This window comes from Virgisporangium aliadipatigenens, from assembly GCF_016863615.1.
Lineage (GTDB): Bacteria > Actinomycetota > Actinomycetes > Mycobacteriales > Micromonosporaceae > Virgisporangium > Virgisporangium aliadipatigenens.
In genome coordinates this window covers 1-57,671 of sequence record NZ_BOPF01000029.1, presented here as the reverse complement: position 1 = coordinate 57,671, position 57,671 = coordinate 1, and the positions used below count along the sequence as shown (strand labels likewise).

The window sequence follows — 57,671 nt, the reverse complement described above, 5'->3', positions numbered from 1 at the left end:
ATCGGATCTGGCCGGGCGGGTGCTGGGTGCTTGGGAGGAGACGACCGAGCGCCTGATCGAACGGCGGGTCACCTATCCGCCGGCGATGACGCCGAACGAGTTGGCAGCGGCCGCCCGGCATTCGTTCGGGAATCGCGTTCCCGCGATCGAATCGCTGGCGGAGAAGGCGACGACGGCGGTGTTCGCACCGGACCTCCTGGCCCGTTCGGACGGCGCATGGGCGTGGTCGGCCGAACGTGACATCCGCCGTGGTCTGTACCGAGGTTGGTGGTGGCTGCGGCAGCCGGTGGCGTGGTTCGACGTGAGACCGCTCGTCGCTACCCGCGCCGTACGGAGCCGCCTGTCGGAGGGAGCGGGTAGATCATGAGCGGTCGTCGACGCCGGGTGCGCGCCGCGGCGGCCGGATTCACCGGGTTGGCGGTCGTGGCCGCGATGACCGTGCTCGGACTGCGGTACACGGCCCCGGCCGTCAAGCCGACGATGCTGGCCGGGTCCGCCTGGCTGACCTCGCGCGCGGTCGGCGAACTGACCCTGCTCGACGGCGCGTCCACCACCGTCGCGACCAGCGTCGCGATCACCGGCCCCGGCGGCGGGTTCACGACGGCCCAGCAGGGACATCACGGATACGGCGTCGATCTCGGCCGTGGCTGGGTGGTCGGCGTCGACGGGGCGACCCTGGCCAGATCATCGACATCGGTGCTGGACGGCGCTGGGTTGTCGGAGGCGTACGCGACCCGAGACGCCCTCCATGTCGTCGACAAACAACGCCGGATCCTGCGCAGTTTCGACCCCGGAACCTTGCAACCGCTGGGTAGGGCGACGCCGTTGCCGGGCGACGACACCGTTCTCGCCGCCGATCGGGACGGCGTGTGGATCCTGGACCGGTCCACGGGCCGGGTGAGCCGCCGCATCGGTGGTGGCCCGCTTCGGCACCGTCAGCCGACCGACGACACGCGGGCCGGCGGCGGTGGCCGCCTCATCATGGCCGGTGGGCATCCTGTCGTGCTCAACCCGTTACGTCGCACGGCGACTCTCGTGAGCGTCGGCAACGCGGACGATGAGCGGACCCTGCCGCTGCCCGGATCGGCCGGGGATGTCGTTCTCGGATCCCCCGACGCCGCGCGGGTGATCGTGCTGTCCCCGTCGCCGCCTGCCGTCATCGCCTGCGACTTTGCGACGGGCTCGTGCTCGACGACCGTCCGGCTGCCGGACGGCCTTGACCTTCCTTCCGCCGTACAGACCGGTACCCACGTTCTCCTGCCGGACCGGACCGCCGGCACGGTGCACATCGTCGACGTGGCGGCCGGCACGGCCCGCACCACCGAACCGCTGTCGCCGCGTCCGATCCGGTTCGAACTGCTGACTCGCGACGGACAGGTGTTCTTCAACGACCCGGACAGCGAACGCGCGGGAACAATCTCCACGACGGGCGAGATCCGCCGGATCAACAAGTACGACCCGACCCGATTGCCGAACCCGAGCCCGACGTCAGCACCTACAGCATCGCCCACCGCCAGTCCGACACCGACCCCCTCGGCCAGGCGGAGCAACACCGTCGCCGCCACCGGCTCGGCGCCTGCCGTTCGCACCTCCGGACCGGGTCCCGGAAGCGGCACCGCCTCGGCACCGCAGACACCGCCGGGCATCACCAGGTTGCGTGTGACACCGTCGTCTCCAGAGGTCGGCCAGCAGGTCACCTTCGCGGCGGACGTCACCGGGGCCGCGCCGGACACCTGGCAGTGGCGCGTCGCCGAAGCGGCAACGGACGCCACTGAGGCCACGGCCGCCACGGCCACCTTCACCCATACGTTCACGGCCCCGGCCGAGTACCGGGTCTCGCTCTCGATCTCCGCGGGAACGCGGCACGACGAGCAGTCCGTCGCGCTGACGGTGCTGCCGGCCTCGCCGCCGCTCCGCTGCGGAGAAACGGTGCGCACGAGCGTGGTCCTGCGGGCCGATCTGGCGTGTGCGGGCAACGGACTCACCATCGGAGCCGGCGATATCACTGTCGACCTCGACGGACACACCATCAGCGGCGACGGCTCCGGTGCCGCGATCACCATGACCGGCCAGGCGAACGTCACCATCCGCAACGGGACGATCCGCGGGTTCGCCGTCGGTCTCGACACCGTGGCCGTGGACGACCGGGTCGAGAACATCAGGTTCCTGAACAATCCCGTCGCGATAAACACGAACTCAGCCGGCTCCGGGCGCACAGAGGGTCTCGACATCAGGGGCGGGGAGATCCGCGCGACCGAGTCCGCGATCAAGGGCAGTCCTGCCGACGACGTCTCGCTCACCGGTGTCACGGTCAACGGCGGCGAGATCCGGCTGTTCAGCAACAGCACCGGCTTCGCGATCATCGGCGGCACCTTCACCGGCGTCACCGTCAGCATCCGCGGCAACGGCGCCTCGGCGCGTGGCATGACCATGACCGACTCGACCCTGTCCCTGAACGAGTCGAACGGCTTCGTACTGGAAAACGGCACCCTGTCCGGCAGCACGGTCGCAATCGACAACAACTCGGTCGGAGCGACGATCACCGGCAGCACGTTCCAGAACGCGCAGACGGGCCTGAACCTCGGGTGGGCACCGGACGTCTGGGTCGAGGGAAACACCTTCGCGGGCAACCGGATCGGTGTCGACATCAATCTGGCAGGTAATGCCGGCACCAAGATCTTCAACAACATCTTCCGCAACAACCGCGCCGCCGGACTCGTCTACGAGATCAGACAGGAACCGTTGACGTCGATGCCCGGAAACCAGTTCGCCGGGAACACGTTCGACGGCAACGGGCACGATTCCGGCGGTCTTCGCGACGGCGCGGGCAGGCCGGTCAACGACGGCCTGCACATCTTCGGGTTGTCCGACCCGAGGGTCGTGGTCCGCGACAACACGACACGCAACAACGCGGATTTCGGAATCGAGGTCGCGTCGGGAGCGGTCACCGACGGCGGCGGAAACGACTCGGCCGGCGACCCCAACGGTTGTCTCGGCGTCGTCTGCACATGACCGGCCCAGTTCGAGCATCGGAGAGATTCATGGCGTTGGTGCACGTACACGGCGTGGGTAACCGGTCCGGCGACGATAACGAAGCGGGTACCGCACTGCGCGACGGGCTGTACCGGAAATTCCTGATCCCGGCGCTGTTCGCCGCCCCCGATCGGACCCGCATCCTGAACCCGGTGTGGGGCGATCAGGCCGCCCAGGCCCGCTGGGGATTCGCCTCCTTCCCGTCCTCGGAGACGGAGCAGTTGGGCGGGGACGCCGACGTCGAGGAACTGCTGCCCGGGGCTCTCGTCGACGTCGGCGACGACCCGGAGACCTGTCTGCTGAACACCGCGCGTCGTTCGATGCCCGATGCGGTGGACGCGCTCTTCACCGCGGCGGCTGTCACACACACCGATCCGGCGTCGTTGGACGAGTTCGCTGCCGCTGCCGTGCGCTACACCGACAGCCGGGAATCCCGCTTTCCGCGGGCTACGGAGCCGCAGCGGTACCCGTGGCTGGACGAGGTCACCGACGACGAGGAGTTCGTCGAGCGGCTGGACACGGAGGTTCTCTCCGACACTCCCCGCGACGGCACATACGAGTCGCTCGGCGGGTCCGACTCGATCAGGGAGAAGCTCGGGTACGGGCTGGCAGCCATCCGCAGGTCGTGCGTCGCCATGGCGACCCGGCCGACGGTGGGGCTCGTCCGCGCGCTCGCCGGCCCTCGGGTCTCCCTACTGCTCGGCGATGTCCTGATCTACCTCGCCCAGCGGGGTACGACCGAATCGCCGGGCCCGATCGTGCGCACCGTGGCCGACGCTTTGGACGAGGCAGTGGCCGGTGCCGACGACGGCGAGCCGCTGATCGTCCTCGCGCACAGCATGGGCGGCAACATCATGTACGACCTGCTCACCCACTATCGCCCCGACCTGCACGTGGATCTGCTCGTGACCATCGGCACCCAGGTCGGCCTCTTCGAGGAACTGAAGCTGTTCCGCGCCAGTCGCGCGGACGTCCCGAACGGCGACGAACCGTACGCCTCGACGCCGAGCAATGTCGGGCGCTGGCTCAACGTGCTCGATCGGTCCGACCCGCTGGCCTATCGCGCCGCTCCCGTCTTCGGGTCCGTCAGCGATTACACCTATCCGTCCGGCGCGTTGTGGGCACACACCGCGTATCTTCACCAACCGCACTTCCACGCGCGGCTGACCCGACGACTGACGGAACCGCAGTGACCACGGTCTACGACCGGCAACGTCCGGCTCCGCAGACGCACGCGTTCGTGGTGGGAGTGGGCCGGTATCCCTTCTGCGACAGCACCGCCGTGGCCGCACGGCCGGGCCTTCCCAGGAAGTTGGCGAAGCACTTCACCTCGGTCTCGTCGCCCCCGCGTTCCGCGCACCGGGTGGTCGAGTGGCTGATCCGGGCACAGAGCCAGGACACCGTCGCGCCGCTGGGGAGCGTCGAACTGCTGGCGTCCCCGCTTGCGAACGAGACGGGTAGCGATTCGATCGAGCGTCCTACCAGCGGCCAGTTCTGGGACAGCTTTTACCGTTGGCGCGACCGCTGCGACGACCGGGCGGACAACAGATCGTTCTTCTTCTTCAGCGGACACGGCAGTGCAGTCACCGATCAGCTCCTACTGCTGGAGGACGTCGGGCAGCCGCACCGGCCCTTCTTCCACAACGCCGTCAGGCTGGACCAGATCGTTCGCGAACTGAGCAGCTGCCTAGCCGGGACGCAATGCTGGTACATCGACGCCTGCCGCAGCATTCCGTCGGCCCTGTTCGAGGTCGGCGAACTCATCACCTCCGCCGCCGTGCCGCAGCAGATCCGTCGGGAAGTCCGAGACTGCGTGATGATGTTCGCGACCATGCCCGGCGCGAAGGCACACGGCCTGCCCGACGGGCCAACGGTGTTCACCACTGCACTGCTCGCCGCGTTGGACGGCCTCGCCGCCGAACGCATCAGCTATCCGCACTGGGAAATCGCCACCGACCGGATCGTGCCCACCGTGAACAGAATCCTGCGGTGGCTGCACCACGGCAATCCCGTGCAACTGGCACACGCGGACGGCACCCCGACGGGAGGCATAGTCCGACGGCTCGACAGCCCACCGCGGGTGCCGTTCCGGCTCGGCTTCGATCCCCGCCACGCCTCCTCGGGCGCGAAGCTGGCGCTGCAGGCCCCCGACCGGCCCGCGCTGTACGCGCCCGATCCGCATCCGGGCACGTGGGACGGTGACGCACCGGCCGACTACTACCGGATGAAGGCCACGTTCTCCGGCAGGTTCAAGGACGAGTGCGCCGACCTGCACCTGCTACCGCCGCACATCGAGTTCGACCTACCGGTGAACGGGAGTTGACATGGCGCTGGTCAGCCTCGAACTCGACGACGACGCACCGATCGGTGCCATCGTGGCCGTCATCGAGATCGTCGACGAGCGCCTCACCACGGCGACCCGCACCGTCATCCGCTCCGGCCGACCGACTCAGGTCGAACTTGCGGCGGGACACTACCTGGCGCGCGGGTGGCTGCCCTCACACGACCTCGTGGAGGCGAGAATCGCGGTGCGCTCAGCCCGTTCCACCGAATCTGTCCGACTGAAACGACGGACCGCGACGGCCTCTGCGCCCGGCGCCCGCGGCGGTGCCGGCGTGACCGGATGGATCCGCGGATGGGAACAGTCCCACAGCGGCTGGACCGCCGACCTGCCCCCGGAGGCCGAGCGGAGCGCGGGATGGTCCGTGACGGCAAGAGCCGCCCGAACCGGATCCGGCCGAAGCCTTGGGATCCAGGTCGGCGGTGGCGGCGCCGCGCCGCTGATCGGGCTCGTTCCGCGCGACGCCTCGGTCCGGATCGCCTACCGTGGCGGCGATCCGCCGCTATGGCACCTCGCACCGACCCCGGCGACGGAGGCGACCCTGCTCGGCTACCTCGACCAGGGAGATCTCATAGCCGCCGGAGTCATCGTGGCCGAAATACTCGCCGACACCGAAACCACCCGCCTGCTCGATCTCGCGACCGGCTACTACCTTCTGCGGACCGGCAGTCCCCGCGCCGAGAGTTGGGTCGAGACGCTGGCCTGGAACGATCCGGACTCCGCCGACACCGCCTTGCTGAACGCCTGCTGGCTCATGCAATCCCGGGAAACGACCTCTTCCGAGATCAGCGCCGAGATACTGCGCGCGGCCGACAACGGAATCCCGTTGGTGGCTTACGGACTGCGGCTGCTGTTCGAACATCTGTCGGCTCTCGACACCACAACGGCACGCGCCTTTCGGGAACGGCTCGGGGCGTATCTTCGCGCGTCTGTTCCGGCCCCGTTGACGACCTTCACCGCCGCCGACCCGAACGCGCCCGACCGGGACGTCTCGACCGGACTCGAACCCGACCGGCCGTTCACCACCTTCACGCTCGGCCTCCCCTCGACAGGCGCCACCCCGAGCGATTCGTCACCACCGGCCGCCTACGCCCGGCCGATGCGACGGGAACCGCTCATCCAGGCGTTGCGTTCGCTGGAGTCCTTCGGCCTCGGCGAGGCGACCGGACGGTTCGAGGCCGATGTGGACGCGGTGACGGTGGTGGCCAGGGTCACCGCCTCGACCGCACCGGGCGCATTCGACATCGAACTGCTACTCCGCGACCGGACATCGAACGCGGGTGGCTTCGCCGGAACGACCCTGCAACTGCGCACCGGCACCATCACGTATCACCTCGCGCGGGTGGACGAACGCGGCCGCTGCCTCTTTCCCGGGATCCCCTCCGGGGACTGGGAATTCGCCGTCCTGCGGGAGTCGCGGCAACGTTTCCAGGCGCCGACGTTCGTGCTGCCGATGCCCATCTCGGAAGCAGCACACACCAGCAACACCCCGGACGCCAAGGCACTGCTGCGGGTCCGGTCGCCCAGCGGACAGTTGATGTTCGTGCTGCGACAGGGATCTCGGGCGACCTATGCGGTGGAGGTCGTGAACCGGCGTGGAAACGACCCGGCCCTGCCGGGAGTGGTGGAGATCGAGTACGACATGCCCGACGGATCGACGCGACTGGCGCTGGTCCCGATGGCCGCGAGCCGTTCCGCCACCACGAGTTCGTTGATCAGACTCGACGGTTTCGTGCCGGGGCAGGGCTCCTGGCGAGGGTCCGAGATCCAGCCCCTCTCGGTGCTCACCGACCTGCCGGAGGAGGAGATAACGGCCGCGGTGCGGATGGCGGCCTCGCCGGAGACCAGAAACTCATGGCTGGTGATCGCGCGCCACCTCCCGCAGTTGGACGCCGCCGTCCGGGCCGGCCTGCCGTCGGACTTTCCGGAAACGGGACCGTCGTGATCGGTAGGCGCAGCCGGAAGAAGCACGGAGCGGGCAACCCCGATCCGGCCACCGATACGGACACCCTGACCGGCCTCGACACGCTCATGGCCACATACCGCAGCGACGTGCTCACCGCATCGTCGATCACGCCGATCGAGTTGCGCAATCGGTTCGCCGACCGGCTGTGGTGGGGAGCGTGCCAACAGGCGTCGAACGTCGCACCGGAGCGGGTGCTGGCCTGGTACACGGGGGCGGATCCGCTCATCGCCGACGCGCTCGGTCCTACAGCGGTCGAGCAGAACTCGCCGCTGCCTACCGTTGCGGATGCCGCCCTCGCGGTCGCCGCCGTCGCCGTAGCCCGGGACAGCAGCGCCGGGCCGGAGGCAATCGAACGACGCCGTAGCGCGTGCCGGGAAGCGTTGGCACACTGGCGGACCACCAACGTCCTGCCCCGGCTGCCGGCACCGATCGACCTCAGCGGCCTGTATCCCGATCCGCAGTTGTGTCCGGCGGCTCTCGACCTGCGTGACGGGCAGGCTCCCGACTCCGCCACCGCACTCATCGCGATCCAGTTCGCGATGATGTCCGGTCGCACCGCCGTCGCGAGCCGGCGCACCGTACGGCTCCTCTTCGACAGCAGCGACACCGATGAGCCCGGCGCGACCGGACAGCTCCATCTGGCGATGGTTCCCGGCGGCCCGGCCGGGTGTTACCCCGACCCGCGGACCATGTCCTTCGTCCGTGCCGACGATGCGTTCCTCACCTCGCTGACGGCGGCGTGGGCGTTCGGATTCGGCCGGCGCACCGACGCGCCGTGCGTGCTCTGGTCCATCACTCAGGACGGGGAGTCTCGACAGCTCATCCGCGGTGGTTCCCTCGGTGCGGCCTTCGCCGTGGCGTTCAGCGGTGTCCAGGGCGACGAGCGGGTCGGCCGGGCGCTCGCAACCCTTTCCCTGCGCGCGTTCCGTGACCGAGCGGCCATCACCGGCACCGTCACGGACGACGGCCGCATCGGATCCGTCGACGGGCTCCAGGACAAGTTCGATGCCGCGAAGACCCGAGGGTGGGCGGTGGTCGCTCCGGCGGCCGACCGTGACGGCGCCGAGCGGTTCGTTCCCGGTGGCCTGAATGTCTCCTGGGCGCGCTCCGCCCGCGAAGCCCGCAGGAAGGCCACCGCATGGGTGCCCGCGCGGCTGGGGAATGCCGCGCTCGCGGCGGTGATTCTCCTGGCCGGCATCGCGGGAGTGCGGTTCGCCTCGGACGCCATCGACACATTCCGGAAAGCGGCACAGCGTGAGGCGGACACGGCCCTCGCGGCCGCGCTGCTCGATCGCGCCGACACCGCGCGGCGGGAACAGCCCCGGCTCGCGCTTCGCCTCGGCATCGCCGCGGCGTCCATTATGGACAGTCCCGACGTGCAGGCTCGGCTGATCTCCGCACTCATCACGGCCGACAGGCAGCGGTTCGCCACCGTCGAGAGTTCCGCCGTGCCGTCGGTCGCACTCGGCCCCGACGGCCTGGCGTTGACCGTCACGGACCGCGGAGTCGTCGTCCGGGACCTCTCGGACCCTTTACAAACCAAAGTTCTGGGAACATACGCCGGCCCCCGCGACTCCACATCCCGATCGGCGGTCCGCGCTCTGGCCCTGGGCGACTCCGGCGGGCGCGTGATGGTGGCGGAGACGACACGCGTCGCCGTGTGGGACATCACCGACCGAACGGCACCGGCCACCCTCGCCACGATCGACTGCCCGGTCGGCGGTTCCGGCGAGAATGCCGTCGTCGCCATGGATCTGAGCGATGACGAACGCCGGGCGGTGGTCAGCTGCACCGACGGCACTGTTCTGATCCGGGACGTCGCCACCGATCGTCCGATCGCCGCTTTCCGGTCCGACCGCGACGGCGGCGGGTCCGTCGCGCTCGACGACGACGGCGACCGGGTCCTCGTCGGCGCCGGCACCGGCCTGGCGATCTGGAACATCACCGACCCGAAGCAGCCGAAGGCAGTTCTCGTCCGGCAACGAACGGGCCTTGTCCTTGCCAGCTACAGCACCACACACGGCCCGGCGGGGTTCGCCGCCCTCGTCCGCGCCGGAGGTGCTGTCACGCTACTGACCCGATTCGATCAGCCCGAGCCCGAGGAACACAGGCTCACCGCCGACACCGGCAAGGATCTGGGGACCGTCGGTTGGACACCCGATCAGCGGGCCGTGATCATCACACAGGATGAGAAAGCCGTCGTCTGGGATCTGACGGCCAGACCGGTCCGACCACGCGCGGTCCTCGCGCTGAACGGCGACCCGATTCTCTCCGCCGCGCTCAGCCCGGACCACGGCACCGCGCTGATCGGCAGCCAAGGTGGCAAGGTCGTGCTGTGGAACGTCTCCGGTAACGAGCGCTACAGGATCAGCAGTGAACTCGCTCCGCAAACCGGTCCGCTGGCCCCGCCGGTCGTTGCCGCCGAACGCAACCTGACGATCACCGTCGGCACCGACGGTGAACCCGTCCTTTGGGACACCTCTGTACCGGGTGAACCCCGCCGCCTGACCCGCCTTCGTACACCCGGAACATCCGTCACCGCGTCGGCCGTCGCCGGGAGCGTCGCCGCCACCGCCGGAAGCACCGGCACCGTCACCCTGTGGGATGTGTCGGATCCGCGGAATCCCCAACGCCTGAAGGAGATCCCGGACCGCCAGGGCCCGATCTCGGTCATGCGCTTCCGTCCCGACGGGCTCGTCCTCGTCACCGGCGGCGAAGACGGAGCCGTCCACTCCTGGGACCTGACCAACTCCGCGCGTCCGGTCCGCCGCCCCGACCTGGCGAGTCACACGGGAACGGTGTCCTCAGTCTCCTTCGCGCGCAACGGCACACTGGTCGCCACCGGCGGCCACGACGGAACGATCCGTCTTACCGACCTGACCGATCCCTCGAACCCGCGCCACCATCCCGCTTATCCCGCGGAGGTCGGTCCGGTCATCAGTCTCGCCGTGGCACCGAACGGGTCCGGCATGATGATCGCCGGCCGGGACCAGGCGGTCGTGCGCAACGTGGACCTGCGTGATCTCGCGCAGCCGTTCAGAAACCCGAGCATCGCCGGGCACGCCGAGGCGGTGACCGGCGTCGCCTACAGCGCCGACGGACGTCTGGGTCTGATCGCCGACAACGACTGGACGATCAGCGTCTGGAACCTCGCCGACCCCCGCCGTCCCCACCAGCTCGCCGCTCTCACCGGCCACACCGGTCCGGCGTCCGGTGCGGCATTCGGGCCGGCGGACCGGAGCGTGGTCACCGGATCGGCGGACGGCCGTGCGATCGTCTGGGACCTCGGCAATATCGTCGATCTCGTGCGAGATCCGCGCGAGTTCGCGTGCCGCGAGGCGGGTGGCGGCCTCGATCCGGACGAGTGGAGGCGTTACGTCCACGACCGGCCCTACCGCGACACCTGCGCTGCCTGACCTCGGGAGGCTCTTTCGGCCGGAGCGGCGATCGCGACGGCCGTCCGGGCCCACGGCCGCAAGAGGACATCGCCCCGCACGGGCATCCTCATCGATGTGTACTCGGGTACGTCGCCCGACCCGTCGTTGGAGTTCTCATGCGCCGTTTCCTCGCCACGATCCTGCCGCTCGCCGGCGTCCTGCTCACCGCCGCGGCGTGCGGCGACGAACCGGCGTCCGCACCCGAACCGCCCAAGCCGTCGCAGGTGTCGACGACGAACGGGAGCTTCGCCGCACCCGGCGGCGACAACAGGGCCGTCACCTACGACCCCGCGGTCGTGCCGGCCGGCGCCACCGCCACCGTCACCGTCGCCGTGGCGGGCAAGGGCACCGAGGTGACCCTGAACGTGACCGGCATGGTGCCGAACCGCGCGTACGGCGCGCACCTGCACGTCAAGCCGTGCGGCGCGGACGGCACCGCGGCGGGGCCGCACCACCAGCATCAGACCGATCCGGCCGCCGCGGCGTCGCCGCCCTCGGTCGATCCGTCGTTCGCCAACCCGGTGAACGAGGTGTGGCTCGACTTCACCGCCGACGGGTCGGGCGCGGCGCGGGTCACCGCGGCGCAGCCGTGGACGTTCGGCCCCGGGCAGTCGGCGCGGTCGCTGGTCGTCCACGCCCAGCAGACGCAACGGGAGCCGGGTAGGGCGGGGACGGCGGGGCCGCGCGCCGCCTGCCTCACCCTGCCCGCGTAGCGGCCCGGCGGCCCCCGTCGGACCGCCGGGCCCTGGCGCGTCAGCCCGTCGACGCCGGTGGATTGATCACGAACGAGTAGACCCACGGGTCGGAGACGTAGCCGTTCGCGCTGCGTGAGCGCACCCGAAGGTTGATCCAGCCGCCCGGCGGGTACTCCGTCGGCGTCCACACGAGCGCGGCGCTGCCGTCCTCGGCGGCGTTCACCGTCTGCTCCGGGCCGTCGTTGAAGGAGTACGTGTAGCCGACGACGTCGACGGCGGACGAGCGGAACGTGAACGTGCCGGGCACGCCCACACCGCCCGACGGGGGACCCCACTCGGGATACTCCTGCGAGCTCACCTCCGGGAACGCGTAGTCCGCGGAGAACTCGAACACGGTCGTCTCCGACGCCGTTCCGTCCGCGGTGACGCTGTGCACGTGCAGCGTGTGCTGCCCGGAGCGCAGCGGTGCCACGTCCACCGTCGCCGTGCCGTCCGCACCGGCCGCCACCGTCCGGGCCGGGAGGGCGTCGTTCATCCCACGGTTGACCTCGTAGACGTAGCCGACGACGCCCGGCATGTGCGGGGCGAAGGTGACGTTCGCCGTCACGCCCGGCGGGAGCTGGTCCCACTGCGGGTGGGGCAGTTGCGGCGAGGTCACCACCGGGCGGGTGCTCACCTTCAGCAGCAGCGACGCCGTCCCCGAACGCGTCCCGTCGGCCGACGTGCCGTACACCGACAGCGTGACCCCGTCGAGCGGCGGCGTGACGCTGACCCGCGCCGTGCCGTCCGCGGCCGCCGCGACGGTCTGCTCGGGGCCGTCACCCAGCCGGTACGTGTAGTTCGCCAGCGGCAGCTCCCCCGGCCGGAACACCACGTCGCGCGCCCGAGCGACCCAGCCGTCCGGCTCCGTGTCGGTGATGCGCGGCGCGCTGTCGCGCACCCAGAAGCTGTGCTGCACCCGGTCGGAACGGTTGCCGGCCGCGTCGATGCTCCACGCGTAGATCCACGTGGGGCCGGCGGCGCGCGGCGCCTCGTGCACCGTCAGCGGCGCCCCCGGGGCCGGTGCGGCCACGAACTCCCGGTACGGCCCGCCGGGGAACTCGTAGCCGTAGCCGACCACGTCGGCGACGCCGTTCGGGTCGAACGTGAACGCGCCGGCCAGGCCCGGGCCGCCCCAGCCGGGCCAGTTCTCGTTCGGATAGTCCGGCGAGGAGACGCTGGGCGCCGCCGGCCGCACCGTGTCGACGGAGAACCGGCACTCCGCGCTCCACGGCGAGACGTCGTGCGCGTCCCGGCTGCGGACCGCCAGCGCGTAACGGCCGCCATGGACCAGTACGCCCTCCGGCACCGTCCACTGCATGTCGAGCTCGGGTGGGGACTGCGACAGTTCCCACTCGCGGCGCTGATCCGGATGGTCGAGCGGCCAGATCGCCACGGTGGGCCGCAGCCAGGTGCTGTCGTACGGGTTGGGCTCCGGGTCGGACAGGAACGCGCGCACCTCCGGGCGGGCGGTGCCGATCGCGAGTTCGGTGCCGGCGCAGGACTTGATGCCCAGCCGCACGTTGTCGGGGGTCTTCGGGACGGCGTTGGAGTGCAGCGAGATGCCCGGGTCGCGCTTGAGGTGGCGGCCGTAGGCCGGATCGGCCTCCCGCGCGTGCGGCACCCGGATGCCGAGGTACAGCGTCGACTCCCCCGCCGCCAGTGCGGCCGCGATGACGGCGGCGGACACGTCGAACTCGATGTAGCCCAGGGGACAGACCGTGTTGTCGATCGGGCCGATCCGGCCGAGCAATGCGCGTTCCCGCGGAGGGTGAGCCCAGGTGGATCGCGGCCGGATCGGGTCGGTCGCCCAGATCTCGAGGTCGCGGGCCGCGTCGCAGTTGTTGACCCGGACCTCGCCGAGGACCAGGTGGGCGCCGACGATCCGGTGGCCCCGGTAGGACGAGATGTCATAGGCGAAATACGCGCGGGAACGGTGCACCTTGCCGCGTGCGTCGCGCCAGGCGCCGACCGGCGCGTCGACCGTCTTGTCGAGATACGGCGTGTGCGGCGTGCGGGAATCCGTGTACGCCCAGCCGCTCGGGCGCAGGTAGCGCAGCGAGTCGGCGGCGGCCGGCTGGACACCGGCCAACACCCCTGCGGCGACGATCGCGGCGGCCAACAGGCACCGCGCGCGCCACGGGGCACCCCCGTGTAATCCGGACATTGCACCTCCAGGCATCGATCGACGACTCTCCGTGAGCCGTCGGCGACGATGCTAGAGCCTGATCACATTTACCTGTGTCAAATTCCTGACTCAGGGCTTGCCAGTGCGATCGATGCCGCCGCGACCGGATTTGTGTCGACCAGCTTTCGATCATGCGGCATCATTGCGCGGGCATCGACACACGTCACGGGGAGGCTTTTCTTGCGAACGACCGCACGATACGCGGGCGCGGTACTCGGCGCCGTCGTCACACTGGTCGCGGCGACACCCGCGCACGCCGACGAGATCGGCGCGGTGATCCGGGTGTCCGTCGGCACCGACGGCACCGAGGGCGACGACGATTCCCGCGAACCGGCGATCAGCGCCGACGGCCGCTACGTCGTCTTCAGCTCGGAGAGCAGGCTCGCACCCGCCGACACCAACTACGCCGACGACGTGTACCTGCGCGACACGGCCACCGGCACCACCGAGCTGATCAGCGTCGGGCCGGACGGCAACGCCGTGCCGTACGGCGACTCCAACCTGCCGCGGGTCAGCGCCGACGGCAGGTACGTGGCGTTCACGTCGTCCGCGGCGGTGACGGCGGGCACCACGGGCGGCACCTACCTGCGCGACCGCGGCACCGGCACGACCACCCGCGTCGGCCCGAACTCCTACTGGTTCGACGGACCCGACCTCAGCGCCGACGGCCGGTACGTCGTGTTCACCTCCACCAGTGACGCGCTGCCCCAGGACCGCAACGGCAGCCGCGACGTCTACCTGTGGGACAACCTGGTCCGGTCGCTGTCGGTCGTGTCGATCGACCCGGCCTATCCGTACACCACCACGGCCGGCGACTCGGAATCACCGACGATCAGCGACAACGGCCGGTACATCGCCTTCCGCACCCGCTCGTCCGTCCTCGGAGGCTCCGTCGACGGCCGGGTCGTCGTCCGCGACCGCTGGGCCGGTACCACGACACCCGTCTCCGCGGCGTCGGTCGACGGCGTCGGCGCACCGGCGATCAGCGGCGACGGCAACTGGATCGCCTACAGCAAGAACCGCGGGGAGCACGACAGCGATGTGCTGCTGTGGGAACGGGCCACCGGCACGACCTCCGTCGCGTCGGTGAACACCGCCGGCCGGCCCGCGTCCGGGGTGTCGCTCACCCCGCGGATCAGCGGCGACGGCCGGTACGTCGTCTACTACTCCTCCTCGCGGGAACTCGTCGCGCAGACGCCGTCGGCGCCCGTGTCGTTCTTCCTGTTCGACCGGCTCACCGGGCGCAACAGCGTCGCCGTCACGCCGCCGGACGACGCGTTCTACGGCTCGGAGACGGCCGACATCTCCGACGACGGGCGGTACGTGGCGTCGGAGACGGAGAGCGCGACGCTCGTGCCGGGAGACACGAACGGCGAGTTCGACGTGTTCCGCACCAGGGTCTCCTGACCGATCCGGCCGCCGCCCCGCGCCGCGTGCGCGGGGCGGCGGCTATCCGGATGCGCTTTACAGTGCAGCACGCATTCGCGCTCAGCCATGGGGGAACGATCGATGAGCCACGACGAATTCGCGCGCCCCGACGGGGACACTCCGGCCTTGCCTCCCGCGGCTCAGCCGCCGCTCCCCGCGGCCGCGACGTTCGACGCGTTCGCACCGTTGCCCCAGCCCGAGCCGCGGCGCGGTTCCACGGCGCTGCGCTGGGTGCTGGTGGCGTGCATTCCGGTCCTGCTGTTCGGCTGCGTGGGCGCCGTCGTGCTCGCCGTCGAGGCCGGCAAGAAGGGCGCTCCGCGGCCGGGCACTGAGCCGACGCAGGTCGCCGAGGCGGCCGCCCCCGCGCCGAGCATCGCCACGTCGGCGCCCGCCTCCCCGGTCGGGACCGGCCCGCGCGCCAGCACCGTGGCGGTGAGTTCCGCGGCCGATCTCGAAAAGGTGTGCAAGGGCTGGTACTACCCGCAGTCCCCGCCGCACGCCGGCCCGGCCCCGCACCCGATCAGCATCCTGGTGCCGAGCGTCTCCACCGGCGGCTACATCAGGTCGGCGTTCCTCGGGCCGGACGACGCGTCGGAGGCGCAGCGCGCCGCCTGGACGGGCGAGAACGCGCCGGCCGTGCAGCTGGTGGCGTGCGTGGACCTGCTCGACACCGGCGGCAAGGTGCGCGACTGCAAGTTCGACGAGCCGGAACCGATGACGGTGCCGCTGCACCTGTCGACCTACCGGCTCACGCTGTACGAGGTCGCGACCGGTCGCAAGCTCGCCGAGAAGCAGATGCCGGGCGAGGACGACGACTGTCCGTTCGTCGCGTTGATCGGCCGGGAGCGGTTGCTGCGGACGGAGATCGCGGATCGGCAGTACGTCAGTCTGCTGCGGCCGTTCGTGCAGAGGTGAATCACATGACGTGCAGGTTGGCGATGATCGGAACGTACAAGCCCGGTCCGATCTCCTCCAGTTCCACTTCGAGGCTGAGGTCCGACTCCTCCCCATCGGCATCCCACAATGGGCACACCGCGAAGTAGGTAAGCGGTTCCGAGCCGGTGACGGTGTCGAACTCGATCTCGTCGAAGACGTGCTCCGGCGGGTTGACGAGCGTGCCGGGATGTTCGGTGACCGCCTGCCGGATCTCCTCGGCGGTGAGTCGCCGCCCGCGGGTGACCGCGGCCGCCGTGTCGTATTCCCCGCGCACGATGAGGCCGACCAGCGTCTGGACGGCCGTCAACATCGCTTCCCGCATTGCCACCCCCGGAGCCGTTGGGTTCCGACCCTAGGACAAATGTCCCGCTGGCCTGCGGTGATTCGTCTCCTCCGTCAGCGCGCACAGTGCCAGCCCGGCCAGCCGCACCCGGGCGCGGGCGTCGTCCCGGGTGCATCCACCACGCGTCCGGCGCCCCGGGACTGTGCGCCTCGCCGCCCGGCACGGCCGAGACCTCGCGGCCGGCCGACCTCCAGCAGCGCCTCCGCGCGCGAAAGCCGGGCCGAAACCGCGTTGCCGGGCATCGCTCGATACTAGGATTCGCGACCAACCCGCTGCGCGGTCCGCAGCGGCAAGAAGGATCCCGACCGGAGGAGTCCACCGCCGATGCCCGCGACCGCACTTCTGACCGACCGGTTGTCGCGCGCGGGGATCCACGACGTCGTCACCGTGGAACCGGTCAGCGGCGGACTGGCCGCCCTCGCCGCCATAGCCGTCCGCAAGAACGCACCGCCGGTCTTCGTCAAGGCATTCCCAGCGACCGAGGCGCTCCCGGAGGCACAGCACAGCGCCGACGCGTTCGTCGCCGAGGCCGAAGGGCTGGCCGCCCTGCGGGACCTGGGCGGGCTGCCGACCCCCGAGGTGATCGTGGCGAACCACGAACTGCTCGTGCTGTCGCTGCTGCACCCGCGCCCACCGAGCGAGGCCTTCTGGGAGCGGTTCGCCCACGCGCTCGCCCGCCTGCACACGAGCACCGTGCACCCCCGTTTCGGCTGGCACCGCGACAACTGGCTGGGCCGCCGCCGGCAGGTCAACACGTGGAACGACGACGGCTTCGCCTTCTTCGCCGAGCACCGGCTGCTGCGCTGGCTCGCCGAACCGCGCGTCGAGGCGGCGCTCGATCCCGCCGACCGCAGCGCGCTGGAACGCCTGTGCGCCCGGCTGCCCGACCTGTTGCCGCAGCGGCCGGCCTGCCTGACCCACGGCGACCTGTGGGCCCAGAACGTGCTGGCCACCGCGGACGGGCGGGCCGCGCTGATCGATCCGGCGGTGTCGTACATGTGGGCCGAGGTCGACCTGGCCCATCTGTGGATCACGGTGCCGCCGCCGGAGGCGCGCCGGTTCTTCGACGTCTACGCCGACCTGACCGGCCTCGATCGGGACTGGCGCACCCGCATGCCGATCGTGCAGCTTCGGCAGCACCTGGCGGTCCTGGCCCAGTTCGACGACGACTGGGGCGCCGCCGAGACGATCCGCGCCACGCTGGCGCCGTTCCGCGGCAGGACCTGACCGGCTATAAATGCCCCCATCGGGGAAGGGCGGTGCCGTGGATCGACGGGGTGCGCCGGCGGACCGGGTGGTGTCCCGGACGCTCCCGGTGGCATGGGGCGCGGCGGCGACCGGCGTCGCGGCCGTCGCCGGTTTCGCCGTCGCCGGCTGGTGGGCGCTCGCGGCCGCGTCGGCCGCCCTGTCCGCGGGTGTCGTGGGAGCCTCTGTGGGAACGCGGTACGTCACCCGCGCGCAGCGGGCGGAGCTGGACGTCCTGGCGGAGCAGGTGGAGCGGCGGGCGGAGCAGGTGGCCGCGCTCGGCCACGAGCTGCGCACCCCGCTGACCATGATCAAGGGCGCCGCCGACCTGCTGCTGGAACGCACGCCCGGCCCGCTGACGCCGCAGCAGGAGCGGTTCCTGCAGGTGATCGGGCACCAGTGCACCAACGTGGTGGCGCTGTGCGAGAGCCTGCTGACCCAGGCGAAGATCGAGGCGGGGCTCTTCGACCCGCGGCTCGAACCGGCGGACGTGTCCGTGCTGGCCCGGGACGTCGTGACGGCCATGCGCCCGCTGTGCGCCCAGCGGCGACAGCACATCACGTTGGACACACCGCAGGTGGCGCCGCGCATCCCCGCCGATCCGCTGCTGATCTCCCAGGCGCTGACGAACCTGGTCTCCAACGCCAGCCGGTTCACCACGATCGGCGGCAGCATCGACGTGCGGGTGATGGCGGTCGACACCGGCGTGGCGGTGTACGTGACCGACGACGGGGCGGGGATGAGCCGGGAGCAGCGCCGGCAGTTGTTCCGGCGCTTCGCCACCGGCCGCCCGCTGGAGGACGGCACCGGTCTCGGGCTGGTCATCACGAAGACGATCGTCGAACTGCACGGCGGTTCCATCATGGTCGACACCGCCTCGGCGCGCGGCACCACGTTCCTGTTCACCCTGCCGGCCGCGAACGGGGGAAGCGCGCCATGAGCACGGCGTTGGTGGTCGACGACGAGCCCCAGATGACGATGATCATCGGGTACGCGCTGGAGACGCAGGGCTTCAGCGTCCTGGTCGCCCACGACGGCGCCACCGCCCTGCACCTGCTGCGTTCGCGGGAGGTCGATCTGGTCGTGCTCGACGTGCTCATGCCGACGATCGACGGGTTGACGCTGTGCGAACGCATCCGGGCGCGTTCCGACGTGCCGATCATGCTGTTGACCGCACTGGCCCACCACGACGACGTGATCGCCGGGCTGGAACGGGGCGCCGACGACTACGTCACCAAGCCGTTCCACCCGCGCGAGGTCGCGCTGCGCGCGGCGGCGCTGGTGCGGCGTCGGGAGACCGGCACCGTGCTGCGCGTCGGCCGGCTGGTGATCAACCCGGGCGCCCGTTCGGCGACCCTGGCCGGCCTGCGCCTGGAACTGCCGTACACCGAGTTCAAGCTGCTGCTGCAGTTGGCGGTGCACCGCGGCAACCCGCAGTCGTGGCAGGACCTGCTGCGCGCGGTCTGGGGCAGCACGGAGATCATCGGCGGGCGGGACGTGGTTAAGTCGACGGTGTACCGGCTGCGCTCGCGGCTCTCCGGCGACCGCGACGGCACCGCCTACGTGCAGACCATTCGCGGCGCGGGATACGTCATGCCGGACCTGCCGCCCGAGCCGGAGGACGAGCCGGCGGAGCCGCCGCAGCGGTAACAGCCCTGTCACCCGCGCCCACCGCGCTGTCACCGCGGCGGTGTCCCGGGCGGCCTACGTTGGCGACATCCCGCCGGTGCGCGGGTCCCCGCCGGAGGAGGTCGAGTCGATGGCACCGCTGCCACACCCACGGTTCAGGGCCATGTCGATACTGCTGACCGTTGCCGCGCTCGCTGCCGCCGCGGGCTGCGCCCGTTCCGACGCCGGCGGCAGGGGCGCGAAGGACGCGGGAAAGGTCGTGGTCGCCTGCGGCGCGACCGAGGAGTGGTGCGCGGCCATGACCGACCGGTTCACCGAGGCGACCGGGGTGGAGGCCGAGTTCGTGCGGCTCTCCAGCGGCGAGACGGTCGCCCGGTTGCAGGCCGGCAAGGCGAACCCGGAGTTCGACGTCTGGCACGGCGGTCCCGCCGACGGCTTCGTCGCCGCCGGGGAGCAGGGCCTGCTCGACCCGTACGTCTCCGCCAACGCCGCCGCGATCTCCGACCGGTACAAGGATCCGTCGGGCACCTGGACCGGTGTCTACGTCGGCGTCCTCGGCTTCTGCAACAACAGCCGGATCCTCGCCGAGAAGAAGGTTTCCGCCCCGCGGTCCTGGCAGGACCTGCTCAGCCCCGGCCTCGGCAAGAACGTCGGCCTCGCCCACCCCTCCACCTCCGGCACCGCGTACACGATGCTGTGGTCGCAGGTGGCCCTGCACGGCGGCGACGCCGGCGCGGCGCTGGAGTACATGCGACGGCTGCACCCGAACGTGTTGCAGTACAGCAAGTCCGGCATCGCACCGGCCCAGCAGGCCGCCCGCGGGGAGGTCGGCGTGGGCGTCATCTTCTCCCACGACTGCGTGGCCACCCAGGAACAGGGATTCAAGGACCTCACCGTTACGTTCCCCGCCGAGGGCACCGGATACGAGGTCGGCGGAGTGGCGCTGGTGCGCGGTGCGCACAACTCCACGAGCGCCCGCAGGTACGTCGACTGGGCGCTGACGCCGGCCGCGCAGGAGATCGGCCCGTCGGTGAAGTCGTACCAGGTTCCCACGAATCCGCGGGCGAAGGTCTCGGAGAAGTCGGTCGACCTGCGCACGGTGAAGCTCGTCGACTACGACGTGGCGGCGGCGGGACGGGCGAAGAAGGACCTCACCAAACGCTTCGACGCCGAAGTGGCCCAGGCCCCGAAGTCCTGACCCCCGGCCGGTCGGCCGCTTTGCCGGGCGGCCGACCGGCCCCGCCCGAGCCCGGGAGTCCCGTCGTGACCATGCTCGTTCCGCCCCCACCCGCTCCGGTCGAGACCGCGCCGTCCAACCGGCCGCGCCGGCGCTCGCGCGACGTCGGCGTGACCGTGGCGCTCGTCGCGAGCGTGCTGCTGGTGGCCGTCGGCAGCGTCGTGCCGCTGACGGCGATGCTGTCCACCGCGCTGTCGGGCAGCGCCCTGCCCCGCTACGCGCAGTTCGTCACCTCGTCGACCGATCTCGCGATCCTGCGCAACACGCTCGTCCTCGGGCTGCTCGTCGGGGCCTGCGGCACCGCGATCGGGTTCCTGTTCGCCTTCGTGCAGACCCGCCTCGCCGTGCCGGGCAAGCGGATCCTGCACGTGGTGGCGCTGCTGCCGATCGTCAGCCCGCCGTTCGCCGTGGCGACCGCCGCGATCGTCCTCTATGGACGGCAGGGCGCGGTGACGCACGGGCTGCTCGGCGTCGAGTACGACATCTACGGCCTGGACGGTCTGGTGCTCGTGCTGTCGCTGTCGCTGTTCCCGGTCGCCTATCTCGGCATGCTGGGCATGATGCGCGGCCTGGATCCGGCGATGGAGGAGGCCGCGATGAACATGGGCGCGAGCCGCTGGCAGATCTTCCGCACCGTGCAGTTGCCGCTGCTCGCCCCCGGACTGGCGGCGCCGTTCCTGCTGCTGTTCGTGGAGGGCATCGCCGACCTGGCGAACCCGCTGGCGCTCGGCGGCGACTACACCGTGCTGGCGAGCCGGGCCTACCTCGCGGTCACCGGCGAGTACGACACGACCAGCGCCGCCGTCTACAGCCTGATCCTGCTGGTGCCCTCCGTCGCGCTGTTCCTGGCGCAGCGGTACTGGCTCGGCCGCAAGATCCGGACCACGATCACCGGCAAGCCGTCCGGCACCGTGCACCTGATCACCGGCTGGGCGCGGTGGCCGATCCTCGCGCTGGCGGTGTTCGTGTCGCTGATCGTGGTGAGCCTGTACGGCACCGTGCTGCTCGGTTCGCTCACCCGGGTCTTCGGCGTCGACAACACCCTTACGCTGCAACACTTCCGGGAGGTGGTGCTGGGCGCCGGCCGGGAGGCGCTGCGGGACACCACGCTGCTGGCCGCCGTCGCGACCCCGGTCGCCGGGCTCTTCGGGCTCCTCATCGCCTGGCTGGTGACCCGCCGGCTGCGCCGTGCCGCCGGCTGGTTGGACTTCGCCGGCACGCTGGGCGTGGCCGTACCGGGCACGGTTCTCGGCATCGGATATCTCCTCGCCTACCGACCGGACCGTTACGTCGGTGACCTGCTCGTCCTTCCCGGCCTTGTCGGTGGAACGGCGATAGCCGGCGGTTCGCTCGCCATCGTGCTGGCCTACATCACCCGCAGCGTGCCGGCCGGCCTGCGCACCGGCGGAGCCGCCCTGACGCAGCTCGACCCCGGTCTGGAGGAGGCGTCGATGAACCTGGGCGCCGGCTCCGTGCGCACCTTCCGCCGGGTGGTCGTGCCGCTGATCCGGCCCGCGCTGCTGACCGGCCTCAGCTACAGCTTCGCCCGCAGCATGACCTCGATCTCGACGGTGATCCTCCTGGTCACCCCGAACACGAAGATCATCACCTCGCAGATCCTCAGCGCCGCCAACACGGGTCGCTACGGGGTCGCCTTCGCCTACTGCACCGTGCTGACCGCCGTCGTGCTCGCCGGGTTCGGACTGATCCGGCTGCTCATCGGCGGCGCCGTGGTCCTGCACCGAACCGCCGCGCCCACCGGAAGGACGCCACGATGACGACGACCCGTTCGGGCGAACGCCTCGTACCGCCGAAGGCCGGCACCGACGCCGGAGCGCTGCGGCTCGACCGGCTCACCAAGACGTTCGCGTCGAAGTCGGGTGCCGTCACCGCGGTCGACGACGTGACGCTGGACGTGCGACCCGGCGAGTTCATCACCCTGCTCGGCCCCTCGGGCTGCGGCAAGACGACGACGCTGCGGATCGTGGCCGGGTTCGAGACCGCCACCAGCGGCCACATCCTGCTCGACGGAACGTCGATCGACCGCACCCCGCCGCAGCGCCGCACGATGGCGATGGTCTTCCAGAGCTACGCGCTCTTCCCGCACCTGAGCGTCGGCGAGAACATCGCCTACGGGCTGAAGCTGCGCCGCCACGACCACGACGACGTGCGCACCGCCATGCAGATCGCGCTGACGAGCATGAACCTCGTCGGCCTGGAGAACCGCTTCCCGCACGAACTGTCCGGCGGCCAGCAGCAGCGCGTCGCCCTGGCCCGCGCACTGATCATGCAGCCCACGGTGCTGCTGTTCGACGAGCCGCTGTCCAACCTGGACGCCAAGCTGCGGGGCGCCATGCGGGCCGAGATCCGCCGCATCCAGCGCCGGCTCGGCATCACCAGCCTGTACGTCACCCATGACCAGGACGAGGCGATGAGCATGTCCGACCGCATCGTGGTGATGAACAAGGGACGCGTCGAGCAGGTCGCGACGCCGGCCGAGATCTACTTCCGGCCGGCGACCATCTTCGTCGCCGACTTCATCGGTCGGGCCAACTTCGTCGAGGTGGTGCCCGAGCAGGTCACCGACGGAGCGGCACTGGTCAACGCCCTGGGCGAACGCCTGCGGGTGGCCGCCCATCCGGCGGTGCGGGCCAACTCGCCGGCCTACCTGATGATCCGCCCGGAGACGATCTCGTTGCAGCCGGCCGGCGACGCGGGGATCGGCGCCGTGCTGCGCTCCACGTTCCACGGCCACAGCGTCGACTACGAGGTCGAGACGATCAGCGGCACGCTGCACGTCACCGAGGCGGGACCCGACCCGGACGCCCTGATCGACGTCGGCACGAACGTCGCGATCACGCTCCGCCCCGACCGGTCCTACGTGCTCAACGGCAGTTGGACCGGACCCGACCGAACCGCACCGACCGACTGAGGAGAAGCCGTGTTCCGGAAATCCCTGATCATCCTGCTCGCGGGCGTCGTGTCGCTCGCGCTGTGCCTGTTCCTCGCGTTGGTGCTCGAATGGCCGCGGATCGTCGTGTACACGCTCGGGTTGGCACCGCTGTTCGTCGCCGCGGCGTCGTTCGGCTCCGCCGGCAGGCAACCGCCCGAACGCCGGCGGTAGGAGCTACACGCTCTGCAGCGGTTCGGGTGTCTCCGCGCCGTAGAACTCGAACTGCGCGCCCTCGGTACCCTTGCGCCGCTTGGCCCGGTACATCGCGGTGTCGGCGCGGCGCAGCAGTTCGTCGGCGTCGGTGACGGTGCCGTCCGACAGCGCGATGCCGATGCTGGCGCGGGCACACACCGGGGCGTCGCCGAGCATGATCGGATTGCGCATGTCCGTCATGATGCGGCGCACGACCGCGGCCGCCTGGTCCTGGGTGTCGATGTTCGACAGCACGATGGCGAACTCGTCGCCGCCCTGCCGCGCGACGGTGTCGGTGCCCAGGACGTTGCGGCGCAGCAACGCGCCGAACGCGACCAGCAGGCGGTCCCCGGCCTCGTGCCCCAGCGTGTCGTTGACCTCCTTGAACCCGTCGAGGTCGATGAGCATGACGGCCATCCCGGAACCGCTGCGGGTGCTGCGGGCGAGGGCCAGGTCGAGTGCCTGGTACAGCCGCCGCCGGTTGACCAGGCCGGTCAGCGGATCGGTCGCGATCAGCTCGGAGTTCTCCCGGAGCGCGCTGACCTGACGCGCGACGACCAGTGCGGTGACGATCAGCGCGCCGATCACGAGCCCGCCGAACGGCGCCAGCGGCAGGCGGCGCGCGGCGAGCAGAAGCGGCACGTACGCCGCGACGATGCCCAGATACGGCAGCCGACTGACGACGACGTGGTCGCGCCGCTGGTCCGCGGCCAGCCGGTGCGTCCGGGCCCGCAGGCACTGCTCGACCGGCGCGGCGGTGAGCAGCGCGCCGGCGGCCAGCCACAGCGCGTACTGCCAGTGGGACGGCTGCACACTGCCGTGCCGGACCTGCTGGTATCCCAGGTCCACGTCCGCGACGATGTAGGCGAGCAGCGCGAGGCAGATGAGCACCATCGGCCGCCGCACCGAGGCCGCCGCGCCGCGCTGGAGCACCAGGGTCGCCCCGAAGACCCGCATGAGGTCGTTCGCGGGGTAGGCGATGGCGAGCAGGTTCAGCTCGGCGTCGCCGGTGAGACTGGGCCCGACGTACAGGTACCACAGCACCATGCCGGCCGCGACGGCCACGAGCGCGGCGTCGATGTGCGCGCGCTGCCGGTCCCGGCGGGACTGGGAACGCAACGGGAACCACAGCAGCCCGGCGAGCAGCACCGGCCCGGCCGCCAGCCCGAGCACGTCGCCCGGCGCCGGGAAGACGCTCCCCGGCGGCCAGATGCCACGGGCGACGACCGCGGCGAGCGAGAGCACACTGCTCACCGCCATCAGTCGCCAGGCCGTGCGGGTGCGCCGATCCAGCGCCCGGTTGAACCCGGCCACGGTCGTGAAGACCACCGTGGCGACGGTGAACGCCGCCAGGCAGCTCAGCATCACGGCGGTGCCGCCGTCCGGTGCGCCGGTGCCCGGGGTGAACCGGCCGATGAGTTCGAAAAGCACCGCGAACGCGCCGAGGCCGTAGACGATCAGTGCCACGATGCGCCAGGCGCCACCGCGTTCCCGCGCGTACCAGCGCGGCGGCGGTGGGTCGGCGTTCGGGGGACGACGCACGTCAGCGGCCATGGCGGTGCCCCTTGCTACGGCAGGACGGGCTCGGGCAGCCTCCTCATCGGACGTCGCGGGACGGACCTGAGCGACTCAGCCCTTTCGCCCGGCCGGCGCCGTCACCCGGTCCGGGCACCCGCCTCGAGCACGGCGAGGTCGCGCACCGCGTAGCGGTGATGCTCGGCCTCCTCCTTGAGCACCACCGTGAGGCAGCGGCGCACCACGTACTCCCGGTCCGGATACGGGTCCGCCGGCTTGCGGCCGCACACCCGGTCGAGCTCGGCGTCGGTGAGCCCGTCGACGACGCGGCGCATCGTGGCCATGCGGGCGTGCCGCGGCGCGAGGACCTCGTCGAGCGTCGGGGTGGCGTCGACGGTGAGCCCGAGCTTCGCCGTCGCGTCGGCCGGCATCCCGCCGTGCGGAAGGCCCAGCGGGTGGAACGGCGCCTCCTCCTCCAGCACCGCGTTGCCGAGCCAGGCGTCGGCGGCCATCAGCAGGTGCCGCTGGGTCTCGACGAACGACCACTCGCCGTCGACCCGCTCGTGCAGCGCGGCCTCGGGCAGGAGCCGGGCGCGTTCGAGCGTCGCCGCCCACTGCGCCTCGACGGCGTCCCAGGCGGCCCGGTAGTCGGAGCAGGAGGCGGCCTCCCGCGCCAGCACCCGCGTGGGATGCCGGCGGTCGAGTTCGGCCTCGACGTAGGCCGTCACGTCGACGTCGTTGACGACCACCCGCTCGAAGCCGCCGCCGACGTAGACCTCGCCGCCGTAGCAGTCCACGATCTTCAGGCCGCTGACATCGCAGTCGCGGATCTCCAGGCCGGCGAGATCGCACAGGTGGATCCGGGCCCCCCGGAACTGGTCACTCTCGGTGTACGCAGCAGACATCGGGACAACCTCCCGCATCCGCCCCGCAGCGTCAATGGTCAGACAACGGATTCGAGCGTCGCGCACGCGGCCCGCGCCCCGCGGACGGACATCGCGACGCTGGTGAGCGTCGGGTTGCAGCTGAGCTCGGCCGGGATCACCCCGTTGCCGGCCACATGGAGATTGTCGTGCCCCCACACGCGGGAACGGCTGTCGCAGACGGAGGTGCCGTCGTCCCGCGCACCCATGCGGACGGTGCCCAGGTAGTGCAGGGAGATGCCGTGCGGCTGCGTCACGCCCACGACGCCGGAGGCGCCCAGGGCCTCGGCGGCGCGGGTGATGTTGGCGGAGGCGAGCGCCGCGAGTTCGCGGTCGCGGTCGGTCAGCCCGTAGTCGAACTCGATGGCGGGCATGCCGTAGCGGTCGGTCCGGTCGGCACGGAACCGGACGCGGTCCTCGAAGCGGGCCTCCTTCGGCAGCATGTAGCCGAACATCGTGACCCCCTCGCCCCGGGCCCGACCCTCGTGGTAGATCGCGGCCTGCCCGAACTGGCTGTGCAGCGGATGCGTGTCCGGGTTGTACGGCACGGTGCCCAGCCCGTTCGACGGCGTGCCGGTGGTGTTGTTCAGGGTGCGTCCGGCGCCGAACACCGCCGAGACGTCCTCGGGCTTGTCGAGATACTCCGGCGTGAAGATCCCGGCGGTGATCGTGTGATCGCCGAGATAGCGTCCCAGCGCCCGCGGGCGGATTCCCGAGTTCCACAGCAATTGCGGGGTGCGCAGCGAGTCCGCCGCGACGACGAAGACCGACGCGGAGACGGTGACGGTGGAGCCGTCGACCCGGGAGCGGAGCGTGGCGGCCGCGACGCGACCGTCGTGGTCGAGCAGTTCGCTGCAGAGCGTCTGCGCGGCGATGGTGAACGTCTCGCGTCGCTCGGTCGCCAGCCTGCCGAGGACGGTGTCGGTACCGGACCACACGACGGTGCCGTCGGGCCCGATCCGCCGGGCCACGGGCATGTTCCCGGTGCGCCGGCCGGCGGGCAGGCGCCGGTCGAAGACGCCGGAGACCCGGCGCAGGCACTCGCGCCAATCCGCCGAGTCCGTCAGGGGCCGCTCGCTCGTGGCCAACAGGCTGCGGCTCTGCGCGAGTAACGCACGCCATTCCTGTTCCGGAATGAAGGAGGGCAACTCGGAGACATGGGGGGTCGGGGTCGCGCAGGCCCAATGCCGCCCCATTCCGCCGACGCTGGACGATATCGCGGCGGCCGCGAGAGTCCCGGGCGTATTCGCTTCCGCGGCGGCGCGGTCGACGAAGAAGGTGCCCGCCGCGGGAACCGCACCGGGACGACCCTGGCTCAGATGGTCGCCGATCTGCGCGGTGCGGGTGTCGTTGCCGCCCTCCGAACCGCGAATGACCCGCTGCGCCTCTTCCGGATCCGCGATATTGCGGGTGTGCAGTCCCGGAAGTGTCGTCAGGCGGGGACCGACCTCGACCATCAGAATGCGCGCACCGGGATGTGAATCGCTTATCACCCGCGCATATGCGGCCCCGTTCGGCCCGGAACCGACAATGAGCACATCCACCCGCGTGGGGATCGGCCGGCCGGTTCCCGGACCGACGAAAATCGGGCCGGTCGCTGTGGGGGTGTCCATGCGGCTCACCGTAGGAGCGCGATTTAGGATCGTCAACGACAGCTTAATGCACTGAATCGAACTAAATACCTAGGCCGGCGGCCGACCGCCCCGCAGCACGCGGTCGATTCCGGACGGCGCGAGCATCAGCGACGCCGCGAGCTGCGCCGCACCGGGCAGGGCCCCGTCGGCGTCTTTGGTCGAGACGGTCACCTGCAGATGGCGGCTGGACAGCGGCAGGGAGCGCTCGTACACGCCGGTGCGCACCCGGGCCAGGACGTCGCTGGAGAGGTGGATGAGTTCGCCGCTTAGCACCAGCCGTCCCGGGTTGATGACGTCGACGAGAATGGCGGCGAGCCGTCCCACCACGTCCGCCGCGTCGCGGATCCGGCGGATCGCCGCCTCGTCGCCCGTGGCCACGAGTTCGCGCAGGGTCTGCACGAGATCGCTCCCCGCCTCCGACCCGAACGGCAGCCCGAGATCCTTCCCGATCGAGTAGATGCTGGCCACGTTGCTGAGACAGCCGCTCTTGCCGCACCAGCAGCTCCGCTCGGAACTGCCGTCCACCACCAGGTGCCCGACGTCGCCGGCGAGCCCGCTCACGCCACGCACCAGGTCCCCCTGGTCGGTGAGGATCCCGGCGCCCAGCCCCATCGAGGCGTGCAGCCGGATCAGCGGGAAGCGGTCCCGTTCGAGGCCGGCCGCGTCGCCGATCGCCAGCAGGTGCACGTCGTTCTCGAGCACCGCGGGGGTGCCGAAGACCTGCGACAGGTAGGTGGCGGCGGGGTACTCCTCCCAGCCGAGCGACGGGAACGGCACCGCGCGGGACCGGTTGTTGGAGCGCGCCACAGAGCCGGCGCCCACGTTCACCGGTGCCCCGATCGACGCCACGACCTGGGTGATCCGGCTGCCGGGCGAGGCGAGCCGGTCCATCAGTTCGTCCATGGCGAGCGCGGCGCCGTCGATCGCCTCCTGCGGCCCGCACGCGAGTGCCGTGCGAACGCTGTGCCGCGCCAGGATCGCGCCGCTCAGATCGGAGACCGCGACGATCGTCCGGTACGGCCCGAACTCGATCAGGCCGCCGAGCGGCGCCTTCGGCCCCAGCGCCAGAGCCTGGATCGGCCGGCCGCGGCGACCGTCGTGCAGCGCCCGCTCGACCAGGAGCTGCTGGTCGAGCAGGTAGTCCACGGTCAGCCCCACCGTCGAGCGGGCCGCACCGAGGTGGCGTGACACGGCGGCTCGACTGGGCGCCTCGCCGGTGGACACCGCGCGCAGCACGGCGACGACGGCTTCGACCCCCGGCATGCTCACCATGGGCCGCATTTTAGACACACCTCGAACTTAAGTCGGCATCTTGTGGTCAGCTTTGCGCCAAACCTACTCTGTCGAATCACGAGCCGTGAATCGCGAAACAAGCCACGAATTGCTGCCGCATTTCCGGTTCGATTTCATTCACCCTGGTCAGCGATCAGGAAAGGTCATGTCGAATGTCCGAGGTACTCCAGCGCGTCAACAGAAACCAGGCCGATCGCGCCAAGCAGGGAATTGTCGTCTTCTCCCGGGTCGGCCAGCGCGACCTGTTCGCGTCCGACACCATTCGGTCCGCCGAGAACGGCTGGCGCCTGCCCATCCGTAATCCGTTCTACACCGGCACCCACCTCTCCACCCTTTCGGCCCTGGAGGTCGTCGTGAACGGCCACCCGGTGCCGGAGCGGGAAACGTTCATCTCGCTGCGCGGGCAGGTGATCCCGGTCGCCTACGCCAAGAACCTGCACGAGCTCTGGTGGGCCATGGGAGAGGTCGCCGAGGTGCACCTCACGGATCCCGAACTGGCCGGCGTCCTGCTGGCGCGGAACGACGTCCACATCAGCATCGACATGCGCACGACGTTCAGCTACGGATTCCCGAACGACATCCTGCCCTACCGACTGACCGGCGAACTGGGGGTCGCGTGACATGAAACTCGGACTCAGCCTCTACACCTTCGGCGCCGATGTCCACGCCGGCCGGATGGATGTCTACGACGCGATCCGCAAAGCGGCCGAGATCGGCTGCGACGGCGTGGAACTCGTCGCCGAGCAGCACGTCCCCGGTTGGCCCGACCCGAGCCTGGACGACCTGACCGAGATCCGCGACCTGATCGCCTCCTGCGGGATGGAGCTGTTCTGCTTCAGCTGCTACCTCGGCGTGAACATCAGGAGCGATCGCCCGCAGACGCAGGACGAGATACTGCATCGCGCGCGGAACATGATCGCGATGGCCGCCTACATGGGCGCGAAGATCATGCGTCCGGCCTTCAACGCCGACCCGGTGGACAAGCTCATCGACCTCGTGAACGCCGCCCTGCCCACGCTGGAGAAGTACGGCGTGATCTGGGGCGTCGAACTGCACGCCCCCCATCCGCCGTCGTACTACCAGAAGGCGCTGGAGGCGGTCGATTCCCCGTGGTTCCGGCTGGTGCCGGACTTCTCCTGCTGGCAGGGGCCGAACGCACCCGGCCAGATCCGGACCAACGAACTGTCGACGTTCGAACCGCTGCTGCCGTACACGGTGCACTGCCACGCCAAGGCGCACATGTTCGACGAGCACGGCAACGAACCCAACACGCCGTACGAGGAACTGTTGGGAATGCTCAAGGATTACGGCTTCGAAGGCTCCATCTCCGGGGAGTACGAGGGCTGGTTCATCCACGACATGCCCTCCGAGCAGCCGGCGCGCACCCTGTTCCGCCTTCTGGAGAGGCACGGCAGATGACACCGCACCGGCGTTCCGGAGGGCTCCGCCGCGGCCTTCTCGCCGTCGCGGTCGCCGGACATCTCGCCCTCGCGGCCTGTGCCGGCAACGGCGCCGGCGGCAGCACGAACTCGTTCACGCTCTCGTACGGCGTGCCGGGCGCCGGGGTCGTCGTTCCCTTCAAGAAGCTCGCCGAGCAGTACATGAACGACAACCCCGGCGTGAAGATCACGCTCAACGAGGTCCCGAACGACACCTACGGCCAGTCGCTCACCACCCAACTGAACGGCGGCAACGCCTCCGACGCCTTCCAGACGGCGCCGGGCAGCGGGCAGACGTTCAGCCTCCTGACGCTGGCCACCGCCGGGCATCTCGCCCCGCTCGACGACGCGGCGGCCGCGCGAATTCCGAGCGGCTCCAACCCGCTCTTCCAGCACGACGGCCGCACCTACGGCGTGGCGCTCGGCCTGACGGTCGTCAGTTCCATCTTCAACGATTCGACCGCCAGGTCGCTCGGGGTGGCCTATCCGACGGAATGGGGCGCGCTGCTTTCCGCGTGCGCGGCGCTCGCCAAGAAGGACAAGTCGTTCTACACGGTGGCCGGCGCGGTACCGGCAAACACGGGCCTGATGGCGGTGTCGCTCTCGGCGACGCGGGTCTACGCGCAGGAGCCGGACTGGAACCAGAAACGCGCCGTGAGATCGACGACCTTCGCCGGTTCGCAAGGCTGGAGGGACACCCTGCAGGCAATCGTCGCCATGAAGGACGCCGGCTGCTTCCAGAAGGGCGCCGCGGGCGCCGGCCTGGACGCGATCGGTCAACGGACGGCGCAGGGCGCGTCGCTGGCGGCCTTCGCACCGAGCAGCACCGCGATGGATCTGAAGCAGGCGGCCAAGGACGCCACCTTCCTCATCCAGCCGGTGCCCGCCGCACCGGGCGGCAAAGCCTTCGCGCTCGCCGGTGCGATCCACGCCCTGTCGATCAACAAGAACGCGAAGAACGGCGAGGCTGCGCGGAAGTTCGCCGACTGGGTCGCCTCCGACGCCGGTCAGAAGCTCTACGCCGAGGCCTCCGGCTCGCTGCTGCCGGGAACCGACCTGTCCGGCACCGCTTTCGCCCCGGTCGCGGACCTCGTCGCCAAGAAGGACATGGTGCCGCTGCCCAACACCCAGTGGCCGAACCCGCAGGTCTTCGCCGCGCTGGGCACGGGTGTCCAGGGCCTGCTGACCGGGCAGCGGACCCCGGCCGACGTCCTTTCGGCCATGGACACCGCCTGGGGCTGATCCGGTCGCGGGCGGGCGGAACACCACGAGGAAGGGAGCGTCGACCCGTGTCGGCAGGAAATCGTCGGGGTCATTCCCGCCGGGCGGATGGATCCGCGGTGCTGACGTTCGGCCGCGGCTGGTGGAGTCTGCCCGGCGTTCTCCTCGTGCTGGCGATCCACTACGTCGCGACGTCGATCGGCGGCGCCTTCGCGTTCACCGACTGGACCGGCATCGGCTCGTTCGAATGGGTCGGCTCCCGCAACTTCACGACGATCCTCGAGGATCCGACGATGCGGGGTGCGCTCGTCAACACCCTGCTGCTCGCCGCCACATCCGTCGTGCTCGTCAACGTCCTCGGCCTGTCGCTCGCACTCGCCCTGAACCGCACCCTCAGGTCCCGCTATGTGCTGCGGATGCTGTTCTTCATGCCCGTGGTGTTGAGTCCGCTGGCCATTTCCTACATCTGGAAATTCATCTTCGACTACGACGGCCCGGTCAACGCCGCGCTGGCGGCCGTCGGGCTCGGGGAATGGAAACGCGCCTGGCTCGCCGACCCGGATCTCGCGCTGTGGGCGGTTCTCCTCGTCATCGTCTGGCAGACCACGGGAATCGCGATGGTCATCTACACGGCGGGCCTGGCGGCCGTGCCGGCGGAGTTCGAGGAGGCCGCGGCGTTGGACGGAGCCGGCCTGTGGCAACGGTTCTGGCACGTGGTGCTGCCGTGCATCCGCCCGGCCGTCGCCATCTCGACGACGCTCGGCCTGATCAACGGGTTGCGGATCTTCGACCAGATCATCGCGCTTACCGCCGGTGGCCCGGCGGGCGCGACCGAGACGCTGGCCACCAAGGTGTTCCAACAGGCATTTTCTTTGGGGAACTTCGGCCAGGGCGCCGCTCTCGCCCTACTCCTCACGATGATCATCCTCGTGGTCGCGATCATCCAGCAGCGCGTCACCAACGGCACCGCCCGGGAGTCCTGACATGTTCCGGTACACGTGGTTCACCGTGCTCCGCGAGATCGGGGTCTGGATCCTCGCGCTCGCCTTCCTGCTCCCGTTCTACCTGCTGATCGCGAACGCCTTCAAACCCGACGACGAGCTGTACACGACGTCGACCCTCGCGTGGCCCACCGCACCGACGCTGAACAACTTCGCCAACGTCCTGTCGGCACAGGGAAACTCGAACGTCACCCTCGGATTGCGGAACAGCCTCATCATCACCGCCGGAACGACCTGCGGCCTCGTGCTGTTGGGCGCGCTCACCGGCTACGTCATCTCGCGCAGCACCCGCCGGTGGAGCCGGTGGGCGTATTACCTGTTTCTCGTGGCGATCGTGATGCCGACCCAACTCGGTGCCGTCCCGCTGTACGTCGGCGCGCGAACGCTCGGACTGACGGGAAGCCCCTGGGGCATGATCGTGCTCTACACCGGCATGCTCCTGCCGCTGGCGATTTTCCTGTACGCCGGGTTCCTGCGCCAGCTCGGCATCGAGTACGAAGAGGCCGCCGCGATCGACGGTGCCGGTTCCCTCCAGATCTTCGTCCGAATCGTCTTCCCGTTGGTGGCCCCCGCGACCGGCACCGTCGCGATCCTGGCCGGCCTCATCGTCTGGAACGACTTCTTCACCGCGCTCATCTTCCTGGGCGGCTCGGAGAACCAGACGCTGCCGGTGTCGATGTACTACTTCATCGGCGCACTCGTGTCGAAGTGGAACTCCATCTTCGCCGTCGTCATCATTTCGATGCTGCCGATCCTCGCGTTCTACCTGTTCGCCCAGAAGCGTTTCATCCAGGGCTTCTCGGGCGGCCTCAAGGGCTGAAATCGCCACCCCCACTCCGCCGGGAAGGCACCGCGGTACCACGGCCGAACGGCACCGCTCTTCCTCGTCGTCCTCCTCAGCACCGCGCAAACGACCGGGAACGCGGTCCTGTCGTACTGCGTCGCGGCGCTCGTCGCCGTCCTGAGCGCGGCCGGCGTGGCGCGCATCGGCAACGGCCGCCGTCGTTCGGTCATCGGCGAAGCGGGTGACTACCAACCGGCCGGCGCCGGCCGGTCGAGCCGACTCGCCCCGAGCGAATACACCGTCGCCCGACACGTGGCCGATCTCGACGCCATCCGGCAGAAACTGGCGGCGCCGAAGGTGGTGCTCATGGATGACGGTCGCTGGTCGATCAACGCGAGTACCGGGGACATCCGCAGGTCATCGCCCGCTCATAACCTGCGTACGGCCCCGGTACTTGGGGACGCGGACGCGGCAGCGGAGCCGCAACGAAGCGAAGCGAGTGGAGCGCAGCGGTGCGGCTGGGAACTACGGTCGCACGCTCGGCGGACGCGCGACATGGGAGATACGGAGAATCGCTGTCGCGGGGCATCGGTCTCCTCCGGGTTCGACGCGGAACGGCAGGTTTCGGGCGGCACGCTCGACATCGCGGCGTCGGCGCCCGGATGGAACGGGACGGAACCGCATGGAACGCCTCCTCTGAAGGAAAGTGCGGACATCCTTCATGGGAGAAATGTTTTGTTGCTACGCCGGATCTTTGTCGGCGGCATGGCTCTTGCCGCCGCCGTAAGCACGTTGACGGCCTGTGGAGAACGCGGTTCGGAGTCCGGTGGCGCCCTGGGTGCCTCGCCCTCCGCGGTGCGCCCGAAGCAGCTGTTCGCGGACAACTTCGAGCCGGTGTGCGACGGCAAGCCGTTTCCGTTCGCGAAGGCGTACGACGCCGCCGCGACGGGGCACAAGGCCGTCCTGTTCCGGACCTATCGCGACGGCGCCTGGGTCGACGGTTCGAGCGGACTGCCCGCCGATTGGACCGTCAAATTCGAGGCCGGCGGCGACGCCTACGCGGCGGTGGACGTGACCGTCTGCCTCAAACGCACCGCGGCGACGTTCGTCAAGGAATGCCGGGGCTACGAGGTCAACGGCAAACCGGACGCACTCGTCGTCAAGATGCACTCCGCGACCTGGGTGATGAGCGTGCACGAAGCGCAGACCGGCAAGGAACTGGCCTCGAAGGAGGTCGCTGCCACCGACACGACGTGCACGAGGTACGTGGTCGGCGCACCGAAGGACGCGACCACCCTGGACGAGTTCGCCAAGGTTCCGGACGAGGACGTCGTAGCGTTCGCCAAGCCCTTCGTCCAGCCCTAAGCGGTGGCCGCTCGGCCCAGCCCGGTGTGCGGGCGCTCCTGCCGCAGCCGGCGCAGGCGCAGGCCGAAGGCGACCAGCAGGACTCCGAACACGATGGCGAAACCGCCGATCAGCATCACCAGTGCCAGCGCCCCGGTGGCGGGCCAGAGCGCCAGGAGGATTCCGAAGAGCACCGAGGAGGCGCCGCTGAGGACATACAGCCATTCGCCCTGGATCTCCCGGCGCAGCCGGATCGCGGCCATGATTTCCAGGACACCGGTCACCAGCGCCCACCCGGCGATCAGATACAGCAGAGCCAGCGTGGTCACGCCGGGCCAGACGAAGGTGACGATGCCGGCCAGCACACCGGCGACGCCCGCGAGGATGAGCCATCCGCGACGGCCGCGGTCCTCGCCCGTGGCGGCGGCGACGAGGGCGAGCACGCCGTCCACGAAGGCATAGGCGCCGAACAGGACGACCAGCACGAACACGGTGACGTCCGGCCAGATCAGGGCCGAGGCCCCGAAGAGCACGGCCGCCACGCCGCGCAGGACGACGGCCCACCAGTACCGGGTCAGGGTCTCCGACATGTGAGTTCTCCGTTCAGGGTCGGGCCAGATATTCGTGGACCAGTCGTACGGCCATCGCGCCCTCGCCGACGGCGGAGGCGACCCGCTTGATGGAACCGCTGCGGACATCGCCCACGGCCAGAACACCGGGGCGGCTCGTTTCCAGGTTCGTGGGCGGCCGGCCGGACGCGGTGTCATCCGCCGCGTCCGGACCGGTGCAGATGTAGCCGCGCGGGTCGAGCGCCAGCCGGCCGCGAAGCCAGCCGGTGCACGGCTCGGCGCCGATGAAGACGAACAGCAGCGCCGCCTCCAGCTGTTCGTGGGCTCCGGTGCGGTTGTCCTCGACGACGATCGCGCGCAACTGCCCGCCGTCGCCCACCAGTTCCCGGACCTCCGTGTGCCGCCGCACCGTGACGGCCGGGCTCCGCTCGACTCGTTCGACCAGGTAGCGGGACATGTCGCGGGCCAGGTCGTCGTGGCGGATCAGCAGGTCGACCCGGGTTGCGTGCCGCGCGAGGAACACCGCGGCCTGCCCGGCGGAGTTGCCCCCACCGACGACGACCACGGGCAGACGCTCGCAGAACCGTGCCTCCATCATCGTGGCGGCGTAGTAGACGCTGGAGCCTTCGAACTCGTCGAGCCGCGGCACCGCGAGCCGCCGGTACCGGGCACCGGTCGCGATCACCAGAGCGTGGGTGGTGATCTCGGTGCCGTCGTCGAAGCGCACGGTCTGGAAGCTGTCGCGCGCCTCCAGGCCGATCGCCTCGGCGGGGACGGTGATGGTGGCGCCGAACTTCTCCGCCTGGATCACCGCCCGGTCCGCCAGTTCCGCGCCGGAGATCCCGGCCGGGAACCCGAGGTAGTTCTCGATGCGGGACGAGGTACCCGCCTGCCCACCGGTGGCCACCGCGTCCACGACCACCGTCGACAGGCCCTCGGACGCGGCGTACACCGCCGCGGCGAGCCCCGCCGGCCCCGCGCCCACGACAACCACATCGGCGAACTGCCCACCGGCCGACAGCCGGCGCAGACCGACGACGCGGGCGAGTTCGGCGTTGTCGGGCTTGCGCAGTACCTGGTTCCCGCGCCAGATCACCACGGGTGTGTCGCTCGGTGCGACGCCGAGCCGCTCGAGGAGTTGCGCGGCGTGCGGGTCCTCCTCCAGATCGATCCAGGTGTGCGGGATCCGGTTACGGGCGGCGAACTCGCGCAGCCGGCGCACGTCCGGCGAATAGCGCGATCCGACGATCCGCATGCCGGCCACCGCGTCGATCAGGAACTCCCGCCGGCACAGGAACGCCCGCAGAATGAGGTCGCCCAACTCCGGACGCCGGTGGACGGTGTCGCGCAGTGCCTGCCACGGCACCGCCAGAACCTCCCCGGCCTCGAGGGCGATCGACGACACGAACGCCGGCTGCCCGGTCAACAGCCCGATCTCGTCGAGGAACCGGCCCGGGCCGTGGACCCTGATCAGTCGCTGGGCCGGCGTGCCGTAGCCGTCGTAGACACCCACCTTGCCGGAGAGGATCACCAGGAAGTCGCGCTCCCGCTGGCCCTCGGCGATGAGCACGTCGCCCGCCTGCACGGTCTGTCGCCGGCCCTCGTCGCTGAGGGCCCGGATCTGGTCGGCGTCGAGCCGGGGTGCGGCGCCGTCCGTGTCGGGCGTCTCGCTGAGGTCGCCGTCGGTGCGGCCCGGCGTGCTCACGGCGACCGGTCCAATGTCTCCTTGACCCACCGGCGCAGCGCGTCCAGCGGTACGGCGCCGGGCTGGCGGCCGAGGATCTGCCCGTGGTGCATCACCAGGAGAGTGGGCACCGCCTGGACGGAGAACCGTTCGACGAGCTTCGGCGCGGCGTCACAGTCGATCTTGACCAGCTTCAGCTCGCCGGCCCGTTCCCGGGCGAGCTGTTCCAGCGCGGGACTGACCATGCGGCACGGCGCGCACCAGGTGGCCCAGAAGTCGACGAGGACCGGTATGGTCGCCTGCTCGACCGCGCCCGCGAACGTGTCGTCGCCGGCCTCGGCGATCCACGGCAGCGGGCGGTGGCAGTTGCCGCATCGGGGTACGCCGGCGGCAACGGCGGCCACCCGGTTGCGGCGCCCGCAGTTCGGGCACTCGACGATCGGGTCAGCCATGGGACTCGTGCCGCACGACGAGTTCGCCGTTGTCGAGGTCGACGCGGACGGTAGATCCGTCGGCGATGTCACCCCGCACCAGGGCGCGGCCGATCCGGGTCTCCACCTCGCGGGCGATGAACCGGCGCAGCGGCCGGGCCCCGTACACCGGGTCGTAGCCCCGGTCGGCGACGAACCGGCACGCCTCCTCGGTCAGCTCCACCGTGATCCGGCGTTCGCTCAACCGGCTACGCAGGTCGTTGAACATCAGGTCGACGATGCGCTGGATCTCCTCCCGGGTCAGCGGTTTGAACAGCACTATCTCGTCGATCCGGTTGAGGAACTCGGGCCGGAAGTGCTGGCGCAGATCGGCCATCACCAGATCGCGGCCCTCCGGTTTGAGTTCGCCGTCCGGGGTTACGCCGTCGAGCAGGTACTGCGATCCGATGTTGCTGGTCATGACGATGACGGCGTTGCGGAAGTCGACGGTGCGCCCCTGGGCATCGGTCAGCCGGCCGTCGTCGAGCACCTGGAGCAACGTGTTGAAGACGTCGGCGTGGGCCTTCTCGATCTCGTCGAAGAGCACCACGGAGTACGGCTTGCGCCGCACCGCCTCGGTGAGCTGGCCGCCCTCCTCGTACCCGACGTAGCCGGGCGGCGCGCCGACGAGCCGGCTGACGGTATGCCGTTCCTGGTACTCGCTCATGTCGATGCGGACCATGTTGTCCTCGGTGTCGAACAGTTCCGCGGCGAGGGCGCGGGCCAACTCGGTCTTGCCGACGCCCGTGGGCCCGAGGAAGATGAACGACCCGATCGGACGGCGCGGGTCCTTGATGCCGGACCTGGCCCGGATGATGGCGTCGGCGACCAGCTGCACCGCCTCGTCCTGGCCGATCACCCGCTCGTGCAGGATCTGGTCCAGGCGCAGCAGCTTCTCGCGCTCGCCCTCCTCCAGACGGCTCACCGGGATCCCGGTCCAGCGCGAGACGATGCCGGCGATCTCCTCCTCGGTGACCACCTCGCGGAGCAGCCGGCGCCCGCCCTGCTTGGCCGAGAGGCGCTCCTCCTCGGCCCGCGCCCGGCGTTCCAGCTCGGGCAGCTTGCCGTGCCGCAGCTCCGCCGCCCGGTTGAGGTCGTAGCGGCGTTCGGCGTCGGCCGCCTCGTGGCGGACCTGCTCCAACTCCTGGCGCAGCTCCTGCACCCGGCGCAGCGCCTGGCGTTCGGCGTCCCACTGCGCGCGCAGGGCGTCGGTCTCGGCCCGCACGTCGGCCAGTTCCTTGCGGAGCTGTTCGAGCCGCGCCTTGCTGGCCGCGTCGTCCTCTGTGGACAGTGCGGCTTCCTCGATCTCCATACGGGTCAACCGGCGGGTCAGTTGGTCCAGTTCGGTGGGCATCGAGTCGATCTCGGTGCGCAGCATCGCGCACGCCTCGTCGACCAGGTCGATCGCCTTGTCCGGCAGGAACCGGTCGGTGATGTAGCGGTGGCTCAACTTGACGGCCGCCACCAGTGCGCTGTCGGCGATCTTCACGCCGTGGAAGATCTCCAGGCGTTCGCGCAGCCCGCGCAGGATCGACAGGGTGTCCTCTTCGGCCGGTTCCTCGACGAGCACCCGTTGGAAGCGGCGCTCCAGTGCGGCGTCCTTCTCGATGCGCGTGCGGTATTCGTCGATCGTGGTCGCGCCGACCATGTGGAGTTCGCCGCGGGCGAGCATCGGTTTGAGCATGTTGCCGGCGTCCATCGCACCCTCGGCCGCGCCGGCGCCCACCACGGTGTGCAACTCGTCGACGAACAGCAGGATCCGGCCCTCGGCCGCGCGTACCTCGCTCAGCACGGCCTTGAGCCGTTCCTCGAACTCGCCGCGGTACTTCGCGCCGGCGACCAGTGAACCCATGTCGAGCGCGAACACCGTCTTGTCGCGCAGGCCCTCCGGCACGTCGCCGTCGGTGATGCGCTGCGCGAGGCCCTCCACGATCGCCGTCTTGCCCACGCCCGGGTCACCGATCAACACCGGGTTGTTCTTGGTCTTGCGGGACAGGATCTGGACGACCCGGCGGATCTCGTTGTCCCGGCCGATGACCGGGTCGAGCCTGCCCGCGCGGGCGTCGGCCACCAGGTCCCGGCCGTACTTCGCGAGCGCCTCGTACGCCACCTCCGGCATCGCCGAGGTGACCCGCTGGTTGCCCCGGATGCCGGTGAGCGCCTGCAGGAAGCCGTCGCGGGTGAGGCCCTCCTCGTGCAGCAGCCGGCCCGCCGCGGAGCCGGCGCCCTCGTCGATCAACGCGATCACGAGATGCTCCACCGAGACGTACTCGTCCTTGAGCCGGGTCGCCTCCTGCTGAGCGGTCTCGAACAGCCGCGCGAGCCGTGCCGTCACGCGGACCTGACCCGGCGCCGCGCCGGGCCCGGAGACCCGCGGCCGGCGGCCGAGTTCGGCCTCGAGCCGGGAACGCAACCGGTCCGGGTCGGTGTCGGCGGCGCCCAGCAGGCGGGGCACCAGCCCGTCGGGTTGCTCCAGCAGCGCCAGGAGCAGGTGTTCACCGTCCACTTCGGAGTGTCCGAAGCGCAGCGCCTTGGTCTGCGCGTCGTGCAGTGCTTCCTGTGACTTCTGGGTGAGTCGGTTCAGGTCCACGGACTGCCTCCGGTGGGTCCGGTCGGTGGCGTACGCAATTGCCGTTCCAGGTCGGCGATCCGGTCGAGCAGGTCGATCACGACGCCGAGGGCCGTGTAGTTGATCCCCAGGCCGGCGCGTAGCCGCTGGATCCGGCTCACGTCACGCAACTGGTACCGGGCGAAGAACAGCGTGCCCGTGCCGTCGCGGTGCGGTTCGAGCAGGCCGAGGATCACCAGGCGACGGATCAGCTCCGGGTGCACACCCGCGTCGCGGGCGAACGATTCGAGGTCCAGCCGCCGGGATCGCTCCGGGCGGCGGATCGGCACGAGTCCGTAGGTCACGTCGGCCTCCGGGGATCGAACGTCGAGACGGCGGCGAGCTGTTCGAAGAGCTGCCGTTCACGGTCGGTGGGCCGCGGCGGAACCGCGATCCTGGCTTCGGCGTACAGGTCGCCGGGTTGCCCGCGCGGGTTGGGCATGCCGCGGCCGCGCAGTCGCAGCCGCCGTCCGGAGGACGTGCCGGGCGGCACCTTCACCTTCGCCTCGCCGCCCGGCGTGTCCAGCGCGACGGAGGCACCCAGCGCCGCCTCCCACGGTGTCAGCGGCAGATCGACCGTGATGTCTCGGCCGTTCACCCGGTACCGCGGGTCCGGAGCGAGGCGGACGACCAGGTAGAGATCGCCGGCCGTCCCGCCCTCCCCGGCCTGCCCGCCCTGCCCGGCCAGCCGGATGCGCTGGCCGTCGGTCACGCCGGGCGGAATCGTCACCTCGTAGCTGCGGCCGTCGAGGCTGATCCGCCGTCGCCCGCCCCGGTACGCCTCCTCGACCGACAGTTCCAACTCGGCTTCCTGGTCGGCACCTGACACCGGCCCCCAGCCTCGTCGGCGACCGCCGAACATGCCTTCGAGCAGATCGTCGAGGTCGACGCCCCCGCCCATGTCGGACTGGAACCACACGCCGTCGTCCGGTCCCCCGCCCGCCGGACGGCCACGGCCCCCCGTACCCGCCCGGCCACGTGAACCCGCGCCGGCCCGGGCGCGCGCCCAGGTCTGCGGATCGACACCCTCGGGTACCTGCCGGAAGTCCGGGCCGAACGCGTCGTAGCGGCGGCGGGTCTCCGGATCGGAGAGGACGTCGTAGGCCTCGGATATCTCCTTGAACCGCTCCTCGGCGCCCGGATCCTTGTTGACGTCGGGGTGGTAGGTGCGGGCCAGCTTGCGGTACGTCCGCTGGATCTCGTCCTGGCCGGCGTCCCTGGACACCCCCAGGATGCGGTAGAAGTCCCGATCCGGGGCCATCAGCTGTCCTTCGCCACGACCACGGCCGCCGGGCGCAGTTGGTGATCGTCGGTGCCGTAACGCGGGCGTACCACGTGCACCACCGTGCCGGCCGGCGCGTCCGGGCTGGGAATCGTGGCGACCGCCTCGTGCCGGCTCGGGTCGAACTTCTCCCCGACGTCGGACTGGCGGGGGAAGCCCAGGCGTGCCAGCACTGCGAGTGCCTGCTCGCGGATCGCCCGGACGCCTTCGACGATGCTGTCCGGGTCGCTCTGCGCGTGGTCGACCGCCAGGTCGAGGTTGTCCAGCACGGGAAGCCACTGTGCGGCGAGCCGGGCGCGTTCCTGGTCCTGCTGGGCGGCCGTGTCCCGGGCCACCCGCTTGCGGAGGTTGTCGAAGTCCGCCAACGCCCGCCGCCAGAGGTCCTCGAGCTCGGCGATCCGCGCGTGCAGCTTCGCCACGTCACCGTCAGGCGCCCCGGTGCCGGCCCCGGGCGCCGCGTGGCGGGCGGCGGTGTCCGGGGCGCCTCTTTCCGTCGACGGGATCGGTGCGGGGTCCGGCTCAGCCATCGCGCTCATCCGCTGGTGAACTCGGCGTCGATGACGTCGTCGTCCCGACCCGCCCCGGGTTGGCCACCGCCCGGCTGGCCGCCACCGGGTTGCCCGCCACCGGGCTGGCCGCCACCGGACTGGCCGGACGCCGCGCCGCCGGCCGCAGCCAGCCCGTGGTAGACCTGCTGCAGTTCCGAGGCCATCGCGCGAAGCCGGTCGACCGGTGCGTCTTCCTTCAGTGCCTGCCGCGCATCGGAGATCAGCGTCTCGGCCCGGGCCTTCTCGTGCACCGCGACCCGGTCGCCGAGTTCGTTGAGCCGGCGTTCCACCTGGTAGGCAATGGAGTCGAGCTCGTTACGGGCCTCGATCTGGGCGCGCAGCCTGGTGTCCTCGTCGCGGTGCTGCTCCGCATCGGCGATCATCCGGTCGATCTCGGACTTGTCCAATGTGGACGTCTGCGTGATCGTGATCTGCTGCTCGGCGGCCGTGTCCTTGTCCCGGGCGGAGACGTTCAGGATGCCGTTGGCGTCGATGTCGAACGTCACCTCGACCTGCGGCTCACCGCGCGGCGCCGGCCGGATGCCCTCCAGGCGGAAGCGTCCGAGGGCCCGGTTGTCGGCGGCCCGCTCCCGTTCACCCTGCAGAATCACGATGTCCACGGCGGACTGGTTGTCCTCCGCGGTGGAGAACACCTCCGTGCGGCGGGCCGGAATCGTGGTGTTGCGCTCGATGACCCTGGTCATGATCCCGCCGAGGGTTTCGACACCCAACGACAGCGGAGTGACGTCGAGCAGCAGTACGTCCTTGACGTCGCCCTTCACGACCGCCGCCTGGATGGCCGCGCCGAGCGCGACGACCTCGTCGGGGTTGACCGTCATGTTGGGGTCCTTGCCGCCGGTCAGGCGACGAACCAGCGTCTGCACGGCCGGGATACGGGTCGAACCGCCGACCAGGATGACCTCGTCGATGTCGTTCGGGCTGACCTTGGCGTCGGCGAGGGCCTGCTGCACCGGGCCGAGGCAGCGCTCGATCAGGTCGGCGGTGAGTTGCTCGAACGCGGCGCGGGTCAACGTGGTGTTCAGATGTCGGGGACCGTTGGCGTCGGCCGTGATGAACGGAAGATTGATGGTGGTCTGCATGACCGACGACAGCTCCACCTTCGCCCGTTCGGCCGCCTCGGACAGCCGCTGCAACGCCTGAGGGTCGTCGCGCAGATCGATGCCGTTGTCGCGTCGGAAGTCCTCCGCGAGATGGTCGACGATGCGCCGGTCGAAGTCGTCACCGCCCAGGTGGGTGTCGCCGCCCGTCGCGCGGACCTCGACCACGCCGTCGCCGACATCGAGCAGGCTCACGTCGAACGTGCCGCCACCGAGGTCGAAGACCAGCACCGTCTCGTGGCCCCGCTTGTCCAGCCCGTAGGCCAGCGCCGCCGCGGTCGGCTCGTTGATGATGCGCAGGACCTCCAGCCCGGCGATCCGGCCGGCGTCCTTCGTCGCCTGCCGCTGCGCATCGTTGAAGTAGGCGGGCACGGTGATGACCGCCTCGGTCACCTTCTCGCCCAGGAACTTCGACGCGTCGTCGACCAGCTTGCGCAGGATCAGCGCCGACACCTCTTCCGGCGCGTACAGCTTGTCCCGCACCTGGAACCGCACCCCGCCGTCCGGCCCCGGCACGACATCGAAGGTGACGGTCTTGGCCTCCTCCGGCACCTCATCGTGGCGGCGGCCCATGAATCGCTTCGCCGAGTAGATGGTTCCCTTGGGGTTCAGGATCGCCTGGCGCTTGGCCAACTGACCGACCAGACGTTCACCCTGCTCGGTGAACGCCACCACGGACGGGGTGGTGCGGGATCCCTCGGCATTGGGGATTACCGTCGGTTGACCGGCCTCCATGGTAGCGATGACGGAATTGGTCGTGCCGAGATCGATACCCACTGCCTTGGCCATTGCGGTGTCCTCCACGTGTTCGAACCCCGGTGGCGCGGCGCGCGTGCGCTTCACACGCCGCCGATCAAAATGCGTCTGGGTCATTCGATCTCAGCAGCCGCACCCGCTGACTGTCGATTGGCACGATTACCGATAGCTGCCGCGCGCGACGCTCTCCGTGGCCGACGCGAGGGTAAGCCGCCTGCCGTTTTATGTTTCCTCGACCTGCGGTCGGGAAGTAACGGCTGTCTGCTGAGTTGGTCCCCGCTGGCGGCTCCGGTCCCGTCCTCGGTCAACTCACCACAGTGGGCGTGGGGTGGTGGGATGGTCGAGTTTCCGCCGGGTGCCTTCGAGGTGGCCGTGGAGCTCGGCGAGATCGCGTCCGGGCAGGGCGATCTGCGACAACGCGCCGACGCCGTGCTGGGTTCGCTCGGGCGACTCGTGCCGTTCCAGGCCGCCGTGATCAACCTGTTCGATCCGGAGCGCGGGGTCCAGGCGCCGATCGTCTGCCGCGGCTACGACGACGCCACGTGCGGGTACATCACCAGCCGCGCCAACACCGACGAGATCGAATTGCTCGGCTTCACCCGATCGCACTCCGCCATGCGGCTGGTGGACCTTCCCGTCCCACGCCACCAGGTACGCGGCTGGGCCGAGTACCTGGAACCGGCCGGATTCCGGGAGGGTCTCGCCGTCGGTCTGTTCACTTCCGACGGCCGCCACCTGGGTTTGCTGGGCATCAACACCGACACCGCCGCGCATCCGACCGAGGCCTCCCGTGACCTGATCGGCAGGCTCGCGCCGTTGATCGCCAGCACGATCGACCCGATGCGCTCGATCGCGAGGGTCACCGAGATCGTCGGCGATGCCGAAGCCGGGGTCCTGGTCGCCGGCGGCGACACGCGGCCGCTGCCCGGCCTGCCGGCACACGTCCTCCTCCGCGCGGGCTCGGACGTGCTCGGGGTCGCGGTCGAACGGGTGGCCAACGGCTACGCCTACGGCTCCTTTCTCGCTCCCTTCACGGCCGACGGCGTACCACACGTCCACGTCCGGATCACGGTGCTGGCCGACCCCCGCGACCCGTCGCACCCCCTGAGCACCGGCGTGGTTCTGCTGTCCCCGCCCGGCGAGCTGTACGGGCTGACCCCACGGGAACTGCAGGTCCTGGGCCTGATCGTCGAGGGCTGGCCCAACTTACGCATCGCCGATGCCCTGTCGGTCACCAGACGGACGGTCAACGCACACGTCGAACACATCCTCACCAAGCTCGGCGCCGCAACGCGCACACTCGCCGCGGCCCGCTCGATCCGCCTCGGCCTGTACGTACCCCGACCGCTGCACAACACCTGATTCCCAGGATTGCCGCCCGGCGATCGCGGGAACCCTTGTCGTCACACAATGAACGAACGGAGACGGGGGAGTCGGATTGGGTGAGCTTCCGCCCGGAGGGTTGCGGGCTGCCATCGAGATCACGCAGATCGTGTCCATGCCGGGCGGGATCCTCCAGCGGGCGGAGGCGTTGCTGGAGCCGCTGCGCCGGATCGTCCCGTTCGAGGGTGCCTGGCTGTCCCTGCTCGACCCCGAACGCCGCGAGCAACCACCCCTGGTGGCCCGCGGCTACCCCGCGGCGCTGGTCCGGTACATGAGCGGCCCCGGCGGCGTGGCGGAGATCGAACTACTCGGCCTGAACCGCAACAGCGGCGCGACCCGCCTCGCCGACCTGCCCGTTCACCTCGACGAGGTGCGCTCCTGGGCGGACTACCTGGCCCCGGCGGGCTTCCGCGGGGGCCTGGTGGCCGGACTGTTCACCCCGGACGGCCGCTACCTCGGAATGCTCGGCCTCAACACCGACACCGCCGCGCACCCGACCGAGGCCGCCCGCGACCTGATCGCGGCGCTGGTACCCGTCATCGCCCAGGCGATCGACCCGATGCGCGCGATCGGCGCGGCCGCCCGCATCATCCACGACGCGCAGGCCGCGGTCGTGCTGACCCGAGCCGGCCGCACCCTTCCGCTCCACGGCATGCCCCCGCACCGGCTGCTGTCACCCGGCTCCGCGGTGCTCACCGTCGCGGCCGAGCACCTGGCCGACAACGCCGAGGTCGCCACGTTCCTCTGCCCCGACGGCGGGCAGCGCCTCGCCCGCATCACCGTCATCTCCTGCGCCGGACAGCCCGCCCGGCACCTCGCCGGCGTCCTGGTCGTGTCACCCCCCGGCGACCTGCACGGGCTCACCACCGACGACCTGGAAATCCTCGGCCTCCTCGCCGAAGATCGATCCGTCCCGCGCATCGGCGCCGCCCTCGACCTACCCCTTCCCACCATCACCGACCGCATCGCGCACATCCTGACCACACTCGCCGCCCCGTCCCGGACCGCGGCCGTCATGCGAGCCATCCGCCGGGGCCTGTACATCCCCCGACCCCTCGCAACGTGGGGTGCGCGCCGGCGGCAATGACCGGCCCGGGACGGTCGGACGACCCGGCGAACACCGGCGCGGGTGGCCCCGCGCGACCGGTCAGTGGGCCAGATGCGTGCGTCGCAGCCGTATCCAGCGGTAACCGAAGCCGTCCAGCTCAAGATCGCACAGGTCGAGATCCGGGTACTCGCGGTCGCTGAAGATCTCCACCGGCTCGCTGTTCTCGTCGAGTTGTACCGACAGCTTGATGCGGGTCGGACGGTCACTCAAGTTGTGCAGGAACACGATCGAACCGCGGGGTGCATCGGTGCGGTGCGCGAACACATGGGTCGGCTCGACCTGTATCACGTGATGGTCGCCGACGCCGATCTCGTCGCACTCGTGCCTGGTGTGCAGCATCCGTTCGAACCACACCAGCAGCGAGTCGGGGGCCCGGCGCTGGTCGGTCACGTTGACCCGTTCGAAGGAGTAGGGACCGTCGTCGATCACCGGGCGGACCAGGTCCTGCGCCGCGGCGGTGCTGAAGCCCGCGTTGGTGGTGGCCGACCACTGCATGGGCGTCCGGATCGCGTCACGCTCCGGCAGCCGCAGGTCCTCGCCCATGCCGATCTCGTCGCCGTAACGCAGTACCGGGGTGCCGGGCATGGTGAACTGAAGGCTGTACGCCATCCGCAGCCGGCGTTGGCCGTCGAGCATCGTGGCCAGTCGGCGTCGGATGCCCCGGCCGTACAGTTGGTGACGACGTTCGGGGCCGAACGCGGCGAAGACCGCCTCCCGCTCGGATTCCGGCAACTGTGACAGGTCGACCTCGTCGTGGTTGCGCAGAAACGTGGCCCACTGCCCGTGCCGGGGCAGCGGGGGCAGCGTTGCCAGCGCCTCGGCGACCGCTTCGGAGTCCTGCCGGGCAAGAGACAGCATGAGTGCCTCGTTGAGCCGGAACGCGAACAGCATCTGCAGCCGGTTCGCCGCGCCGTCGGCGTTGCCGAAGTACCGGATCAGATCGCCGTTGGGCACGTTGGCCTCGGCGAGAAAGACCGCGTCACCACGGCGCCAGGACATCCGCTCCCGCAGTTCCGTGAGTACCGAGTAGTCCCGGTTCTCCGGATCTTTCCCGGGCTCGGTGCATTCGATCATGAAGGGCGCGCCGTCGATGCGGAACCCGCTCACCCCGAGCCGCTCCCAGAACGACACGATTTTGGCGAGCTCCTCGCGTACATCCGGGTTGCCGATGTTGAGATCGGGCTGGAAGTCGTGGAAGCGATGGTGGTACCAGGCACCGGCCCGGTCGCTGTAGGTCCACGTCGTCTTCTGCACACCGGGAAAGACCATGCCCTCGCTGCGGTCCGGCGGCTCTTCCTCGGACCAGACATACCAATCGCGGTACACCGAACGCGGATCGGAGCAGGCCGACCTGAACCATGGATGCTCGTCGCTGGTGTGGTTCAGCACGAGGTCGAGCATTATCCGCAGACCGCGCTCGTCGGCGACGTTCATCAACTCGGCGAAGTCACCGAGACTGCCGAGGGTCGGGTCGATGTTGTAGTGGTCGGTGACGTCATATCCGCCGTCGCGCCACGGGCTCGGGTGGACGGGACTCAGCCACAGCGCCGTCACCCCGAGCCGGCCGAGGTAGTCGATCCGGCTGATCAGGCCACGCAGGTCACCGACGCCGTCACCGTTGGAGTCCTGGAACGCCCGCACATCGAAGTTGTAAATGACACCGTTGCGGTACCAACGCTCAGCCACCCTCACCCCTCGACGCACCGGATCGCAACGGCGGCCCCGCACACCACTTCCTCAACTCTCACAGGATCACCGGTTCTCATGGTCGACGTCGATTGGCATTCCTACCAATGCGTGCCGGAGGCCGGCGCGCGCAGTCAACACCCGCGACGGGCATTGCGACGGTTATCGGTGCGGATCCGGGGCAGGTACCCGCACATGAGCGGCAAGCAGATGGAAGGCGACAACGAGCAGCGCCGGACACGAGCCAGGCTGGCCCGCGAACGGTCGCAGGCGCCGAGCGAGGCCGGAGTGACACTGGGCGGCTCGAAACAACGTGAACATGTCAAGCGGGCGCACCGCGACGGACCGCCACCGGCGGGCAGCCACAAGCCGGTACCGCACGACCCGATCGAGGGCACGCCACCCCCACCGGATCCCCAATGGCCGCGCACGCCCGGCGGGGAGAGCGGCGGGCGCACCCATGACGGGCCGGATCGAATCCAGTACCGGGAGATGGTCACCGAGGTGGGCCACCGCATCGATGTCGACTTCGCCGACGCCCGACTCGCGGCCCAGGCGACCGTCACGGTGCTGGCCAGGGCGCTGGAGCCGGGTGACCGCCGGCGGCTGCTCGACGCGGTGCCCACCGAGTTGCACGACGACCACGCGACCGATGTGCCGTCCGGCCCCGGCGGCCTACCTGGCTTCCTGCACCAGGTCGCCGCGATCATGGACCGGACGACCGATCAGGCGCGGTATCCGGCACAGGCGGTACTGAGCGTCATGTGCGAACAGGACGGTGGCCTGGTGGAGTCGTTACGGCTGCCGGAATACGTGCGGGATCTCCTCGCGCGGCCGGCCGAAGGCGGGGTTGTCGGCGTGGACGGGCGTACGCCGCCACTGAACGACGACGAGTTGCGCGGCGCGCTGGACCGACTGCCGCAGTGGTCGGGAGACCGGAGCGCGATCGTGCGGACCATCGCCCTCGCTCCCGACGACCTGGAACGCGTGCTGCGGCGGCTCGCGGAGCTGAAGCGCGAGACCGGACGCGGGCCGCACATCGCGCGCCCCGAAGAGGGCACGGCCACGCTCGCCGTGCGCACCAACCGGGTGAACGCGGTGACCGCCCTCGACGTGGAACTCGCCCACCGCGTCGACGCCGCGATCGAGGAGGCCGGCGCGGGAATGGACGCCGGCTGATCCCGACTGCGCTACGACCCGGCCGCCACCGTGTCGATCCAGTCGTGGAGGTGGGCGACCTGTGTGGTCAGCAGTTGGGGGTCGCGCAGGGTGGCCGACAGTATTGCGCCGCCTTGTATTCCGGCGAGCAGGGCGGTGGTGCGATGGTGCTCGCCGCAGCACTCGGCGCGGTTCACGGTTACCCCACACGGCCCACCGTTCCCCATCGACCCCGCCATCGCGACGTCGTCGCCGAGCTTGGCCGGGGTCAGCTCCGCTTGGGTAGGTGGCCGGAGCGGACGAGGCAACCGAGCGTGTCGCAGATGACCCGGGTCGAAATCAGCGATGTGATCTCCGCGTTGTCGTAGGGCGGCGAACACTCGACCACCTCGATGCCGGCCAGCGGTGCGGCGTCGGCGATGATCTGGATGAACTTCAGCACCTCGCGCGGCAGGAACCCGCCGGGCTCGGGCCAGCCGGTGCCGGGCACGAACGCGGCGTCGAGGCAGTCGACGTCGAACGACAGCCAGACCGCCTCGGCACCGTCCCAGGCCACGTCCAGGGCGCGCTCGGCCGCCTGCTGGATGCCCATCTCCACGCAGTCGGTCACCGTCATCACGGTGGTGCCGCGCTCGCGACCGACCTTGACGCCCGGACGCGGCGCCTGCCACCCGCCGATGCCGATCTGCACCAGGTTCTTCGGTGGCACGTTGGGCAGGTCGGTGGCGTGGAACCAGGGAGTCGTGTGCATCCGCTCGTCGAGGTCCGTCTCCTGGGTGTCGACGTGCCGGTCGAAGTGGATGATCCCGAGGTTGCCGGTCAGGTGCTGGGCCACGCCGCGGGTCGTCGGGTAGCCGATCGAGTGGTCACCGCCCAGCACCACCGGGAACGCCCCGGACTCGTAGACGTGCGCGATGCCCTTTGAGATCTGGTCGAACGCCTTCTCGATGTTCGCCGGGATGACGAAGATGTCGCCCAGGTCGCAGATCGTGATGCTCTCGCGGAGATCGACGCCGAGTTCGAAGCTGTAAGGCCCGTACAGCGCGGAGATCTTGCGGATGCCCTGCGGCCCGAACCGGGTGCCTGACCGGTAGGTGGTGCCGCCGTCGAACGGCACCCCGACGACGGCGACGTCGTACTCGCCGCACCGCTTCACGTCCTCCAGGTACGGCGCCTTCAGGAACGTGTTGATGCCGGCGAAGTGCGGCAGTTCCCCGCGGCTGAACGTCGGGATGGTGCGGTCGACGATCGAGTCGGCGCCGGGCAGGCCCATCTCCAGGCCGCGGGCGATCTCGCGTTCGTGTGCGGTGGTCGGCAGGTCCCGCTCGCGTTCGACGGCGTAGCGGGCCTCGTCGCCGTAGGCCGGGCCGGAGCCCTCAGGACGGTGGTGGCCGTGGCCGAATCCCATCGGTGGTTCGCCTTTCTTCGGACGGGCGTGGTCAGGAGGCGACGGTGTCGCGGGCGCGCAGTGCCTCCGCGGCGGCCGCCACCTCGTCGGTGTCCATCGCCCGCACCGGTTGGGACGGCCATATCAGGGTGGCCCCGTAGAAGGTCGCCGCCGACGCGACGAACCCGATGAACGTCGGCCAGCCGTCGAAGCCGGGACCGATGACGTCGTTCTTCACGTACAGGAGCGTGTTCTCGGCGCCGAAGATGGTCGGCGTCAGCACGAACAGGCCGACCCGCACCACGAACCCGACGACGATCGCGGCCAGCGCGGCCTGGTGGTTGCGGCGGGATCCGTAGTGGCCGGCGATGAACGGGATCACCAGGCAGGCCAGCATCACGTCGAACGCCAGGGTCAGCAGGATGCCGGTCTCCGGCACCCGCACCGCGAACAGCACCGCCACGCCGACGACCGGGAACATCGACAGCCGGACCAGCCGCAGCATCGGGTCACGGCCGGTCGGAGCGGGGTCGCGCTTGTAGCCGGCCAGGTTGCGGACGGCCACGGCGGCGGTCCCCAGGATGGCGCCGTTGGCCGTCGAACAGGAGGCGGCGACGATTCCGCTGAGCACCAGGACGGCCAGGCCGGTGGGCGCGTACCCGGACATCAGGTGGAACAGGGCCGGCCCCTCGAACGGCTCGTCGCCGAAGATGCTGACGCTGGACAGCGCGACAAGCGCGTAGGGGATGCCGACCAGCGCGGTGGCGGCGGCACCGACGAAGCAGGCCCGCCGCGCGACGTCCGGTGACTTCGCGGAGAAGATCCGTTGCATGAAGTCGATGGCCACGATGTCGCCGATGCCGAGGGCCAGCAGCGTGCCCCAGTTGACGACGGCGCCCTGCCCGGGATCCGTGAGCTGGCCGAGGTCGAACGGGCCCATCCCCTCGGGCGTGCTGATCCCGAACCGCACCGCCACCCAGATCAGCAGGGACACGGACGCGACCACAGTGATGCACATCTGGATGAACGCGGTGTACGCGTCGCTGAACATCCCGCCGGTGATCGTGTAGGTGAGCACCACGCCGACGATCAGCAGAACGCCCACCTCGTAACTGGTGCCCAGGAACGCCTCGAACAGCAGCCCGCCGGCCACCAGGTTGCCGGCCAGCAGGATGCAGAAGCTGAAGATCATCAGAATGGACGCCAGTACCTCGACCGTGCGGCCGTAGACGATCCGGTAGAAGTCCGGCAGGGTGTGCAGTCGCATGGCGTTCATCCGGCGGGCGAAGAACAGCCCGGTGAACAGCAGGCACAGGCCCAGGCCGAACGGCAGCGAGGCGCCGGCCCAGAACCCGAACCCGAAGGACAGGTCGGTGTTTCCCAGCGTGGCGTTGGAGTCCACCGCCTGGCCCATCAGGCCCGCGGCGGACAGCGGAAGCATCAGCGATCGCCCGGCGACCAGGAAGTTGGTGCTGTCGCCGTCGACCTTGCGGGCCACCAGCAGCCCGACGACGAGCACGGCGACCACGCTGATCGCGACACCAGTGATGATCATCGATTCACCCCTGACGAGACGGCCCCGCGGATGCCCGCGGGTGATGCGGCCATCTCCCGGGCTTTTGTCCCGCCGTGGAACGCAGAACGCACGCCGTGTACGCCCGCGCCTCGTCTCTCGGACCAGACCCTGCCGTCGCGCGACGGCGGCGGAACCCTAGACGCGCCTCACCCGGTGGTGAGTCACGGACCAGGACAACGCCTGGTCGTTTCCGGCCGCGGTTCATGTAGGTAACAACCAGATGACTCGGTGCTCACGCCCCCGTCACTCGGTGGCGGGCGGGCGAACCTACTGCGACGCGGCGGGCGCCTGGAGGCACCTGACGACGTATCGTTCGCAACACATTCGTGCTCGCCGGCCACTGACAGGTGTGATGACCGGACTTCACATCAGTGACCGACAGCTGTGGGCCGAGGCCGTAGCCGGCGGTGAGTCGTCGTTCGCGCTGCTGTTCGAGCGGCATGTGCGAGCTGTCTACAACCACAGTTTCCGTCTGACCGGCTCCTGGGCCGACGCCGAGGACGTCACCCAGCAGGTGTTCCTCGCCGCCTGGCGGCGCCGCAGCGAGGTGACACTGGTCGCCGACTCGGCGCTGCCCTGGCTGCTCGCCACGGCGACGTTCGCCGCGAGGGGGTACCACCGCTCCACCCGGCGCTGGTTGGCGGCGCTCCGACGGCTGCCGCCCGAGCGGTCCAGCGGCGACGACCTCGCCGAAGAGGTGGTCGGCCGGGTCGACGACGAGCGGCGGATGCGCCGGTTGCTACGCGCGGTGAACCGCCTTCCCCGCGGCGAGCGGGAGGCGCTGATGCTGTGCCTCTGGTCCGGGGTGTCCTACCGCGACGCGGCGACCGTTCTGAATATCGCCGAGCCGTCGTTGCGGTCGCGGATATCCCGTGCCCGCGCGAGGTTGGCGCGAATGCTCGACACCGATGCCGCACCACTGACGATCGAGGAGGAACAGGCATGAACAGCGTTCTGGAACCACCGGCCGAGCGGGACCTGCCGCCGGGCCACCGGGAGCGGATGCGGCAGAGCCTGTTGCGGGAGATCGATGGTGGTCGCGACCGCCGGCCACGCCGGCCGCTGGTCCCGCTCGCGGCGCTCGCGGGCGCCGCGGTGCTGATAGCGGCGGTCGTGATGACGACGACGGGCCTGCCGTGGAACGGCGACAGCAGGACCGATGTTCGCGCCTACGCCTACCGGGGTGGCGTCGTCCCGCAGGATGTGCGGCGCACGGCCGACCGGTGCCTGGCGGACAACGACTTCGCGCAGCGGCACGATGACCCCCGCATGCGGCCGGAGGCGGTGGTAGGAGACCTGGAACTGGTCAACTACGTCAGCCGCAACGGTACGGTCGCCGTCTACTACCTGGCGGACAACGTCCTGGTGGCGTGCCTCAACCAGCCCGCGGAAGACAGCCGGTCGATCGCCGTCGAACCGCTGGGGGACTGGCTGCCGGGCGCCGTCCAGATCGACGGCGGCGTATCGGAACACATCGACGGCGGCGGTGCCGCGTTCAGCGTGCTGGGACGGGTCGCACCCGGTGTACACCGGGTCGTGCTCGAGCACGGCGACGGCCTGACGACCGAGGCGAACGTGCTCGACGGTACGTTCGTCGTCATCGCTGACGGTCCGGTGCGACCCGGCCGGGGCAGCCTCGTGTCGTACGACAGCGCCGGGACCGTTCTCGACCGCCGCCCGGCGTGGGCGATGGACCAGAAGGAACCCCGACCCTGCTACACCGACCCGGCCGGAACCGTCGTCGTGGGCTCCGGCTCCACCGGATGTGGAACTGCCGAACGCTGGCGCCGCTGATGTCCTGAGTCCGTAGTTTCCTGTGAAGGCGTTGGCGTTGCGGGCCCGGTTTCTGGCCGAGTGGGTCGATGGGTTGCTCGACGAGGCCCGTCCGGGCCGGCCACGGACCGTTAAAGATGGCACCGCAGCGTCGTCGCGCTGGACAGAGACTGGCGGGTTGCGGAGGCGAGTCAGCCTCGCCGCCAGCGCTGGGTATCACCGCCGGTACAGGGCGTCAATGACACCCAGGAGGTGTCGGTGGGCCGGGTCAGGCACATGCCGCTGGAAACCTGGCGGATCGTGCCGTCGCCGGGCTCGGTCCACTGCTGGTTCGCGCTGCCGTCGCAGTCCCAGACCACCACCGCCGCGCCCGGCGGTACCGCACCGGGCGCGGTCGCCAGGCACTTGTCGAGGACCGTGTAGCGGCCGGCGGACACGAACCACTTCTGGGCGCCGGTGCTGTTGCAGCCGACCGTGTGCACACCGTTGCCGTTGTGGGTGCGGCTGTTGTCGAGGTCCAGGCATTCGCCGTTGCCGGCGAGGATCGTGCCGATGTGGTCGTTGACGGTCCAGCGGATCGTCACGCTGGCGGTCCGCGTCGGGTCCTGCACCGCGGTCACAGTGACGGTGGACCCGTAGACCCCGGACCTCGTCGGCGTGCCGCCGATCAGGCCGTCCTCGCTGACGGTCATGCCGGGCGGGAGACCGGTTGCGGTGAACCGGACGGCCGAGCCGCCCGAACTGCGCAGCTGGACCTGCACCCGTTCACCGACCTTGGCGTTCTGCGGACCGGGATCGCTCACCAGTACCGGGCCGCAGCACGCGGCGAACCGGACACCCGGGTAATCCACCCGCGCCTGCTGAAACTGTCGTTCCCACTCGTCGGGCCAGCCGAACGCGTTCGTCGCCAACGGTCGCAGGTCGACTCCCGCAGCGGCACTCCAGAAGAAGACGAACTCGCCCCAGTTCAGGTTGCGCGCGTACTCGCCGTTGAACTGCGCGAAATGCTGCGTCAGCAGGCGGAGGTAGCGCACCAGCACCTGGGACTGGCCGTAGGTGTCGTAGATCGGCGCGAACCAGTCGGAGAACCACGCGGTGCCTTCGCGCGGAGACCCGTCACGCTGGCCGGCCATCTTCGCCCGCCACCGCTGCGCATCGGCGGTCAGGCCGGCCCCCAGGTACACGTCGTACTGGAAGATCTCGGCCCACTTGCTGTCCATCCAGATCGGGAAGGACGGGGATCCCTGGATCCCGCCGAAGCTCCCCTCGACGATGTGCGCGATCTCGTGGGCGATGATGTCCCGCGGCTGTGCCTCCGACTCGGCCCAGTTGTCCAGACCGATATCGATCACGTTGCGGTAGTCGTGGTGCGCGTCGAAGACCGTCGCCGGGTGGCCGCCGTCGTACCTGCCCTTGTGGAAGACGGCCGCCAGTCGGGCGCTGCCCACCCCGTCGTACGTGGCCCGCACGTAGCGCCAGATCGCGTCGGTGTAGCCGAACAGCCACGTCTGGGACGGTTCCATGTCGGGATCGAAGTACACCCCGAGCGTGTCGTTGTAGGAAACCCTGGTGACCAGCTGGGTGTGTTCATGCCAGTGCTCCTGCCAGGTGACCGGCAGGTCGGCCGTTCCCGTGGTGGCGGAGGCCGGGGTGGCGTAGGCGCTGCTCCCGGTGGCGTTCTCGGCACGGACGCGGTAGTGGTGCGTCGTGTTGCCGGCGAGTCCGACATCGCGGTACCGGGTGGTGCCGGCGGGCAGCGTCCGGGACCAGTTCCACGTCTGGCCGTCGGTCGAACGTTCCAGCCGGACCGCCGTCTCCCAGCGGGTGTTGTCCGCCCAGGAGATCTTCAACTGGTCGCCCGAGACCGCGTCGACGCGCAGTGCGTCCGGGGCTGCCGGCAGCGGCATGGCCTCCGGCGTCGCCATACCGAAGATCGCCAGATCGCCGAGCTGGGTGTCACGCGAGCCGTTGTTCGCCGTGACATCCAGCCGGTAGTACCGATAGGCGGCGGTGTTCGACAACCGGTACGAGTGCGTCTGGAACCGGTCGGTGAAGGACTGGTCGGTGCGGCTGTCGAGGGTGGTCCAGGAGACGCCGTCCGCCGACGCCACCAGCGACCAGTTCCGGGGATCGCGCTCCGGCGCGTCGTTGGCGGCGGTCACGGTGTAGCGGGTCGCGGTCGCGCGCCGGTCGAGCGTGTATCCGAGCCAGGTGGTGGTCGAGCCCCCGACGAAGTACTTGGTGTACGGCGAACGGTCGACACCGCGTTCCGCCCCCTGATCGCCGGTCTGCCCGTACCGGTCGGTCACCGATCCGGGGAGGTCGGTGAGGCGCAGTTCGACGGTGGGGTCGATCGGCGTCGCGACGGCGACGGCGGAGAACTCGGACGCGGGACCCGCCTCGGTGACCGCACGCACCCGGTAGGAGAGGCTGCCGGCGGTGGCGACGGTGTCGGTGAACGCCGTCGCGTCGGCCCCGACGATCGCCACCTGCGCGAACTGTCCGCCGTCGACGGATCGCTGGACCTCGAAGCCGGTCTCGGGATAGCCGGTGTCCACATCGGAGTTGTCCCGCCAGTCGAGGTCGACCGTCCCGGCGGCGACGGCCGCCGCGACGAGCCCGGTCGGCGCGGCCGGCTGACCGTCTCCGGCCCACAGCCCCCATTCGGCCCATTGCAGGTCCCGGGAGCCGTTCGTCTCGGTCAGCGTGAGGCGGTAGTACGTGTACGCAACGGTGTTGGCGACGAGGAAGCCGCGAGTGACCCCGCGCCCGTTGAACGACTCGCCGGTCCGCGAGTCGAGTGTGGTCCACGACGTGCCGTTGGTCGAACCCTCCAGCCGCCAGGCGCTGGGATCGCGGTCGGGGGCGTCGTTCGCTGAGGTGATCGTGTACCGGTCGACCGCCGCCGGTTCCGTCGAGCGGTACTGGACCCAGCCCCGGTCTCCGCCGGCGAAGTACTTGGTGCGCGGGTCGTTGTCGATGAGGTTGGCGTAGCTTTCCGACCCACTCGGCGCTCCGCGCTGTGCGGTGATCGTGCCACCGTTGTCGGTGATGTCGGTGCCGGCCGCGTCCGCTTTCGCGGCGACCACGCCGAACGCCAGGATGGTGCCTGCGACGACCAGCAACCGTCGGGAACGCGTGGTTCGACGTTTGCCTGCTGTGCCATGGCCCATCGAAGGCTGCCCCTTGAGGTGGGAGGATCGGCAAGGAAACGCGGCTGGAGAAGCACTCCGGACGCCGACGTGACTCTAGATTGATCAACGAGTGGCGTCGATGTCCCTGAATCTGCTACGTCGGAATGCCGCGCGCTCCCCCGCGCCTGCGGGCAAGGTCCCCGGATCGGCGACGGCTCGCCGTTGTTCAGGCGGCGGCAACCGACCCTTCGACTCAGGTCCACAGTGGACCGCGGCCCGTCCAGGAGACGACGAGCGCGATGTCGGTCAGCCCACCACCGTCGAAGACGTCGTCGGCGCCGCCGTCGAACTCCAGGCGCCACTCGCCTGTCGGGGTGGTGCCGACGATCGGCACCCAGGCGGGCGCATTCCCACGCCGCGTGCCGGCGGTGCCGTTCGTCGCGGTCGCCGCACCGCCCGCGCCGGCCCGGCGGCGAGCGCCCGGTCGACCTCCCGGGCCGGGACGTCCAGTTCCACGGTGCGGTAGCCGGCCCGCCCTTGCATCCTTCTACCTGTCGGCGCCTCCGTTCCGGGCAGCCTTACGGGCGAGGGCAGGGGACCGGTCCAGCCACGGGC

At 70.3% G+C, this 57,671-nt stretch carries 47 protein-coding genes and 1 riboswitch (1 of these 48 running past the window's edge); of the genes, 27 read left to right on the top strand and 20 right to left on the bottom strand.

Annotated elements, in window-relative coordinates; all coding sequences use genetic code 11:
- From Val02_RS32425 to Val02_RS32395, 7 genes are all read left to right on the top strand, one after another.
- Window positions 1–367, top strand: partial view of a transglutaminase TgpA family protein gene (locus Val02_RS32425; RefSeq protein WP_203903083.1) — the 3' portion only. It extends 1,883 nt beyond the left edge of the window; 367 of the gene's 2,250 nt are visible here — the last part of the coding sequence; its start codon lies off the left edge, out of view; the stop codon is at window positions 365–367.
- Window positions 364–3,012, top strand: a complete 2,649-nt coding sequence (locus Val02_RS32420) for a right-handed parallel beta-helix repeat-containing protein (protein ID WP_203903082.1) — start codon at window positions 364–366, stop codon at window positions 3,010–3,012. Before Val02_RS32425 ends, Val02_RS32420 begins: the two co-directional genes overlap by 4 nt.
- A gap of 29 nt (window positions 3,013–3,041) precedes the next feature.
- Window positions 3,042–4,226, top strand: a complete 1,185-nt coding sequence (locus tag Val02_RS32415; protein WP_203903081.1) for a lipase family protein — start codon at window positions 3,042–3,044, stop codon at window positions 4,224–4,226.
- Entirely contained in the window at window positions 4,223–5,356 is a 1,134-nt protein-coding gene (locus Val02_RS32410; RefSeq protein ID WP_203903080.1) for a caspase family protein, read from the top strand. Before Val02_RS32415 ends, Val02_RS32410 begins: the two co-directional genes overlap by 4 nt.
- Window position 5,357: 1 nt before the next feature.
- Window positions 5,358–7,319: a hypothetical protein gene (locus Val02_RS32405; RefSeq protein WP_203903079.1), complete on the top strand. Its 1,962-nt coding sequence runs from the start codon at window positions 5,358–5,360 to the stop codon at window positions 7,317–7,319.
- Window positions 7,316–10,756 (top strand): WD40 repeat domain-containing protein, encoded by a 3,441-nt coding sequence (locus Val02_RS32400; RefSeq protein WP_203903078.1) that lies wholly within the window; start codon window positions 7,316–7,318, stop codon window positions 10,754–10,756. The genes Val02_RS32405 and Val02_RS32400 overlap by 4 nt, the downstream gene beginning before the upstream one ends.
- A gap of 137 nt (window positions 10,757–10,893) precedes the next feature.
- Window positions 10,894–11,490, top strand: coding sequence for a superoxide dismutase family protein (locus Val02_RS32395; protein WP_203903077.1), 597 nt, complete (start codon window positions 10,894–10,896; stop codon window positions 11,488–11,490).
- 40 nt (window positions 11,491–11,530) lie between these two features.
- Here Val02_RS32395 and Val02_RS32390 read toward each other — a convergent pair whose 3' ends face one another.
- Complete coding sequence (locus tag Val02_RS32390) at window positions 11,531–13,678, bottom strand: hypothetical protein (protein ID WP_203903076.1); 2,148 nt, start codon at window positions 13,676–13,678, stop codon at window positions 11,531–11,533.
- Between the two features lie 201 nt (window positions 13,679–13,879).
- Here Val02_RS32390 and Val02_RS32385 point away from each other — a divergent pair, with 201 nt between their 5' ends.
- Together Val02_RS32385 and Val02_RS32380 are read left to right on the top strand one after the other, a co-directional pair.
- Window positions 13,880–15,106 carry a TolB family protein gene (locus Val02_RS32385; protein ID WP_203903075.1) on the top strand — a complete coding sequence of 409 codons (1,227 nt, stop codon included), beginning with the start codon at window positions 13,880–13,882 and terminating at the stop codon, window positions 15,104–15,106.
- Between the two features lie 102 nt (window positions 15,107–15,208).
- The gene (locus Val02_RS32380; protein WP_203903074.1) at window positions 15,209–16,042 is read left to right on the top strand and encodes a hypothetical protein; all 834 of its coding nucleotides are present in this window, start codon (window positions 15,209–15,211) and stop codon (window positions 16,040–16,042) included.
- Between the two features lies 1 nt (window position 16,043).
- Here Val02_RS32380 and Val02_RS32375 read toward each other — a convergent pair whose 3' ends face one another.
- A complete protein-coding gene (locus Val02_RS32375; protein WP_203903073.1) occupies window positions 16,044–16,385 on the bottom strand; it encodes a DUF7668 domain-containing protein in 342 nt (113 codons plus the stop codon).
- Window positions 16,386–16,730: 345 nt separating this feature from the next.
- On the opposite strand from Val02_RS32375, the gene Val02_RS32370 reads away from it, so the two are divergent.
- The 7 genes from Val02_RS32370 (at window position 16,731) to Val02_RS32340 (ending at window position 23,641) form a co-directional block, all read left to right on the top strand.
- Complete coding sequence (locus Val02_RS32370; RefSeq protein WP_203903072.1) at window positions 16,731–17,633, top strand: fructosamine kinase family protein; 903 nt, start codon at window positions 16,731–16,733, stop codon at window positions 17,631–17,633.
- Between the two features lie 37 nt (window positions 17,634–17,670).
- The gene (locus Val02_RS32365) at window positions 17,671–18,591 is read left to right on the top strand and encodes a sensor histidine kinase (protein WP_203903071.1); all 921 of its coding nucleotides are present in this window, start codon (window positions 17,671–17,673) and stop codon (window positions 18,589–18,591) included.
- Window positions 18,588–19,301: a response regulator transcription factor gene (locus Val02_RS32360; protein ID WP_203903070.1), complete on the top strand. Its 714-nt coding sequence runs from the start codon at window positions 18,588–18,590 to the stop codon at window positions 19,299–19,301. Before Val02_RS32365 ends, Val02_RS32360 begins: the two co-directional genes overlap by 4 nt.
- 142 nt (window positions 19,302–19,443) lie before the next feature.
- The gene (locus Val02_RS32355; RefSeq protein ID WP_203903069.1) at window positions 19,444–20,478 is read left to right on the top strand and encodes an ABC transporter substrate-binding protein; all 1,035 of its coding nucleotides are present in this window, start codon (window positions 19,444–19,446) and stop codon (window positions 20,476–20,478) included.
- A gap of 71 nt (window positions 20,479–20,549) precedes the next feature.
- Entirely contained in the window at window positions 20,550–22,295 is a 1,746-nt protein-coding gene (locus Val02_RS32350; RefSeq protein WP_239153504.1) for an ABC transporter permease, read from the top strand.
- Window positions 22,292–23,449 (top strand): ABC transporter ATP-binding protein, encoded by a 1,158-nt coding sequence (locus Val02_RS32345; RefSeq protein ID WP_203903067.1) that lies wholly within the window; start codon window positions 22,292–22,294, stop codon window positions 23,447–23,449. The genes Val02_RS32350 and Val02_RS32345 overlap by 4 nt, the downstream gene beginning before the upstream one ends.
- 9 nt (window positions 23,450–23,458) lie before the next feature.
- A complete protein-coding gene (locus Val02_RS32340; protein ID WP_203903066.1) occupies window positions 23,459–23,641 on the top strand; it encodes a hypothetical protein in 183 nt (60 codons plus the stop codon).
- Between the two features lie 3 nt (window positions 23,642–23,644).
- Here Val02_RS32340 and Val02_RS32335 read toward each other — a convergent pair whose 3' ends face one another.
- The 4 genes from Val02_RS32335 to Val02_RS32320 form a co-directional block, all read right to left on the bottom strand.
- On the bottom strand, window positions 23,645–25,216 hold the full coding sequence (locus Val02_RS32335) for a GGDEF domain-containing protein (protein ID WP_203903065.1): 1,572 nt from the start codon (window positions 25,214–25,216) through the stop codon (window positions 23,645–23,647).
- Window positions 25,217–25,317: 101 nt separating this feature from the next.
- Entirely contained in the window at window positions 25,318–26,082 is a 765-nt protein-coding gene (locus Val02_RS32330) for a DinB family protein (protein ID WP_203903064.1), read from the bottom strand.
- Window positions 26,083–26,120: 38 nt separating this feature from the next.
- On the bottom strand, window positions 26,121–27,557 hold the full coding sequence (locus Val02_RS32325) for a GMC oxidoreductase (protein WP_203903063.1): 1,437 nt from the start codon (window positions 27,555–27,557) through the stop codon (window positions 26,121–26,123).
- Window positions 27,558–27,782: 225 nt separating this feature from the next.
- Window positions 27,783–29,006 carry an ROK family protein gene (locus tag Val02_RS32320; RefSeq protein WP_203903062.1) on the bottom strand — a complete coding sequence of 408 codons (1,224 nt, stop codon included), beginning with the start codon at window positions 29,004–29,006 and terminating at the stop codon, window positions 27,783–27,785.
- 173 nt (window positions 29,007–29,179) lie between these two features.
- Between Val02_RS32320 and Val02_RS32315 the strand changes: the two genes are divergently transcribed.
- The 6 genes from Val02_RS32315 (at window position 29,180) to Val02_RS32290 (ending at window position 34,837) form a co-directional block, all read left to right on the top strand.
- A complete protein-coding gene (locus Val02_RS32315; RefSeq protein ID WP_203903061.1) occupies window positions 29,180–29,647 on the top strand; it encodes a C-glycoside deglycosidase beta subunit domain-containing protein in 468 nt (155 codons plus the stop codon).
- A 1-nt stretch (window position 29,648) separates the two neighbouring features.
- Entirely contained in the window at window positions 29,649–30,446 is a 798-nt protein-coding gene (locus Val02_RS32310; RefSeq protein ID WP_203903060.1) for a sugar phosphate isomerase/epimerase family protein, read from the top strand.
- Window positions 30,443–31,708, top strand: coding sequence for an ABC transporter substrate-binding protein (locus Val02_RS32305; RefSeq protein ID WP_203903059.1), 1,266 nt, complete (start codon window positions 30,443–30,445; stop codon window positions 31,706–31,708). The genes Val02_RS32310 and Val02_RS32305 overlap by 4 nt, the downstream gene beginning before the upstream one ends.
- Window positions 31,709–31,806: 98 nt before the next feature.
- Window positions 31,807–32,670, top strand: coding sequence for a carbohydrate ABC transporter permease (locus tag Val02_RS32300; RefSeq protein ID WP_203903058.1), 864 nt, complete (start codon window positions 31,807–31,809; stop codon window positions 32,668–32,670).
- 1 nt (window position 32,671) lies between these two features.
- Complete coding sequence (locus Val02_RS32295) at window positions 32,672–33,508, top strand: carbohydrate ABC transporter permease (RefSeq protein WP_203903057.1); 837 nt, start codon at window positions 32,672–32,674, stop codon at window positions 33,506–33,508.
- Window positions 33,509–33,664: 156 nt separating this feature from the next.
- Window positions 33,665–34,837: a hypothetical protein gene (locus Val02_RS32290; RefSeq protein WP_203903056.1), complete on the top strand. Its 1,173-nt coding sequence runs from the start codon at window positions 33,665–33,667 to the stop codon at window positions 34,835–34,837.
- Here Val02_RS32290 and Val02_RS32285 read toward each other — a convergent pair.
- From Val02_RS32285 to dnaK, 8 genes are read right to left on the bottom strand one after another with little or no spacing between them, the layout of a single operon-like run.
- Window positions 34,834–35,406 (bottom strand): HdeD family acid-resistance protein, encoded by a 573-nt coding sequence (locus Val02_RS32285; protein ID WP_203903055.1) that lies wholly within the window; start codon window positions 35,404–35,406, stop codon window positions 34,834–34,836. The genes Val02_RS32290 and Val02_RS32285 overlap by 4 nt on opposite strands.
- 13 nt (window positions 35,407–35,419) lie before the next feature.
- Window positions 35,420–37,090 carry an FAD-dependent oxidoreductase gene (locus Val02_RS32280; protein WP_203903054.1) on the bottom strand — a complete coding sequence of 557 codons (1,671 nt, stop codon included), beginning with the start codon at window positions 37,088–37,090 and terminating at the stop codon, window positions 35,420–35,422.
- Window positions 37,087–37,521, bottom strand: a complete 435-nt coding sequence (trxA, locus tag Val02_RS32275; RefSeq protein ID WP_203903053.1) for a thioredoxin — start codon at window positions 37,519–37,521, stop codon at window positions 37,087–37,089. Before trxA ends, Val02_RS32280 begins: the two co-directional genes overlap by 4 nt.
- Complete coding sequence (clpB, locus tag Val02_RS32270) at window positions 37,514–40,129, bottom strand: ATP-dependent chaperone ClpB (protein WP_203903052.1); 2,616 nt, start codon at window positions 40,127–40,129, stop codon at window positions 37,514–37,516. The genes trxA and clpB overlap by 8 nt, the downstream gene beginning before the upstream one ends.
- Window positions 40,120–40,452 (bottom strand): chaperone modulator CbpM, encoded by a 333-nt coding sequence (locus Val02_RS32265; RefSeq protein WP_203903051.1) that lies wholly within the window; start codon window positions 40,450–40,452, stop codon window positions 40,120–40,122. The genes clpB and Val02_RS32265 overlap by 10 nt, the downstream gene beginning before the upstream one ends.
- A complete protein-coding gene (locus Val02_RS32260) occupies window positions 40,449–41,408 on the bottom strand; it encodes a DnaJ C-terminal domain-containing protein (protein WP_203903050.1) in 960 nt (319 codons plus the stop codon). The genes Val02_RS32265 and Val02_RS32260 overlap by 4 nt, the downstream gene beginning before the upstream one ends.
- A complete protein-coding gene (locus Val02_RS32255) occupies window positions 41,408–41,956 on the bottom strand; it encodes a nucleotide exchange factor GrpE (protein ID WP_203903049.1) in 549 nt (182 codons plus the stop codon). The genes Val02_RS32260 and Val02_RS32255 overlap by 1 nt, the downstream gene beginning before the upstream one ends.
- A gap of 5 nt (window positions 41,957–41,961) precedes the next feature.
- Window positions 41,962–43,884 (bottom strand): molecular chaperone DnaK, encoded by a 1,923-nt coding sequence (dnaK, locus tag Val02_RS32250; protein WP_203903048.1) that lies wholly within the window; start codon window positions 43,882–43,884, stop codon window positions 41,962–41,964.
- 303 nt (window positions 43,885–44,187) lie between these two features.
- Here dnaK and Val02_RS32245 point away from each other — a divergent pair, with 303 nt between their 5' ends.
- Together Val02_RS32245 and Val02_RS32240 are read left to right on the top strand one after the other, a co-directional pair.
- Entirely contained in the window at window positions 44,188–45,213 is a 1,026-nt protein-coding gene (locus tag Val02_RS32245; protein WP_203903047.1) for a LuxR C-terminal-related transcriptional regulator, read from the top strand.
- Window positions 45,214–45,289: 76 nt separating this feature from the next.
- Window positions 45,290–46,321: a helix-turn-helix transcriptional regulator gene (locus Val02_RS32240; protein ID WP_203903046.1), complete on the top strand. Its 1,032-nt coding sequence runs from the start codon at window positions 45,290–45,292 to the stop codon at window positions 46,319–46,321.
- 60 nt (window positions 46,322–46,381) lie between these two features.
- On the opposite strand, the gene Val02_RS32235 is transcribed toward Val02_RS32240, so the two are convergent.
- The gene (locus Val02_RS32235; RefSeq protein ID WP_203903045.1) at window positions 46,382–48,028 is read right to left on the bottom strand and encodes an alpha-amylase family protein; all 1,647 of its coding nucleotides are present in this window, start codon (window positions 48,026–48,028) and stop codon (window positions 46,382–46,384) included.
- Between the two features lie 195 nt (window positions 48,029–48,223).
- Here Val02_RS32235 and Val02_RS32230 point away from each other — a divergent pair, with 195 nt between their 5' ends.
- Window positions 48,224–49,207 carry a DUF2267 domain-containing protein gene (locus Val02_RS32230; protein WP_203903044.1) on the top strand — a complete coding sequence of 328 codons (984 nt, stop codon included), beginning with the start codon at window positions 48,224–48,226 and terminating at the stop codon, window positions 49,205–49,207.
- An 11-nt stretch (window positions 49,208–49,218) separates the two neighbouring features.
- On the opposite strand, the gene Val02_RS32225 is transcribed toward Val02_RS32230, so the two are convergent.
- The 3 genes from Val02_RS32225 to Val02_RS32215 form a co-directional block, all read right to left on the bottom strand.
- Window positions 49,219–49,383, bottom strand: a complete 165-nt coding sequence (locus Val02_RS32225; RefSeq protein ID WP_203903043.1) for a hypothetical protein — start codon at window positions 49,381–49,383, stop codon at window positions 49,219–49,221.
- Window positions 49,384–49,454: 71 nt separating this feature from the next.
- The gene (locus tag Val02_RS32220) at window positions 49,455–50,594 is read right to left on the bottom strand and encodes an agmatinase family protein (RefSeq protein WP_203903042.1); all 1,140 of its coding nucleotides are present in this window, start codon (window positions 50,592–50,594) and stop codon (window positions 49,455–49,457) included.
- A 31-nt stretch (window positions 50,595–50,625) separates the two neighbouring features.
- Window positions 50,626–52,128, bottom strand: coding sequence for a high affinity choline transporter 1 (locus Val02_RS32215; protein WP_203903041.1), 1,503 nt, complete (start codon window positions 52,126–52,128; stop codon window positions 50,626–50,628).
- Between the two features lie 51 nt (window positions 52,129–52,179).
- A riboswitch (guanidine-I (ykkC/yxkD leader) is annotated at window positions 52,180–52,299 on the bottom strand.
- Between the two features lie 202 nt (window positions 52,300–52,501).
- Between Val02_RS32215 and Val02_RS32210 the strand changes: the two genes are divergently transcribed.
- Both Val02_RS32210 and Val02_RS32205 read left to right on the top strand, forming a co-directional pair.
- Window positions 52,502–53,095 (top strand): RNA polymerase sigma factor, encoded by a 594-nt coding sequence (locus tag Val02_RS32210; protein ID WP_239153495.1) that lies wholly within the window; start codon window positions 52,502–52,504, stop codon window positions 53,093–53,095.
- Window positions 53,092–53,943: a hypothetical protein gene (locus Val02_RS32205; protein WP_203903039.1), complete on the top strand. Its 852-nt coding sequence runs from the start codon at window positions 53,092–53,094 to the stop codon at window positions 53,941–53,943. The genes Val02_RS32210 and Val02_RS32205 overlap by 4 nt, the downstream gene beginning before the upstream one ends.
- Before the next feature lie 170 nt (window positions 53,944–54,113).
- Here the strand turns inward: Val02_RS32205 and Val02_RS32200 are convergent, their stop codons facing one another.
- The gene (locus Val02_RS32200) at window positions 54,114–57,047 is read right to left on the bottom strand and encodes a ricin-type beta-trefoil lectin domain protein (protein WP_203903038.1); all 2,934 of its coding nucleotides are present in this window, start codon (window positions 57,045–57,047) and stop codon (window positions 54,114–54,116) included.
- 262 nt (window positions 57,048–57,309) lie between these two features.
- Window positions 57,310–57,450: a hypothetical protein gene (locus Val02_RS32195; RefSeq protein WP_203903037.1), complete on the bottom strand. Its 141-nt coding sequence runs from the start codon at window positions 57,448–57,450 to the stop codon at window positions 57,310–57,312.
- Window positions 57,451–57,671 lie beyond the last annotated feature (221 nt).

Excerpts from the sequence above, each read along its gene's own strand:
- Val02_RS32405 (WP_203903079.1), top strand. The coding sequence starts at position 5,358 with ATGGCGCTGGTCAGCCTCGAACTCGACGACGACGCACCGATCGGTGCC.
- Val02_RS32245 (WP_203903047.1), top strand. The coding sequence starts at position 44,188 with ATGGTCGAGTTTCCGCCGGGTGCCTTCGAGGTGGCCGTGGAGCTCGGC.
- Val02_RS32360 (WP_203903070.1), top strand. The coding sequence starts at position 18,588 with ATGAGCACGGCGTTGGTGGTCGACGACGAGCCCCAGATGACGATGATC.
- Val02_RS32350 (WP_239153504.1), top strand. The coding sequence starts at position 20,550 with ATGCTCGTTCCGCCCCCACCCGCTCCGGTCGAGACCGCGCCGTCCAAC.
- Val02_RS32345 (WP_203903067.1), top strand. The coding sequence starts at position 22,292 with ATGACGACGACCCGTTCGGGCGAACGCCTCGTACCGCCGAAGGCCGGC.
- Val02_RS32220 (WP_203903042.1), bottom strand. The coding sequence starts at position 50,594 with ATGGGATTCGGCCACGGCCACCACCGTCCTGAGGGCTCCGGCCCGGCC.
- Val02_RS32415 (WP_203903081.1), top strand. The coding sequence starts at position 3,042 with ATGGCGTTGGTGCACGTACACGGCGTGGGTAACCGGTCCGGCGACGAT.
- Val02_RS32295 (WP_203903057.1), top strand. The coding sequence starts at position 32,672 with ATGTTCCGGTACACGTGGTTCACCGTGCTCCGCGAGATCGGGGTCTGG.
- Val02_RS32390 (WP_203903076.1), bottom strand. The coding sequence starts at position 13,678 with ATGTCCGGATTACACGGGGGTGCCCCGTGGCGCGCGCGGTGCCTGTTG.
- Val02_RS32205 (WP_203903039.1), top strand. The coding sequence starts at position 53,092 with ATGAACAGCGTTCTGGAACCACCGGCCGAGCGGGACCTGCCGCCGGGC.
- dnaK (WP_203903048.1), bottom strand. The coding sequence starts at position 43,884 with ATGGCCAAGGCAGTGGGTATCGATCTCGGCACGACCAATTCCGTCATC.
- Val02_RS32330 (WP_203903064.1), bottom strand. The coding sequence starts at position 26,082 with ATGTCTGCTGCGTACACCGAGAGTGACCAGTTCCGGGGGGCCCGGATC.
- Val02_RS32310 (WP_203903060.1), top strand. The coding sequence starts at position 29,649 with ATGAAACTCGGACTCAGCCTCTACACCTTCGGCGCCGATGTCCACGCC.
- Val02_RS32285 (WP_203903055.1), bottom strand. The coding sequence starts at position 35,406 with ATGTCGGAGACCCTGACCCGGTACTGGTGGGCCGTCGTCCTGCGCGGC.
- Val02_RS32355 (WP_203903069.1), top strand. The coding sequence starts at position 19,444 with ATGTCGATACTGCTGACCGTTGCCGCGCTCGCTGCCGCCGCGGGCTGC.
- Val02_RS32375 (WP_203903073.1), bottom strand. The coding sequence starts at position 16,385 with ATGCGGGAAGCGATGTTGACGGCCGTCCAGACGCTGGTCGGCCTCATC.
- Val02_RS32320 (WP_203903062.1), bottom strand. The coding sequence starts at position 29,006 with ATGGTGAGCATGCCGGGGGTCGAAGCCGTCGTCGCCGTGCTGCGCGCG.
- trxA (WP_203903053.1), bottom strand. The coding sequence starts at position 37,521 with ATGGCTGACCCGATCGTCGAGTGCCCGAACTGCGGGCGCCGCAACCGG.
- Val02_RS32380 (WP_203903074.1), top strand. The coding sequence starts at position 15,209 with ATGAGCCACGACGAATTCGCGCGCCCCGACGGGGACACTCCGGCCTTG.
- Val02_RS32305 (WP_203903059.1), top strand. The coding sequence starts at position 30,443 with ATGACACCGCACCGGCGTTCCGGAGGGCTCCGCCGCGGCCTTCTCGCC.
- Val02_RS32370 (WP_203903072.1), top strand. The coding sequence starts at position 16,731 with ATGCCCGCGACCGCACTTCTGACCGACCGGTTGTCGCGCGCGGGGATC.
- Val02_RS32325 (WP_203903063.1), bottom strand. The coding sequence starts at position 27,557 with ATGGTCGAGGTCGGTCCCCGCCTGACGACACTTCCGGGACTGCACACC.
- Val02_RS32335 (WP_203903065.1), bottom strand. The coding sequence starts at position 25,216 with ATGGCCGCTGACGTGCGTCGTCCCCCGAACGCCGACCCACCGCCGCCG.
- Val02_RS32395 (WP_203903077.1), top strand. The coding sequence starts at position 10,894 with ATGCGCCGTTTCCTCGCCACGATCCTGCCGCTCGCCGGCGTCCTGCTC.
- Val02_RS32230 (WP_203903044.1), top strand. The coding sequence starts at position 48,224 with ATGAGCGGCAAGCAGATGGAAGGCGACAACGAGCAGCGCCGGACACGA.
- Val02_RS32420 (WP_203903082.1), top strand. The coding sequence starts at position 364 with ATGAGCGGTCGTCGACGCCGGGTGCGCGCCGCGGCGGCCGGATTCACC.
- Val02_RS32210 (WP_239153495.1), top strand. The coding sequence starts at position 52,502 with ATGACCGGACTTCACATCAGTGACCGACAGCTGTGGGCCGAGGCCGTA.
- Val02_RS32215 (WP_203903041.1), bottom strand. The coding sequence starts at position 52,128 with ATGATCATCACTGGTGTCGCGATCAGCGTGGTCGCCGTGCTCGTCGTC.
- Val02_RS32255 (WP_203903049.1), bottom strand. The coding sequence starts at position 41,956 with ATGGCTGAGCCGGACCCCGCACCGATCCCGTCGACGGAAAGAGGCGCC.
- Val02_RS32260 (WP_203903050.1), bottom strand. The coding sequence starts at position 41,408 with ATGGCCCCGGATCGGGACTTCTACCGCATCCTGGGGGTGTCCAGGGAC.
- Val02_RS32315 (WP_203903061.1), top strand. The coding sequence starts at position 29,180 with ATGTCCGAGGTACTCCAGCGCGTCAACAGAAACCAGGCCGATCGCGCC.